This window comes from Lacinutrix sp. MedPE-SW, from assembly GCF_001874145.1.
GTDB lineage: Bacteria > Bacteroidota > Bacteroidia > Flavobacteriales > Flavobacteriaceae > Lacinutrix.
In genome coordinates, this window is record NZ_MPCX01000003.1 from 173,015 (window position 1) to 230,685 (window position 57,671).

Genomic DNA, 57,671 nt, shown 5'->3' on the forward strand with positions numbered 1-57,671 from the left:
TAATAATTGGAGTTGATAACATAGAGCCAAATACACCACCATTAGAAATTGTAAAAGTACCACCAGTCATTTCATCTACTGTAATTTTACCATCTCTAGCACGTAAAGCTAAACGTTTAACTTCTGCTTCAACACCTCTAAAAGATAGGTTTTCGGCATTTCTAATTACAGGAACCATTAATCCTTTTGGACCAGAAACGGCTATACTTACATCTACAAAATCGTAAGTTAGCATCTCTTTTCCATCAATCATAGAGTTAACTGCCGGATATAATTTTAATGCTCTAACTACTGCTAAAGTAAAGAAAGACATAAACCCTAAACTTACACCGTGCTTAGATTTAAATGTTTCTTTGTATTCTTTTCTTAAAGCAAATATTGGTGACATGTCTACTTCGTTAAAAGTAGTTAACATTGCTGTTGTATTTTTAGCTTCAACTAAACGCTCTGCTACTTTTCTACGTAACATAGACATTTTGCTTCTAGAAGAACCTCTGTTTCCTCCTGTTGGAGTTCCCATAGAAGGAGTTGCTTTTACAGCATCGTCTTTAGTAACACGACCATCTTTACCTGTTCCAGTTATAGATGATGCATCCATGTTTTTTTCTGCTAAAATTTTCTTTGCTGCTGGACTTGCTACTCCAGAAGCGTAAGTTTCTTTTGCAGGATTTGGTGCTTTTTCGTGATTTTCTTTATTTGACGCTGCTTTTTGATCTTTAGCTAAGTCTTGCTCAGCGTCTGCATTTCCGCCTTCATCGCCACCTTCGTAAGTTGAAGCTTCTGGAGCTTTTGCAGCTGTATCAATTAAACAAACTACTTGCCCAACTGCTACTGCATCACCTTCTTCGGCTTTTAATGTAATTGTTCCACTTGCTTCAGCTGGTAATTCTAATGTTGCTTTATCGCTATCTACCTCTGCTATTGCTTGGTCTTTTTCTACATAATCACCATCTTCTACTAACCATTCAGCTATTTCAACTTCTGTAATTGATTCACCTGGCGAAGGTACTTTCATTTCTAAAATCATCGTACTGTAATTTTTACTTAATGTCTTGTTATGACTGTTGTTGGGTTTGTTTATTTTTTTGATGGATACATTTGTAATCCACTAATTTTATTGTTTTCATCTAATAGAAAAAAAGCTTCTCCTGCTCCATTTTCAAAAGTCAAATTATAGTTATGACCTGTTCTAACAATAGATTTTAATTCTACAGCTTTAATTTTACCTAAAGCATTAGCATTTAAGTTAGTTTTAAAAAATGAAATTGTTTTTTCTAAAGTCAATGTCTTTTGAAAATTAGCGTTTAACATATTGTAAATCGCTTCATAATCATTTTCATTATAATTTTCTTGAAATTCTGTAACTACTTTTTTATAGTTTGCCTTTTCTGTTTGGGCAAAACCTATTGTAAAACTTAAAATTGCTACTATTAATACTATTGCTTTTTTCATAATATGTATGATTTATGCGAATTATCGCTGGTTATTTTTACTTTTATCAAATACGTAATCTATAACTTCTTGATGACGTTTTTTAGATCTTGTACTACTTCCTGCTGCTGGTGCTCCATAAGCTCTACGTGTAGCGGCTCTAAATGTTTTTGCTTCGTCTAAATGCATTAACATATGTGCATAAGCACCCATGTTTCTTGGTTCTTCTTGTGCCCAAACAATTTCATCTACGTTAGTATAGTTTTGTATTGTTTTTCTTATTTCTTCTACTGGTAATGGGAATAATTGTTCTATTCTTATAAATGCAATATCATCTCTACCTTGCTTATCGCGTTCTTCATCTAAGTCGTAATAAAATTTACCTGTTAACAGTACAAGTGTTTTTACTTTGCTTGCTTCCACAGCTGTATCATCTATTACTGTTTTAAAGCTTCCGTTTGCAAATTCTTCTACTGTAGAAACACATTTTGGATGACGCAATAAACTTTTTGGCGTAAAAACTATTAATGGTTTTCTAAAGTTAGATTTCATTTGTCTTCTTAACAAGTGAAACATATTCTCTGGTGTGGTACAATCTGCAACATACATATTATCTTTTGCACAAAGTTGTAGATAACGTTCCATTCTTGCTGATGAATGTTCTGCACCTTGACCTTCATAACCATGTGGTAATAACATTACCAAACCGTTTTGAGTTTTCCATTTATCTTCTCCTGCAGATATGTACTGGTCTAACATTATTTGTGCTCCATTACTAAAGTCTCCAAATTGTGCTTCCCAAATGGTTAGTGTTTTTGGGCTTGCCATTGCGTAACCATAATCGAAACCTACTACTCCATACTCTGATAATAGTGAGTTATAAATATAAAATTGACCTTGCGTATCGCTAATATTATTATGTAATATTATTTCTTCTTCGCTATCTTCAACTTTAACTACTGCGTGTCTATGAGAGAATGTTCCTCTTTCTACATCTTGACCAGAAATTCTAACATTGTAGCCTTCTTCTAAAAGTGTACCGTAAGCTAAATGCTCTGCCATAGCCCAATCTAGTTTATTTTCATCAAACATGGTTTGACGAGATTGTACTAGTCTTTCTATTTTACGTATAAACTTTTTATCTTCTGGTAGATTAGATATAACCTTAGTTATTTTTTCTAATTCTTTTTTAGACACTTTTGTGTCTACAGTTTTCATCATTTCTACTTCATCTACACGAGTAAAATCTTCCCATACAGATTCCATAAATGGCGTTATAACTGTTTTATCTTCTTTTCTTGAAGCATCTAATTTTTCTTCAAGACTGTCTTTATAATTTTTTTCTAATTGTTTAACATGATCTTTACCAATAACACCTTCTGCAATTAATTTTTCGGCATAAATATTTCTTGGGTTTGCATGCTTAGCTATTGCTTTATATAGTTTTGGTTGTGTAAAACGTGGCTCATCACCTTCGTTATGTCCATATTTTCTATACCCTAGCATATCTATAAATACGTCGCGCTTAAACTGCATTCTAAAATCTAATGCAAATAATGTGGCGTGTACAACTGCTTCTGCGTCGTCTGCGTTTACGTGAAGTACTGGCGATAGTGTTACTTTACCTACATCTGTACAGTATGTACTTGATCTGGCATCTAAATAATTTGTTGTAAATCCAACTTGGTTATTTACAACTATGTGTATAGTACCATTTGTTTTATATCCATCTAACTGTGCCATTTGCACAACTTCGTATACTAAACCTTGACCTGCAATTGCAGCATCACCATGTACTACTATTGGTAAAACTTTACTAAAATCGTTGCTAAAATCTTTGTCTTGTTTTGCTCTTACAATTCCTTCTACAACTGCACCAACAGTTTCTAAGTGTGATGGGTTTGGAGCGATACTTAGTTTTATATTTTTTCCAGAATCTGTACCTCTATGGCTAGTCCAGCCTAAGTGGTATTTTACATCACCATCAAAAACTTCTTCTTCATAATCTTTACCGTCAAATTCACTAAAAATATCTTTTGCACTTTTTCCAAAGATATTTGTTAATGTAGAAAGTCGACCTCTATGTGCCATTCCCATTACAAATTCTTCTACACCTAATTCTGCTGCTTTTTCAATTACAGCATCTAAAGCAGGAATTAATGCTTCTCCTCCTTCTAAAGAAAAACGTTTTTGGCCAACATATTTTGTATGTAAAAAGCTTTCAAAAGATACGGCTTCGTTAAGTTTTTTTAAGATATGCTTTTTCTGGTCTGAAGAAAATTTAGGTTGGTTATCGTTAATATTTAACTTATCCTGAATCCATTTAATCTCTTCTGGTTTTCTAATATACATATATTCAACACCAATAGAATCACAATAGATACGCTCTAGGTGTTTAATAATTTCTTCTAAAGTTTGAGAACCAATACCTAAAATTTCTCCAGCATTAAAAACTGTAGACAAGTCGTTTTTGGTTAAACCAAAATTCTCAATCTCTAAAGTTGGCGCGTATTTTCTACGCTCTCTAACAGGATTAGTTTTTGTAAATAAATGACCTCTATTGCGGTAACCATCTATTAATTTTACAACCTGAAATTCTTTTTGAACATGTTCTGGAATTTGTGTAGAAACACCTTCTACAAGTTCTCCATCCATGCCATAGTTTTCACTACCAAAATCGTAACCTTGAAAAAAGGCTCTCCAACTTGGTTCTATAGAATCTGGATTCTCTAAGTATTGTTCGTATAAATCAGCAAAATATGCTGTATGTGCTGCGTTTAAAAAGGAATATTTATCCATTATTAAGTATAAGACGTGTTCGCTTCAACAAATTTCATCAAAAATACAACTTTCTCTAAAATTAGCGATGCTTTTCTTATATTTATGTCAATCTTAACATCTAATTATTGTATTATGAAGTACACTACTGTTTTCGCATTAAAAATCTTTCTTTTTTTATTTTTAAGTTTCTTTTTTACGAATTTATCAATAGGACAAGCAAAAACTAACAAAAGTGATTTTTGGGAACATGTTCGTTTTGGTGGAGGAATTGGTTTAAGTACAGGAAATGATGTTTTTAGCGCCACTCTAGCTCCAAGTGCTATATACCAATTTAATGAAACTGTAGCTTTAGGTGTTGGTTTGAGCGGCACTTATTTTAGCAGAAAAAACCTTGTTAAGTCAACAATAATTGGTGGTAGTTTAATTGGTTTGGTAAACCCAATTAATGAAATACAACTATCGGCAGAGTTTGAACAAAACAATGTAAGCCGAAATTTTGAAGACCCAAATTTAATAGACGACAATTACTGGTCACCTGCTTTATTTTTTGGTGCTGGATACCGCACTAGAAATGTAACAATTGGCATTAGATACGATTTATTATATGATGACAACAGAAGTATTTATGCAAATGCTTGGGCGCCTTTTGTAAGGGTTTATTTTTAATTTAGTTAACTACTATATTCGTTTCTAAACCAAACTTTTTGCCATTCGCGTTTTAGTATTAAAAAGGAAACCTGCTCTGCTAAAACCAAAGTATCGTTACCATCTAATTTTTTTATGTCAGATTCTGCTACATCAATTATATATAACAAGTTTAAATACTCTGTAAATTTTTCCTGAATTAACTTGTAAACTATTTCATGAAGCATTAACTTTAAACTAGTAGGCAAAATATCTTCATTAAAATCCAAATCTATATTAGCATATAAAAAGTCTTTATTTAATTGTTTTACTAACTTTTTATATAAATCTAGTTGGTTTGCTTCGTTAATTAAAGCTTCAAATGTAGTTGGTAACCTCATAGCACTGTTAAATTCTTTTAGCTTTAAAAGAAATTGTAAAGTTATACTTTTCTAGTCATTAGTGTATTACCAAATTGTTTTAAAATGGTTTTCTTTTCTTTAGAGATATTTAGTACTTCTAAAACATCAAAAGCTTTTTTAGTGTAGTTTTCAATTTCCTTTTTTGTTGCTTCAGCAGAACCGCTTTTTATAAAAAACTCTTTTACTGTTTCAATTTTATCATAGTTATCCTCTAAGCTAACAGAAAATAATTGTTCTATTTGTTTTTTTTCTGAAGCTTCTAAAACAGCAATCGCTTTTAAATACAAGTATGTTTTTTTATTTTCTATAATATCTCCACCAACTTGTTTTCCAAAAGTTTCAGGATTCCCAAAAGCGTCTAAATAATCGTCTTGTAATTGAAATGCAATACCTAATAACCTACCAAACTCATAAATCCTGTTTTGATCCTCTGTAGATGCTTTAGCCACAATAGCTCCCATTTTCATAGCAGCACCAACCAAAACGGCTGTTTTATATTCTATCATTTTTAAATACTCGTTAATAGTAACATCGTCTCGAGTTTCAAAATCCACATCGTATTGTTGGCCTTCACAAACTTCTAAAGCTGTTTTACTAAATAACTTTGCCAAGGCTTGAAAGGTTTCTGGATCGTAATTTTCAAACAATTGATAAGCCATAATTAGCATAGCATCTCCAGATAAAATTGCAGTATTAACGTCCCATTTTTCATGTACAGTTTCTTCTCCTCTTCGTAATGGAGCATCATCCATAATATCATCATGAACTAAAGAAAAATTATGAAAAACTTCTATACTTAAAGCTGCATCTAGAGCTTTTTTATAATCATAATTAAAAACTTCTGCAGTCATTAAAGTTAAAACTGGACGTAAACGCTTACCTCCTAATTTTAAAATATAATTAATAGGCTCGTATAAATTTTTAGGCTCGTGAACTTTAGAAAATTTTTCTAAATATTCAATAAAAGCATTCTGGTAGTATAAAGTATTTTGCATCGCACAAAAATAATGTAAAAAGCTAAAATAAAGGCATGCAAATTTAACCCATTGTTAAGAAATCGTTAAAACCACGGAAACTTTAATTGTTTTTAAAGTTTCCGTGACTATATTTGCATAAAAATATGAAAGAAAAGATTATAAATAAATCAGCAGAACTCTTTTTAAACTTAGGTTTTAAAAGCGTTACTATGGATGATATTGCTAATGAATTGGCTATATCTAAAAAAACCATATACCAGCATTTTACTAATAAAACAAAACTTGTAGAGGAAACAACTTCTCAAATGTTTGAAAACATTTGTGCTGGTATAGACTGCATTTGTAATACATCACAAAATCCAATAGAAGAATTGTATGAGGTGAAAATGTTTGTAATGACATTTTTAAAAAACGAAAAAACGTCACCTCAATTTCAATTAAAAAAATATTACCCACAAATTTTCGAAAACTTACGCTTAAAACAATTTGAAAAAATGTATATCTCTGTAAAAGAGAGTATGCAAAAAGGTGTAGACACAGGATTATTTAGAAAAAATATTGATGTCGACTTTATATCTAGAATGTATTTTAACGGGATGTCTGGTATAAAGGATGAAAATATTTTTCCATCAAATATTTTTACAATGGAATATTTAATGGAAAGTTATCTAGAATATCACCTTAGAGCTATTTGTACAGATAAAGGACTTCAAACTCTAAATAAATTTATTAATAAAACCAATCTAAAATAATGAGAAAACTAATTATAGCATTTAGTTTAATATTAACTTCAATTGCTTACTCACAGCAAGAACCAACTAGGTTTTCTCTGCAAGAAGCAGTAAATTATGCTTTAAAAAATAACCGAAATGTAAAAAACGCAGCATTAGATATTGAAGCTGCCATAAAACAAAAATGGGAAACAACAGCAACTGGGTTACCACAACTTAGCGCTGTAGTAGATTACCAAAATGCTTTAAAAAGAAATGTATTTGTTTTTGGAGATCAAGTAATACAAGTAGGATCTAAACACACTTTAACCGGAACAGCAACTTTAAGCCAACTACTTTTTGATGGTTCATATTTAGTAGGACTACAATCTGCAAAAGTATATTTAGAAATATCTAAAAATGCTAAAACAAAAACAGATTTGGAAGTAAGAAAAGCAGTAATAAATGCTTATGGCAATGTACTATTAGCTGAAGAAAGCGTAGCTATTTTACAACGAAATATAGATGTTTTAGAAAAAAACCTAAACGACACTACCAAAATTTTTGAAAATGGTTTAGAAGAAGAAGAAAGCGTAGAGCAACTAAAAATAACACTTTCTAGTGTAAAAAGTAATTTAAATAATACAACTCGTTTAAAAGATTTAGCTTATCAAATGCTAAATTTAACTATAGGCAAACCTATAAATGATACCCTTATTTTAACCGAAAACCTAGATGATTTAACACTTAAAAACATAAGTTTAAATTTAATTGAAGCAGAAAACAACGTAGAAAACAACATTGATTTCAAAATTGCTGAAAACGATAAAAAATCTAAAGAACTTTTAGTTAAACTTGAAAAAAGCAAAGGCTTACCAAGTTTAAATGCCTTTTTAAATGGAGGTTATACAGGAAACAGAGAAACTTTTAGCTTTACAGATACAGATAAAAAATGGTTTGGCTCATCAATATTTGGAGTAAGCTTAAATATTCCAATATTTAGCTCAGGAATGAGAAATGCCGCAACACAACGCGCGCAAATAAACTTAGAAAAAGCAGAAATAAACCTTACCGAAACAGAACAAGTTTTAAGCTTAGAAATAGAAACTGCAAAAAGCAATTACCAATTTGCTATTGAAGATTACGAAAACAAAAAAGAGAATTTAGCATTAGCAGAAAGAATTGAGAATAAAAACCAAACTAAATTTTTTGAAGGTATAGGCTCTAGTTTCGAACTACGCCAAGCTCAAACACAATTATACACAGCACAACAAGAATTACTACAAACAATGCTTGATGTAATTACAAAAAAAGCAGAATTAGAAACTTTACTAAATACAACCAACTAATCAAATTCACAAAACAATAATCATGAAACATATATTAACACTTTCTTTTTTAGCTATTTTATTAGCCTCTTGTGGAGGAGACAAGAAAAACACAGTTGAAAAAGTAATAGAATCTAACAATTTAGAAAAAATTAGAGCTAAACGTGCAGAATTAGTTGCAGAACAAGACATCGTTCAATCTAAAATAAAACAATTAGATGTTAAAATTAAAAAATTAGACACAACACAAAACATACCTTTAATAACAACTTTTAAGGCAAAAGAAGAAATATTTAATCACGTTTTAGAACTTCAAGGTAATGTTACTACAAAAAAACTTTTAACAATTACACCAGAATTTAGCGGTATTTTAACCAATGTTTATGTTAAAGAAGGACAACGTGTAAATAAAGGACAAGTTTTAGCTAAAATAGACGATGGTGGCTTAAGCCAACAATTGGCACAACTTAAAATTCAATCTGCTTTAGCTAAAACCACTTTTGATCGTCAAAAAAGATTATGGGATCAAAAAATTGGAAGTGAAATACAATTTTTACAAGCAAAATCAGCATACGAATCTCAACAGGAAGCTATAAATCAACTTCAACAACAAATTAACAAAACAACAGTTAGAGCTCCTTTTAGCGGAACAATAGATGATGTTATTACAGAAAAAGGTAGTGTTGTGGCTGCAGGACAATCACCTTTAATGCAAATAGTAAATTTAAGCGATATGTATATTGAAACAGATGTACCAGAAAGCTACTTACCCTTTGTAACAAAAGGAAAAGATGTAACTGTAGAATTTCCTGTTTTAAACAAAACAATAAATACAAAAATTCGTCAAGCTGGCGATGTTATAAACGCAGCTAATCGCACTTTTAAAGTAGAAATAGGAGTGCCAAATAAAGACAAAAGCATCAAACCAAACCTTACTGCTAGACTAAAAATAAACGATTACACAAACGAGAAAGCGATATTAATACCACAAAGTATAATATCTGAAAATGCAGAAGGAGAGCAATATGTATATGTTGTAAAAAACAAAAAAGAAAATGACCAAGGCACAGTAAATAAAGTTATTATAAAAACAGGTAAAACTCAAGGTGACGTTATCGAAGTACTAGAAAATATTGAAAGCGGTGCAGAACTAATTAAAGAAGGTGCTCGTAGTGTAAAAGAAGGCCAAACTGTTAAAGTAATAAACTACTAAACCAATAAAATATGACTAAAAAGAAAAAACAAGTCGATAAAGAATTTGGTTTATCGTCATGGGCAATTAACAATAAAACTACAATGTATGTTTTAATTGCAGTAATTTTTTACTTAGGAATTTCTGCCTTTTTTAGCATGCCAAGAGAAAATTTTCCTGAAGTAAATGAAACTAAAATATACGTTAGTTCTATTTATCCTGGAAATACCGCTGAAGATATTGAAAAATTAATATCAGATCCATTAGAAGATAAATTAAAAACAGTAAGTAATGTTGTAGAAATCACCTCAACATCACAAGAAGATTACTCTATGCTTATTGTAGAGTTTGATGATGGTCTAACTGTAGATCAAGCAAAACAAAAGGTAAAAGATGAAATAGACACAGAAACTTCTAGTGAAGATTGGCCAACTTTTAATGGCGCAAAAGTAGAACCAGATGTTTTTGAGTTAAGCCTTTCTGAAGAAATGCCTATTCTTAACATAAACATTTCTGGAGATTACCCTATTCAAAAATTAAAAGAATATGCAGAATATCTTCAAGATGAGATAGAAAACCTACAAGAAATTAAAAAGGCCGATATTCGTGGTGCTCAAGAAAAAGAAGTTGAAGTTGCTGTAGACATTTATAAAATGATGGCAGCTCAAGTTAGCTTTAACGATATCATTGGTGCTATTAACAATGGTAACTTAACCATGTCTGCAGGAAATTTAAAAGCCAGTGGACAACGTCGTACCATTAGAGTACTTGGAGAAATAGAAAAACCATCAGATCTTGAGAATTTTGTTGTAAAAGCAGAAAACGGAAACTCAATATACCTTAAAGATTTAGCTACAGTTACTTTTAAAGAAGAAGATAAAACAACATTTGCTAGAGAGTATGGCGAGCCTGTTGTTATGCTAGACGTAAAAAAACGTGCTGGTAAAAACATGGTTGCTGCTGCAGAACAAATTCAAGTTATTGTTAAAAATGCTATTGCAAATACATTTCCTCCAGATTTAACTGTTACTATTACTAATGATCAATCTTCAAAAACCATTGGCCAAGTAGACGATTTAGTTAACAACATAATCTTTGGAGTTATTCTAGTTGTTACCGTTTTAATGTTCTTTTTAGGATTTAAAAACGCATTATTTGTAGGTTTTGCAATACCCATGTCTATGTTTATGTCTTTAATGATTTTAGAATTATTAGGGCAAAGTTTAAATACAATGGTATTGTTTGGTCTTATAATGGGACTTGGTATGCTAGTAGATAACGGTATTGTTGTTGTAGAAAACGTTTATCGTTTAATGGAGGACGAAGGCATGAATAGAGTTGAAGCGGCCAAAAAAGGAATTGGAGAAATTGCTTTTCCAATAATAATCTCTACAGCAACAACAGTTGCAGCTTTTATTCCTTTAGGCTTATGGCCAGGTATTATGGGTGAGTTTATGAAAATTTTACCTATAACTTTATCAGTTGTATTAGGTTCATCTTTATTTGTGGCTATCTTTTTTAACTCGGTATTAGTTTCAAAATACATGACAATAGAAGATAAAAATATGCCATTAAAGCAAATTATTAGAACATCAATTATCGTTGCTGTTTTTGGTATTCTTATTTTAATATTTGGTGGCGCATATAGAGGCTTGGGTACAGTAATGATTTTTACTGCAATTATGCTTTGGGCATACCGCTTATTTATTAGAAACTGGGCAAATAGCTTTCAAAATAAGGCGTTAGTTAAATTAGAAAACTGGTATGAACGTAAATTACGTACAGCTTTATCTGGATGGAGACCTTACGCTTTAAGCATAGGAACATTTTTGCTACTTATAGCTGCATTTGTTGCGTTTGGCATCTCATTAAGTGCTAAAAGAACAAAAGTTGAGTTTTTTCCAGATAATAAACCAAACCAAATAATTGTTTACATAGAATACCCAGAAGGTACTGCTATTGAGAAAACAAATGCCATAACCAAAGAAATTGAGGAACGTGTATTTAAAGTACTTAACCAAGACCAATACATGGATAATGGCTACAACTATTTAGTAGAAAGTACGGTTTCTCAAGTTGGTGAAGGCGCAGGAAACCCTCAAACCGATGGTGGCTCTGCTGCCGAAATGCCACATAAAGGTAAAATTACAGCCTCTATGCGTGAGTATAAATTTAGAAGAGGTGAAGATAGTGAACTCTTAAGACAAAAAGTTCAAGAAGCATTAGTTGGTATATATCCAGGTGTATTAATTTCTGTTGAAAAAGATGCTAATGGTCCACCTGCAGGATCTCCAATTAATATTGAAATTGAAGGCGAAGATTACAATGAGCTTATTGTTACAGCTGAAAAAATGCGTGAATTTATTAACACTAAAAATATTGCTGGTATAGACGAGCTAAAAATAGATGTTAATAAAGACAAGCCAACTATGAAAGTTACCATAGACAGAGAAAAAGCTGGAGAATTAGGTATAAGTGCAGCACAAGTTGGACAACAACTACGTAATTCAATTTTTGGTGCAAAAGCCGGAATTTACAAAGAAGATGGTGACGATTTTGATATTTATGTGCGCTTTAATGAAGAAAATAGATATAATAAAAGTGCTCTATTTAATCAAAACATAACTTTTAGAGACAATACAGGACAATTAAAAACCATTCCTATTTCTGCAGTAACAAAATTTGAAAACAATTCTGGTTTTAGCGCAATAAAACATAAGGACACAAGACGAGTTGTTACTGTTTATTCTGCTTTAGCTCCTGGCTATACAGATGCTGCAGCCATTGTAAGTCAAATTCAAAATGAAATGAAAAGCTACGAAGGCTTACCTAAAGGCATTAAAATTGATTATACAGGACAAATAGAGGAACAAAATAAACAAATGGCATTTTTAGTTGGTGCCTTTTTTACAGGACTTGGTTTAATCTTTTTTATATTAATATTCCAGTTTAACTCGGTCTCTAAACCTACTATTATCATGATTGCCATCTTCTTAAGTTTTATTGGTGTATTTGGTGGTATTGTAATTTCAGGTAGCTCATTTGTTATCATGATGACTATGGTTGGTATTATATCTCTTGCCGGAATTGTAGTAAACAATGGTGTTGTACTATTAGACTACGCACAACTACTTATAGATAGAAGAAAAGCAAAATTAGATTTAGATGAAGACGAGTACTTATCTGATGCAGATTTATTTGAAAGTATTGTAAATGCAGGAAAAGCGCGTTTAAGACCTGTTCTATTAACTGCAATTACTACTATTTTTGGATTAATACCATTAGCAATAGGTTTAAATATAAATTTCTTTACATTATTTGCAGACTTAGATGCAAACATTTACATGGGTGGAGACAATGTTGTTTTTTGGGGACCACTAGCCTGGACAGTAATTTACGGCTTACTTATAGCAACATTTTTAACTTTAATTATTGTACCAATATTATTTTTCTTGGTTACAAAATTTAAAATGTGGCTTCGTATTAAGTTTTCTTCAGAAACAAAAGAAGACATTGTTGCAACCGAAACTGTAATAGAATCATAAAAACGCAGTTGAATAATTTTAATAAAAAAAATCCGAAGCTAAAACTTCGGATTTTTTTTTATTAATTATTTAAGTTTAATTATTCATTTTCAGATAATGGAATTGGTAATGTATTATAAATAACATCTCCCGCTCTATCAATTGGAAGTGTATTAGATAATCCAAATCTTCTTAAATCAAACATTCTATGGTTTTCACACCATAAAGAGTAACGTCTTTGATTTAACAACTCTGTAGTAAGAGATGCATCATCTAAACCTCCAGTATAGTTAGGTAAACCAGCAGCATTTCTTATTACATTTAAAGCTGTTACTGCATCACCTGGACTACTATTAAGCATACTCGCTTCTGCATATAAGAGAATTAATTCTTCATTTCTTAAAATATCTATTGGAGATGTACTTGAAGCATATAAACGTGTTTCATAAGCACCTACTAAATCATCTTGAGAAGCAGTTGGATCTGGTCTAAGTGCAGCTTTATTAGCAACTCTTGTATCTCCTGGTTCTGCATCATTTATCCAACTATCATGAACAATAATTTGATCTCCATTATTTTGATTTTCAACTGTTGTAGATTGTAGTTTAAACAACCCGTTTAAAGCATCGTTTCCTCCTGTTGCAAATAGGTGTTTTGGACCATTGTTTAAATCTCCCATAAGGTCAAAATAAGAATCGCCTAACGCTGTAATGGCTGCGCCACCATCTCCAGCGTAAACTGCTGCCATAGCTGCTACTGCTCTATTATATTGAGCGAAACTAGAAGCATCATTAAAACCATTAAATCCTGCGCTTAAATTAAATAAAAATGTTGCTCCAGTTAAATCTGTATTAGCTTCATTTAACATAGTTCTAATTTCTGCTAAAGCTTCATCTTTTTCTAATACAGGACCTAAATTATTTTCGTCTGCGACATCTACTCTAGCTCTGTCATAAGATTTTACCATTTGTATTAACTCATAAGCTATCATAGTTTTTGCAAAACCAATGTATCCTCTTCTTTCCTCATCTGAAACAGCATTAGAGTTTGTAGCTGCATTAATTAATAAATTTGCATTCTTAATACAACGGTAACTACCATTCCATTGTGAAGTACTATAAAAAGAATTATTATCTAAACCAATTCCATTTTTACCTAACAAATCTCCTGTATTTCTTGGGTCTGCATCAAATAAATACAGTTCTCTTGCCATAGTTCCACTTGCTGTAGTTTCAATTGCTATACCGTTTCTAGCTGAAGCTTCTACACCAACAACTAATTCGTTTAATTGACCTATGGTAGCGTTAGATTCTACTCCATCTACACTTGGCCCATTAGGATCAACTTGCTCATCAAAAGTACATGATGCAAATAACATCATCACTGCAGCAATACCTATATAGGATATTTTATTATATATATTTTTCATATTTATTTTTTTATTAAAAGTTAACATTTAAGTGTAAGTAAAACTGTTTCGCACTTGGAAAAGGTGTTACTTCAATACCACTTGATAATCCTGCACCACCATTTACAGAAACTTCTGGATCATAACTACTATAATCTGTTACGGTAAATACATTTCTTCCTGAAACCCCTAATTTGATTCCTTCAATATTTCCACCTAAAAGCTTCTCTACTGTTTTACTTGGTAATCTATAGTAAAGTGCAACTTCTCTAAGTCTTAAATAACCTGCATCTTCAACAAAACGTAATGCATTTGTTGGAGAATCTAAACGGTCTTGACCTTCTGGAGTTTCTAAATCTGGACTTGTTTGACCTAAATCTGTTAAAAATCTTGATAAATTTAAGTTTTCACCGCCTTGTTTAAGTTGAAATAAAAATGAGAAATCAAATTGCTTAAATAAAGTTAAGTTGTTACTCCAAGACATTTGAAAATCTGGCTCTACATTACCAACTTGTTGTAATTCTCCATCAATATTTCCTACTAATTGTGTTACTGGCTGTCCTTCTTCTATATAAAAAGTACCTAATCCAGTACCAAATCCTGCTCCAGGTTGAGCGAATGCTGGTACATCCAGCCTAGTAATTTCTGAAGTGTTTTTGTAGAACTGTAGTCTTGAATTCCAAGTTGCATTTTCTCCTCTAAGTATGTCTCCAGAAAGCGCTAATTCAACACCTGTGTTTTTTAAATCTGCAAGGTTTGTTCTTTCTTGTGTAAACCCAGAAGAACCAGGAAGTGATCGTGTTAAAATTAAATCTTCAACTTGCTTATTATAGTACGTTGCCTCTAAATTAATACGATTATTTAATACACCTACATCAAAACCAATTTCAAATTCTTTTGCTGTTTCTGGCTTTATATTAGGATCTCCTTTTAAACCTGCTAATGTTTGACCAACTGGACCACCAATAGTTGTACTTGCATAACTAGTAAAAGTAGATCCAAACTGTGCAGGGTTTCCTGTTTCACCGTATGCTGTTCTAAACTTTAATTGGTTTATAGCATCTACATTCCAAAAATCCATATTAGCAATGTTAAGTGCTAAAGATGCTTTTGGGAAACCAAAAAATTCATTAGGATCTCCATTTCTTGTAGATTTATCTAAACGATACCCTAAAGTAGCAATTATTTGATCTTTATAATTACCTTCTACTTGTGCAAACATTCCAAAGTCTTTTTCTTCTGAACGTGTTTGAAAAACATTTTGTACTGCAGAATTATCTACACTGGTTTGATTTGCCAATAAACCTGCACCAGTTGTTAAAACATTATCTCGGTCTTGGTATAAGTACGTTACACCTGCTTGAGTTGTTAAACCTAAATCTCCATTAGCTAAAGCATCATTATTCCATACTGCTACTGCTTGAGAGTTAAATTGTGTAAAATCATTATTTCCTACAGCAATAAACCCAGGATTTTGAGGGTCTGGATGTGACTGGTGAGTTTCTGGCACATAAACATATGTTGAGTTAGATAAGTAATCTACACCACCACTTAAAACAAACTTTAATCTATTTTTTTCGGTATTAAGTATGTTTGTTTTTAAAGTCATACCTTGTATAAATCTATTATTTGAATCTTCATTTTTTGCGTTATCTCTAACAAAAATTGAATTACCACTATAATTTGGATTATTTGGGTAGTTACCATTTGCATCTGGATATAAATTAACCCAAGGACGCGTAAAAGCTAAAGCATAACCATAGCTTAATCCTCCTTCGTTTTCATTACCTGTAAAAGATCTACTAGAGTTACTTCTTACATAATTACTTGTTGAAGTAATACTAAAAGTATTTGAGATTTCATGATCAATATTACCACGAATAGAAAAACGATCGAATCCTGTATTAGCTATTATACCTTCTTCATCACGATAACCTGCACCAATAAAGAATTTTGTTTTTTCACTACCACCACTACCACTAATACGAGTGTCTGTAATTAATCCTGTATCGCCATAAATTTCATCTTCATAGTCGTATAAACTACCTCTACTAGCAATAACAGCTTCGTATTTATCTCTTTCATCTGGTCCAAAAGTATCTTCTACAGATTGTGCAGTCCAAGGACGCATACCTAATGGGTTTGCTATAGTATTAAATCCAGTATCCTGACTAAAATTAATTTTAGTTTTTCCAAGTTTACCTCGTTTAGTAGTTATAATAATAACTCCGGCATTACCACGTTGACCATAGATTGCTGCTGCAGATGATCCTTTTAAAATCTCCATATCTTCTATGTCGTTTGGATCTAAATCTGCTAATCTATTCGCACCATTTTCTTCATTTGCTGCATTTGCACCAGAAGCTAAACGCAATCCTGAAGGAATTTCAACATTATTGATATAGACTCCATCAACAATAATTAAAGGTTGATTATTACCATTAATAGAAGAGATACCACGCAATCTTACTGCAAAACCTCCACCTGGAGCTCCAGAAGACGATGTAATATTCACACCTGTTACTTTACCGTAAAGTGCTCCATCTACAGTTGTTTGACTTGTAGTACCAACTAATTCTTCAGAAGAAACTGATGATACTGCGTTTGCAAGATTAGAACGCTTAATACTCGTTCCTAAACCTGTAATAACAACCTCATCTAAAGAAGTTGTTGACTCTTGAAGTGTAATTGTTACAGATTCTGCTTGATTAAGCGTTTGCTCTACAGAAGTGTAACCTAATGAAGAAACTTCTAAAACTGCTGGAAACTCACTAATATCTAAGCTAAAATTTCCATCAAAATCTGTTGTAGTCCCATTGGTAGTTCCTTTTACAATAACGTTTGCACCTACTAAAGGCATGCTGGAAGCACCATCGATTACGGTTCCAGTAATGTTTTGCCCTAAGACTAAAAAAGGGAAGAACACTAATGAAAACACTAATGCTCTTAAAGACAATGTTTTACTCATAGTTTTTAGTTTATTTTGATTTGTATAACACTAATATCTTAATAAATTTTAAATAAAATGTAATTTTTAGCCAATAAAATGTTAAAAAAAAGATGAATAAGCATTATTTAAACACAATATGTAATGATTATAAAAAAAAATTAACGCATCAAATATGTATTATTTTAAAGATGTTAAAAAAAATAACTTCCTTAAATTTGCAGCCTAAAATCAATTACAATGTATAGAAGTCATAATTGTGGAGAATTAACCGCACAAAACATTAATACTGAAGTTAGCCTATCTGGATGGGTACAAAAATCTAGAGACAAAGGCTTTATTGTTTGGGTAGATTTACGAGACCGTTATGGTATTACACAACTTGTTTTTGATGAAGAAAGAACCTCTAAAGAACTTTTAGAGAAAGCACAGAACCTAGGCCGTGAATTTGTTATTCAAGTTAAAGGAACTGTAATTGAGCGAGCTTCAAAAAATCCTAATATACCTACTGGTGAAATAGAAATCTTAGTGTCTGAGTTAACTGTTTTAAATGAAGCACTTTTACCGCCATTTACAATAGAAGACAATACAGATGGAGGTGAAGATATTAGAATGAAATACCGCTACCTAGACATTAGACGAAATCCAGTAAAAGAAAGTTTAATTTTTAGAGCTAAAGTAACTCAAGCGGTTAGAAACTATTTATCTAACGATGGTTTTATTGAAGTTGAAACTCCATATTTAATAAAATCTACGCCTGAAGGTGCAAGAGATTTTGTTGTTCCTTCAAGAATGAATGAAGGTGAATTTTACGCCTTACCACAATCACCACAAACATTCAAGCAATTGCTTATGGTTGGTGGTATGGACAAATACTTTCAAATTGTAAAATGTTTTAGAGACGAAGACTTACGTGCAGATAGACAACCAGAATTCACACAAATAGATTGTGAAATGGCATTTGTAGAACAAGAAGACATTTTAAATGTTTTTGAAGGCTTAACTAGACATTTACTTAAAGAAGTTAATGGTGTTGAGATAGAAAAATTCCCACGCATGCTTTACGATGATGCTATGCGTTTATATGGAAACGATAAACCAGATATTAGATTTGGGATGGAGTTTGGAGAACTAAACGAAGTTGCACAACATAAAGAATTTGGTGTTTTTAATAATGCCGAATTAGTAGTTGGTATCGCTGTACCTGGAGGAAATAGTTATACACGTAAAGAAATAGATAAATTAATAGATTGGGTTAAACGTCCTCAAGTTGGCGCTTTAGGTATGGTTTACTCACGTTGTAATGACGACGGAAGCTTTAAATCTTCTGTAGATAAATTTTATGATCAAGAAGATCTAGCAAAATGGGCTGAAGTCACTGGTGCAAAACCAGGTGATTTAGTTTGTGTACTATCTGGAGACAAAAATAAAGTACGAGCACAACTTAGCGCATTACGTATGGAATTAGCAGAACGTTTAGGCTTAAGAGACCCTAAAGTATTTGCTCCTTTATGGGTAATTGATTTTCCATTATTAGAACTTGATGAAGAAACAGGTCATTACCATGCAATGCATCACCCATTTACTTCTCCAAAACCAGGGCAAATAGAATTATTAGACACAAATCCAGGAGAAGTAAAAGCCAATGCTTACGATTTGGTACTTAACGGAAACGAAATTGGTGGAGGATCTATACGTATACACGATAAAGCTACTCAAGCCATTATGCTTAAACATTTAGGCTTTAGCGAAGAAGAAGCCAAGGCACAATTTGGTTTCTTAATGGATGCTTTTGAGTATGGCGCACCACCACATGGCGGTTTAGCCTTTGGTCTAGATAGATTAGTTGCCATTTTAGGCGGACAAGAAACTATTAGAGATTTTATTGCATTCCCTAAAAACAACTCTGGTCGTGATGTCATGATTGATGCTCCTGCACCTATAGACAATGAACAGTTAAAAGAATTAAATTTAAAACTAGACTTACAATCATAAAAATAAAAAATCCTGCAAATTGCAGGATTTTTTATTACATTTAATTGATGCCTAAAAAAACACCTTTAAAACGTTTTTTAATTTGGAGATACAAACATATCTCTGAAAAAAACTTCACTTTTATATTAAGTGCTATTGTTGGCCTTTTAGCTGGTTTAGCTGCAGTAACTTTAAAAAATATTACGTTTACAATACAAAAGGTTTTAAATAGTGCTATTATTAATTCACAAAACCAACTATACTTTATTTTACCCGTAATAGGGTTACTACTTGTCTATCTATTTGTAAAATACATTTCTAAAAAACCTATAGAACACGCCATACCTTCGATATTATTTTCCTTATCTCGTAAAAGCGGTTTTTTAAGACGTTCAAAAATATATTTTCCATTAATAGCTGCACCACTAACTGTTGGTTTTGGTGGATCGGTTGGGTTGCTTGGTCCTGCAGTTTCTTCAGGATCTGCAATAAGTTCTAATTTAGGAAGGTTATTTCATATAAACAGAAAAACAAGAACACTACTTATTGGTTGTGCAGCGGCAGGAGCTATTTCTTCTATTTTTAAATCACCAATTGCTGCTATAATTTTTGCTGTAGAAGTTTTTAGTTTAGATCTAACATTTGTTTCCTTATTACCTCTACTTATAGCTTCGGTTTCTTCTGTCATTACTTCGTATTTCTTTTTGGGAGACGATTTGCTTTTCAATTTTAATTTTTCAGATAAATTTGAAATAAATGATGTTCTGTTTTACGTTGTTTTAGGTATTGGCACAGGCTTCGCGTCTATTTATTTTACAAAAATGTACTTTGCTATTTTAAAATTTTTCGATCGTTTTAAAACAGCATTTCAACGTTTAATTATTGGAGGCTTAGCTATTGGTATTATGCTTTATTTTATTCCTCCTTTATATGGTGAAGGTTTTGCATTTATAAATAATTTATTAGCAGACAAACATATTTTAGCCTTAGGCAAAACACCATTCGACGCTTATAGTGATAATATATGGGTCGTTATTGCTCTTCTTTTTGGAATAACTATTTTTAAAGCTGTTGCAATGACAACCACATTTGCTGCAGGTGGAGTTGGTGGTATTTTTATTCCTACTATGGTTATGGGTAGTGCACTAGGAAATGTTGTTGCCAAAGTAATTAACAATATTGGTTTAGGTTTTAATGTTAGTGAAACAAACTTTACACTAATTGGTATGGCAGGATTAATTGCTGGCGTATTACACGCGCCATTAACAGCTATATTTTTAATTGCCGAAATTACTGGTGGTTACGAATTGTTTATACCATTAATGATTGCCGTTGGCATATCATTTAGCATAAAAAAAAGTGCAATAGACTATACTATTTACACAAGAGAACTAACTGAAAAAGGACAGCTACTAACACACAACAAGGACCAAAACGTTTTAACTTTAATGACTCTAGATTCTATAATTGAAAGTCATTTTGCAGTTTTACATCCTAAAATGACTTTAGGCGATATGTTACACGAAGGTGTCGCAAAATCTACTAGAAACTTATTTCCCGTTGTAGATGAGAATAAAAAACTAGCAGGTATTATTTTGTTAGACGATGTTAGAGAGATCATGTTTGACCAATCTCTGTATAACAATACTTTAGTTGAATCTTTAATGCACAATCCTCCTGATAAAATAATTTATGGAAAAGATTCTATGCAAATAGTCATGCAGAAATTTCAAGATTCTGGAGCATGGAATTTACCTGTTATTAAAGATGAAATATATATTGGCTTTGTATCCAAATCTAAACTCCTTACAGCTTACAGAAGACAACTTATTAATGTTACTACTTAAATTTTGAATTGATTAATTTTGAAAAAATATTAAATAGAAATGAAATATATAATTTGGTTCTTTTTTATAGCATCTTTCTTATCTGTAATTTGTGGTTTTATGCTAGATGTCGCTTACTCTCAAAAACTTATCGGTTTTGGTGTTTTAGCGTTCTTTTTTATAGTTATACCTTTATTTTCGTGGTATAGATGGAAAGATAAAAACCCTAACGATTACTTATTAAACAAGGAAAATTTAGATAAAATGCGAGAGCGTGAAAGCGATAAACGACGTTAATTTAAATTTCGTTTTTCTATAAAAAAACGTTTCATTAAACTAGAAGCTTCTTTGGCTAATATTCCTCCTTCTAATTTTGTTTTTGGGTGTAGTTTGGTTTGTAAATTTATACAACCTCTTTCTTCATCTCTTGCTCCATAAACTATTTTAGAGATCTGACTCCAATATAATGCTCCTGCACACATTTGGCATGGCTCTAAAGTGACATATAGAGTACAATTTTTTAAATATTTTCCTCCTAGAAAATTTGCTGCTGCTGTTATTGCTTGCATTTCTGCATGAGCAGTAACATCATTTAATAATTCTGTTAAATTGTGAGCTCTAGCAATAATTCTATTTTCAATTACTATTACTGCTCCAACAGGTATCTCTCCTTTATCAAAAGCAACCTCAGCTTCCTGAATTGCTTTTTTCATAAAATAATTATCGTCGTAAGGATTTATCATATTATAAAAATAAAAAAAGGCTGCTTAAAAAAGCAGCCTTTCAAAAATTATTTAAAACTGATTTTAATTTTTAATTATTTTATCATTTGTAATGATATTCTCTCCTTTAATGGTTAGAATATACATTCCTGATTGTAAAGCATCTATATTAACATTTACAGAATCTTTAAGTTCAACGGTTTGAGTTAAAACTTGTCTACCATTAATATCTGTTAGAGTTACAACTACTTCTCCAAAGTTCTTTTTAGAACTTATATTAATTTCATTATTTGCTGGGTTTGGATATATAGAATATTGACTCGCTAAATTAAACTCGCTTACACTTAATGAAGTACAGTTTTGTAAAGATGGCATCGCCGGATCTGGCATAGTAAAATCTTCAACCTGATCTGTTCTAGAACCAAACGTTCCTTGGCTAGCATTAACTCCTAATCCACGCGCAGCAAAGACTTCCCAAATTAAACATTGATCTTCACCTCCGGTAGTTGCTAAATCTGCGGCTAACAATCCATCACGCCCATCAACAAAACCAGCACCACATACTTGAAGTTTTAAACCATCTAACACAAGTTGCATTATTTTATTATTACCACCTGTACCATTATAGATATCGGGATCAAATCCATATTTTTCAATATATTTCCAAGTTAAATCCCATAAAACAGTTCCCCAAACAGTACCTATACCATGCGGTTGAGAAATTGCTGCTGTGTTATTAGTGTCTGCATAGGTCAAAGGGTTTGTAGTAGTATCTGTACTATAAGGAAAAGGCCTTATACCTTGACCATCTACTGGCTGAGTCGTTGCGTAAGTTCCAATACCTCTAGCATCTGTTCCTAAGTCTGTACTTTTCATAGTAATCATTAACCCAAACCAATCTGACCAACCTTCACCCATTTGCTCTGCATTAGTTAAACAACCTGTATTAGCTGGACCACCTGCTAATCTTGAAGATATGCCATGACCATACTCATGAGCAACAATTACATTATCCAAGCTTCCGTCTCTCTGAAATGGAGGTGCCGCTACTAATGAAGCATTTACTGTTTCACCATTTAAAATAGCATTTATCATAGCATCTCCATCTAAAAAACTTACCATTACTGATGGTATTGTTACTTGATCTCCTACTGCTCCAGGACCCATTTCAATTGGTGGAGTAGAAACATTATTAACAACAATAACAGCTACTGCTCCTGCGTTTTCTGCAGCTAAAACCTTAGCCCCAAATTCACAAGAACCTCTTCTCAAAATTGCAATATTTCCTGCTATTTCTGAAGCATTTATGATAGTATCACAAGCATCATTTGCATCGGTACTTGCACTTGCATTATCATCTACTACTAAAACTAAATCTGATACAATTGGTGTTGGTGGCAAAGCACCTCCAAAAGTTGCAGATGGAGCAGAATAAGTACCTGCAACACTAGAATTATTAATTGTTAACGGAGGTTGTTCTTGACCCACAGCAGACCATAAAAACATAGTCATTACAGGATTTCCTCCGTCTGGTGGCGTACCAAAGGTAGCATTATTTAAACCACTTCCGTCTTGTCCATCTGCAAATACAAAATCTCCAGAAACTCCTCCATTTCCATAATTATTTGCTTGAAAATTTCCACTTACCTCATTAAAACCATATTGATACCAAATATCATGCATTACATTATTTGTATAAAACAAGTTTGTTAAAGACACATCTTGATACCCTAAAGGCTCCTGATTTGGATTAAAAGGAAAATTAAAATTTAAAGTTGCTCCTCCATCAGAAGAATACCCAGTACCATCATCTCCATTAGCATCCTCTTGAGCATACACATTATTCCCTCTAGTAATTGTAAACTCTGCACCTGCAACTCCATCTGTATCATGCCAACCAAATGGAGACGCTATTATATTTGATGGATCTGTAACTAACTGTATAGATCCATGATTAGGACTTTCTACTGGAATTGGAAAAACGTTATATTGAGAACCATCTGGCATCATAGAAACTTCAGGTTTAAACAAATTGAAATTTTCAGTTTTATCTGCAATATTAATCTCGTGGTGCACATGACCTGCTTCTCCAAAATTACAAGAAACTATCCAATCTAAAACATCTATAACTTCTCCTGATACAGCATCTACTCTAATACTATACCAATTTTTACCATTATTGGTTTTTATACTTAAATCCCATGCTAAATTTAAATTACCTTCTTCCGTTTTTTGATATACTAATTCTACAGGAATATCTGCTTTCGAAATCCCTCCATTTGTATAAATATATTTATTGTGGCCTGTACTAATTAATTCCAGACTAGTAATTGTACCTAAATTAAACTGTGAAACAACACTACTTATAGCAGCTTCTGGATTTAATAATGGGTTAGTGGTATTTATTTTTGATGCTAAATTTGATATAAATGCATTTGCATAATAGAAAACTCTATTATCTTTGATCGCTGTACTTGAAATTGCATTGTGAATTTTTATTCCTTGGTATGCTTGATTTAAATAAACATGATTAATTTTTGTTTTATCTGAATAATAAGCATCACTAATTTGTATATCTAAAACATCTGTTTCTTGCAAACCATATTTATTAATTTCTGACGATAACCACTTTTCTATAATAGAACCGTAAGCATTATCTGATAAGGCTTCTTGACCGTAGCTAAATTGCAGAAAAAAAAGCAAAATGAACGAATAAAGGCTATAAGTGTAATTTTTTTTCATAATTTTTTAAGGATAATTTTTCGTAATAAGTCTCAAATATAAGCATGAACTTACACTTATAATAATTAGCGCCTAAAATAATTGCGTTTTCCTCCATTTTTCCTACAAAAATTTAATAATTTTATAAACTTTTAAACCTTTTATGTCTAAATCAGTTTTATCTACATTAAAAGCCATCAATTCTTTAAGGCAATTACCTAATGAAGATTTACTATTGCTATCTAAAGAATTAAGAAAATTTATAATAGATGCCGTTGCTGCCAAAGCAGGGCATTTGGGTGCTAGCTTAGGCGTAGTTGAGCTAACAATTGCCATACATTATGTTTTTAATACTCCAAAAGACCAATTAGTTTGGGATGTTGGACACCAAGCTTACGGACATAAAATTTTAACAGGACGAAAAAATGTATTTCATACAAATAGGCAATTTAAAGGTATTAGCGGTTTTCCAAAACGCAATGAAAATGAATTTGACACTTTTGGTGTAGGCCATTCATCAACATCAATATCTGCTGCGCTTGGCATGGCAATAGCTGCACAAATTAAAGGCGATGATACAACAAATCACATTGCTGTTATTGGTGACGCTTCTATTGCAAGCGGTATGGCTTTTGAAGGCTTAAATCATGCCGGCGTAACCAACTGCAATCTATTGGTTATTTTAAATGATAACACCATTGGTATAGACCCAAGTGTAGGTGCATTAAAACAATATCTTACAAACGTAAAAAAAGGAACTCAAAAACAAGATAATATTTTTGAAGCATTAAATTTTAATTATTCTGGACCTATTGATGGACATAACTTACCGCTTTTAATTTCAGAATTAAAACGATTAAAACATGTAAAAGGTCCAAAATTTCTTCATGTAATTACAACTAAAGGAAAAGGATTACGACAAGCCGAAGAGAATCAAGTTACTTATCATGCTCCTGGAAAATTTAATGCAAAAACTGGTGACTTATATACTGAAGAAAAAACCTTAAAAGCTCCAAAATTTCAAGATGTTTTTGGACATACTATTGTTGAATTAGCTAAGACTAATAAAAAAATTATAGGTATTACACCAGCAATGCCAACAGGAAGTTCTTTAAAATTTATGATGGAACAAATCCCTGAACGCGCTTTTGATGTTGGAATTGCAGAACAACACGCAGTAACATTAGCGGCAGGAATGGCAACTAAAGGTATGATACCATATTGCAATATTTACTCAACATTTTTACAACGCGCTTATGACCAAGTTATACATGATGTGGCTTTACAAAAATTACCTGTAATTTTTTGTTTAGATAGAGCTGGAATTGTTGGTGAAGATGGCGCTACGCATCATGGTGTTTTTGATATTAGCTATTTACGCTGTATTCCTAATCTAATTATTTTTGCTCCGCGTAATGAAATTGAATTGAGAAATATTATGTATACTGCTCAATTAGGGCTAGACTATCCTATAGCAATTCGTTATCCTCGTGGTAGAGGTACAATAATAGATTGGCAGCAACCATTTTCAAAAATAGAAATAGGAAAAGCTCAAGTTTTAAAACAAGGAAAACAACTTGCTGTATTATCTATTGGAACCATGGCAACAATTGTTGAAAACGCTATAAAAACACATGAAATTTTACATAATATTTCTCATTATGACATACGTTTTATAAAACCTTTAGACCATAATCTGCTTCATAAAATTTTTAAAAATCACGAAACAATAATCACTATTGAAGATGGAGCAAAAATTGGAGGTTTTGGAAGTAGTATTTTAGAATTTGCTGCAGAGCATCAATATAAAAATAATATTTATACTAAAGCTATTCCAGATACTTTTATAGAACATGGAACTGTACATGAGCTCTTTGAGTCAATAGGCTTAGACCAAAAGTCAATATCAAAATTTATAATTGAAAAGTTATCTAAAAACTAAAGCCTTTTATTTTTTTATACTGAGTGATTGCCTGACTATCACTCAACAAAGAAATATAATGACATACGCTTAATAAACGCTCATACAATCTCTCTTGATTTATTTTTATGGTTTTTGGCAAACCTTTTAAAATTAGCGCATCGTAATTAGAAGCGATATTATTGTAACAGTTATTTACTGCCTTTGTATAAGTTTCTAACAAAACACTTAAAACACCATAACCTGCAATTTCTTTATCTACAACTTCTGTAGATTGATAAATTTTATTAATACTTAGCTTAATAATATCCTCTATTTGGGCTTCATATTTACTCTTATCTAATAAAGCTTCATTAAAATTACCTGCCAAAATAGCTTCTTCATTTTTCATAAACATCTCAACCGCTTCATCTATAAGCGCTCCAATTGCCAATGCCCTTAAATAACTTACACGATCTTCTTTGTTAGAAAGTGCATGGTATTTTTCAGTTTTAATTTTATCTCTAACTAAGTTTATTAAATACTCTAAAGCAAAAGCTTCTGGTATTAAACCTAAATTAATACCATCTTCAAAATCAATAATTGTATAACAAATATCATCTGCAGCCTCTACTAAATACGCTAAAGGATGTCGAGCATAACTTATGTCTTTTTTACTTCTTTTTTCTAGACCTAATTCTTGAGCAACATCTATAAAAGCTTCTTTTTCAGTTTGAAAAAATCCATACTTTTTATCTGCTATATGATTTGTTGGCTTTTTAGGTAATGATTCTTTAGGGTATTTTGTAAATGCTCCTAATGTTGCGTAACTTAATCTTAAACCTCCAACTCTACCTTTTCTGCTTTGAGTTACAATTTTAAACCCGTTAGCATTACCTTCAAAATCACATAAATCTTGATATTCTTTATCACTTAAACCACTTTTATAAATCTTTCCTTTTCCAGATTTAAAAAACTCTCCAATTGCTTTTTCTCCAGAGTGTCCAAATGGAGGATTACCAATATCGTGTGCTAATGCTGCCGCTGCAACTATAGCTCCAAAATCATGAGCTTGATAACCATGAATTTCATGTAAATGGGGATGTTTCTCTAAAATTCTTTGTCCCACGCGTCTTCCTAAAGAACGCCCAACAACACTAACTTCTAAACTATGTGTTAATCTGGTGTGTACAAAATCGGTTTTAGACAAAGGAATAACTTGAGTTTTATCTTGTAGACTTCTAAATTCTGATGAAAAAATTATACGGTCGTAATCTACCTCAAACCCTAAACGTGTTTCATCTTGTTCTTTTCGTAACCTCTTATTTGTATCACCAAAACGTTTTAAAGATAATAGTTGTTCCCAGTTCATTTCTAAGTATTAATATGAGTGCAAGATATAACTTTCAATGTTAATTTAACGTTTCGAATTAACAAAAACATTTTCTCTTTGGTAACATTTTACTAACCTTTTAGTGAAAAAGGTTTAACCTTAAGTTAACCCAAACTTTACAACATGTAACTTTCTTTGCACCGAGATTTTAAACTAAAACAACACATATAAAAAACAATACAATGAAAAAATTATTATTATCTGCATTAGCAGTAAGCGCTTTAGCATTCACAGGATGTATTCAAGATGACGACACTCCTATTATTGTAGAAGAAACTACTATAATAAATAACAACAACTCAGAAGATGGTTCTAGCGATGAGTGTATAGTAAAATCTGGAGGAATTGCTATTGATGAAACTTGGACTGCAGATAAGTGCTATATATTAGATAGAAAAGTTGTTGTACAAGAAGGTGTAACTTTAACTATTATGCCGGGAACTATAATTAAAGGTAGAGCAGGTACAGGATCTTTATCTTCTGCATTAATTGTTGCTAGAGGAGGAAGATTAGTTGCAGAAGGTACTGCTACAGAGCCAATTATCTTTACTTCTGAAGCAGATAACATTGAAATAGGGTCTACTTCTGGTACTAACTTAAACGAAAATAACATTGGTCTTTGGGGTGGTGTAATTGTATTAGGTAGAGCTACTGGTTCTTTTCCTGGAAACGTAACTGAAGTTCAAATAGAAGGTATTCCTGCAAGTGATTCTTTTGGATTATACGGTCCTGGTGACGATCCTGCTGTTGATAATGATGATTCTGGAATTTTAAGATATGTTTCTATTCGTCACGGTGGTTCTTTATTAGGAGAAGGAAACGAAATTAACGGTTTAACTCTTGGATCTGTTGGTAACGGTACAGTTATAGACAATGTTGAAGTTATAGGAAACAAGGATGACGGAATCGAGTTTTTTGGTGGTACTGTTGACGCTTCTAACTTATTAGTTTGGGCTCAAGGAGATGACGCTATCGATGTTGACCAAGCTTACTCTGGAACAATTAGTAATGCTGTAGTTATATTAGGAGATAACTCTGACCATGCTTTAGAAATTGATGGACCAGAAGGATCTATTAATGGAACATGTACTATAACAGACCTTACTTTAATTGGTAATGGTGCAATTGGATCTGAATATGCAGATTATAGAAGTAACACACAATCTATTACTAACAACGTTTACGCTTACGGATTTGGAGATTCTTCAGACGTAGAATTAGATAATGATGGAGTTGCTACTAACTACAACAATGGTTTAGTAACATTTAACAACTGGCAAATTGCTTTACCATCAGGTGTAACTGCTGTAGAAGATATTTTTGTAAACAATGCATCTACTGTAACTGTTACAGGGTTTGGATCTGAAGCTACAGCTGTAACAGAAGGTTCTCAAACTACTGGAGCAAATACAGCAAACCTTAACTGGACGTATGCAAATACTGCTGGTGGATTAGGATTCTAATAAACAAACCTTTAAAAACAGAAAATGCTGCTCATAACCTAATAATGGGTGTGAGCAGTATTTTTTTTAATTATAAACTTCAAAATGAAAAAAATAACAAAAATACTTTCATTAATCCTACTTTTTACTACTTCTATTTCCTTTGCTCAAACTGGAAAAGTTGCAGGAAAAGTAATTGATGGTGAGTTTAATGATGTGTTATCTTTTGCAAATATTCTAGTAAAAGGTACTACTACTGGTACCACTTCAGATTTTGATGGTAATTATCAATTAGAATTAGATGCAGGAACATACACACTTGTATTCTCATTTGTTGGTTATCAAACAACCGAAATTAGTGATGTAGTAATTACTGCAGATGGTGTTACAGATTTAACTGTAACATTAAACGCTTCAGAAAACGCATTAGACGAAGTTGTTATTACTACAACTGCGAAACGTAATACAGAAAGCGCGTTATTAAATATTCAAAAAAAATCTGTTGTAATGCTAGATGGGCTTTCTGCTCAAAGCATTAAAAAAACAGGAGCAGGAGACATTGCTGCCGCTGTAAAAAGTGTACCAGGAGTATCGGTTCAAGGCGGTAAATACGTATATGTACGTGGTCTTGGAGATCGTTACACAAAATCTATTTTAAATGGTGTTGACATTCCTGGTTTAGATCCAGATAGAAACACAATACCAATGGATATTTTTCCTACAAATATTATTGATAACGTAATTGTATTAAAATCTGCTTCTGCAGAATATCCAGCCGATTTTACTGGTGGTATTGTTAATATTGTGACTAAAGATTTCCCTACAAAAGCAGAGTATTCTCTATCTGTTGGTGCTTCTTATAATCCAGATATGCACTTTAAAGACAACTACTTATCTTACGAAGGAAGTAATACCGATTTTTTAGGCTATGATAATGGACTTAGAAATAGAAAAATAAATAGATACCAACCAATTCCTGGTACATTTGAAAACAAAAAACTATTAACTAGTTTAACAAAGCGCTTTAACTCACAATTAGGTGCAGACACAGAAACTAGTAACCCTAATTACAATTTTGGATTTACTTTAGGAAATCAATACGATGTTGGAGAAACTAACCGTATAGGTTATCAAGCCTCTTTTTCATATAAAAACAACACTAAGTTTTATGAAGACAGAGAAGATGGTGCTTATATAAGAAACCGTTTTGATACTTCTGTAAACGAATTAGGCATAAATAGAACCGTAAAAGGATCTTCAGGTATTAATGAAGTTTTAATGAATACATTATTAGGGCTTACATATAAAACTGAAAATTCAAAGTATAAATTAACAGGATTACACATTCAAAATGGAGAATCTACTGCTGGTAAATACGATTTAGTAATTAGTGAAGATAATGCTGGTGGTGGTTTATTAAATGCTACTGGAGATGAGCTTACTTATACTCAAAGGTCTATTACAAACTTATCATTAGCTGGTGAACACACATTAGATGCTAACTCAGGATGGAAAATGGATTGGGTATTCTCTCCGTCTTTTTCATCTGTTCAAGATAAAGATCATAGAGCTACAGCATTAAGAATTGTTGATGTTGGAGATGATATACAATACCAAATAGATCCAAGTTCTGTTGGAAACCCAACAAGAATATGGAGAAACCTATCTGAAGAAAGTTGGGTAGCAAATGCTAAACTTGAAAAAAAATACGAACTGTTTAATAGACCTGCACAATTAAAATTTGGTGGTGGTTACACATTTAAATATCGTGATTTTAATTCTGATCAATATTTATTTGAAACAACTTCACCTAATGTTTTAAATGGTGATGTAAATACTATTTTAGCTGAAGAAAACATTTGGACTCCTGCAACAGGTACTGGAACTTACTTAGATTCTAACAATATTTTTCAACCAGAAAACTCTTATGAAGGTGAATACAATGTAGCATCTATGTTTATTTCTAATGAATTTAATGCAACTGAAGCTTTTAAAATTATTTTAGGTTTAAGAACAGAGCAATTTTCATTATTCTATACTGGTGTAGTTGATGAAGAAAATGTAACTGGAATAAAAACTATAGATGAGTTTGATTTCTTTCCTTCTGGAAACTTAATTTATGCGCTTACAGAGCAATCAAACTTAAGGGCTTCTTACTCTCGTACAACCGCAAGACCTTCTTTTAAAGAAGCGTCTACAGCACAAATTTTTGACCCTATTACAAATAGATTTTTTATTGGAGGTTTAAACAATAACACTTTCGATTCTGTAAGACCAACATACATTAACAACTTTGATGTGAGATATGAGTGGTTTAGAGAAAAAGGACAAATGATTGCTTTTAGTGGATTTTACAAAAGCTTTACAGATCCTATAGAATTAACGTTTTTCCCTCAAGCACCTAAACAACTTACAGTTGCTAACTTAGGAGATGCTACAGTAATTGGTGGTGAAGTAGAGTTTAGACAAAATTTAGGATTTATTTCTAATGGATTCGAAAAATTTAAATTCAATGCAAATGTTTCTATCATTAGTTCTAAGTTACAAATGACAGATCAAGAGTTTAACCGTAGAGTGGCAAATGCAAGAGACGGAGAAACTATTGATGATACTAGAGATTTACAAGGTCAATCTCCATACCTAATTAATGCCGGTTTAGATTATAGTGATAATGACAAAGGATTTAGAGCTGGTTTATTTTATAATGTTCAAGGAAGCACATTAGAAGTTGTTGGTACAGGAGATATTCCAGATGTATATACACAGCCTTTTAACAGCTTAAACTTTACTTTAAACAAGACTTTTGGTAAAGACAACAAGTCTGCTATAGATTTAAAAGTAAATAACATTTTAGGAGATAAGAGAGAAAGTTTTTATGAATCTTTTGGTGCAGAAGATCAAGTATTCTCATCTAGAAACCCAGGAACAGAAATATCTTTAGGGTATTCGTATAAGTTTTAGTAAATAAAACTTAATTAATAAAAAAAGCGCTTAGAGATCTCTAAGCGCTTTTTTTATTTTTTATAATAAGAGATTGTTAGTTATTATCTGCAACTCTATCTTTAGTTTGCCACTCACTAACATTAGCAATAGCATTATTTGTGTAATCAACCTCTGTTAAAGTTTCTTTATTCCAAAAAAACCATTTTCCAACTTTAACTCCGTTATTATAAGTTCCAGAAGCTACTTTCTTGCCTTGTATATCAAAACTTGTCCAAGTACCTTGTAACTTATTATTCTTGTTAAAGAAACCTTTTTGAGCTACTTCTCCATTATCATGGTAAAAAGTTGCTTCGGTTTGATCACCGTTTTTCTCAAATTTAGGTTTAACCTCTTGTGCGTATGTAACTGTAAATGCTAAAAGCATTAAAATTGTTAAAATATTTTTCATCTTGTTTTGGGTATTTACTTAATAATATATTAACAAAGATAGCTTTTATTTTACAATTAATACACATTTACGTAACATTAAATTTACATTAAAGCTTTATTTAGTTGATTATCAGTTGTTTGTGTTTTAAAATTTAACATAATCAATTCTAGTTTTTCATCAAAAACCAATGAGACTAAAGCATTAGGATGCGTTTTTTTTTATAAAAAATGAAAAGAACATAACATTAAATTAACATCACGTTCAATTAAATATATGAAATTTGTTTTTCTTTAACTAAACACTTTCAATGGAAAACTTATACTTGTTTATGATTATTGCTTTGGCCCTTTTAGCCATTGCAGATTTAGTCGTTGGCGTTAGTAATGACGCTGTAAACTTCTTAAATTCAGCTATTGGCTCTAAGGCAGTTTCATTTAAAACAATAATGATTGTTGCAAGTGTTGGTGTAGCTGTAGGAGCTATTTTTTCTAGTGGATTAATGGAAGTTGCTAGAAAAGGTATTTTTAATCCAGATCAATTTGTATTTAGTGAAATCATGGTCATTTTCATGGCCGTAATGATTACAGATATCTTACTCTTAGATTTCTTTAACTCGGTTGGCATGCCAACTTCTACAACAGTTTCAATTGTTTTTGAATTATTAGGAGCTGCTGTTGCTGTTGCTTTATTAAAAGTATGGGAAGCTAACGAAAACACTGCAGACTTAATAAACTATATTAATACATCTAAAGCTACAGAAATTATTATAGGAATACTAATATCTGTCGTCATTGCTTTTTCAATAGGAGCTATAATACAATGGATTACCAGAGTGTTATTATCATATAACTTTCAAGAAAAATCGGCTTGGGTTGGTGCGCTTTTTGGAGGTGTTGCACTGTCGTCTTTAACCTATTTTATATTTATAAAAGGTATAAAAGGAACTCCTTTTGCAGACGACACTTTTAGCTTTACTCAAGGTTTAACGATTAAAGATTATTTAGAAAGTCACGTTTTAAACATTGTTGCAATTAGCTTAGTTATATGTACAGGTATTTCATTTTTATTAATGACTGTTTTAAAACAAAACATATATAAAATAATTATACTAGTTGGTACTTTTGCTCTAGCACTTGCGTTTGCTGGTAACGATTTAGTAAACTTTATAGGTGTACCAATTACTGCTTTAAAATCGTATGAAGTTTGGCTAGCTTCTGGTGTACCTGCCAATGAATTTGGCATGTCTTTTTTAGAAGGCAAAGTCTCTACACCATCATACCTTTTATTTATCGCAGGAATGATAATGGTTGCAACATTATGGTTCTCAAGTAAAGCAAAAGATGTCGTAAAAACATCTATAGATTTATCAAGCCAAAGCAGCACTAAAGAACGTTTTAAGCCTAACTTTTTATCAAGATCATTTGTTAGATTTGCTGTATTAGCATCTCAAGCGACAGCCTATGTTTTACCAGAAAACATCCAGGCAAAAATTGAAAAGCAATTTAAACAACCAGAACTTTTACCTTCTGAAAAAGAAGAAGCTCCTGCATTTGACTTAGTTAGAGCAGCTGTTAATTTAATGGTTGCAGCAGTGCTAATATCTATAGCTACTTCAATGAAATTACCATTATCTACAACCTATGTCACATTTATGGTTGCAATGGGAACCTCTTTAGCAGATCGTGCTTGGGGAGCAGAAAGTGCTGTATATAGAGTTGCTGGTGTTATAAATGTTATTGGCGGCTGGTTTTTTACTGCATTAGTGGCATTTACTGCCGCAGCAATTATTGCATTTTTATTAAGCTGGAATGTAAAAGTAATGACACCAATTTTATTACTATTAGCCATTTTATTATTAGTAAGAAATTATATAGCACATAATAAAAAAGCTAAAGTTTTAAAAGCCGAAGACACATTAACAAAAGCCGAAAGCAGCTCGGTACAAGGTGTAATACACGAAAGCGCATCAAATATTGCTAATGTTGTAAAAAGAGGAAATAGAATTTATTCTAACGCTATAAACGGTTTAGCAAAACAAGATTTATCATCTTTAAAAAAGAATAAAAAACAAGTATCCAAACTCTCTAATGAGGTAGATGATTTAAGAGATAATATTTTCTATTTTATTAAAAACTTAGATGAAGCTAGTGTAAGTGCAAGTAATTTTTACATTAATATTTTAGGTTATTTACAAGATATGGCACAATCTTTAGAATACATTTCTAATACCAGCCATAAGCATATTAATAATAACCATAAAAAACTAAAATTTAGCCAAATTAAAGAGCTAAAAGAAGTTGATGAGTCGTTAGAAAGATTATTTATAGACATTAAACAAGCATTCGATTCTCATTCTTTCGAGCAAATTGGAAATATTTTAAATAGAAAAATTGAAGTCTTTAATTTTGTTAAAGATAAAATAGACAAGCAAGTAACCAGAACACGTAGTGAAGAGTCAAGCCCAAAAAACACGACATTATATTTTGGTTTACTTTTAGAAACTAAAGATTTATTAAATGCAACAATGAATCTTTTAGAAGAATACCATAAAGCACATGACGCTTCTGTAACACCTGCAAGAATTAATACTACAGAAGAAGAATAACTATAAAAAACTTCAAAAAAAAGCCTCGCATTGTCGAGGCTTTTTTTATACTAAAAGTTAAAATAAACCTAAAATTAACGTTTTAAAAGTCTGAATAAAAAATGTACACGTACATAGCTATAGATTATAAACTAAAATTTTAAATATGAAAAAAATTTCAATCCTATTTGTTTCGGCAATATTGTTATCTAGTTGTGTTTCTAAAAAGAAATACGTTATGCTAGAACAAGAAAAAGGTGAAGTTGTAAGTGAACTAACCAAAACTAAAGTAGAAAAAGAAGAACTTGAAGCAAAATTTCAAGCCATTCAAGAGCGTGTAGATAACTACAACGCTAAAATAAATTCATTATCTCAAGATATTGATGGTCTACAAAAAGAAAGCGATTCTAAATTCACTGTTTCAACCAACGGAACAATGACTTCTAAGCTTACAGAGCGTCAAATGAGAGAAACATTATCTAAAGTTGACCCAAATAAAGTAAGCCAAGCTAAAACACTTAAAGACTCTATGAATTTAGCTATAGAGTACAATTTAAACAGAGTTATAGATACTAGCACTTTAAATGAAGATGAAGATATTGCAGTTAACATTAACGAAACTGTAGTAATGATTTCTATAAGTGATAAAATGTTATTTAATACAGGAAGTTATAGAGTAAGCAATAAAGCTAATGATATTTTACAAAAATTAGCAGATGTTATAAACTCTGAACCAAGTATTGATGTAATGGTAGAAGGTCACACAGATTCTAGAACAATTAGTACACCAACCTTAAAAGACAACTGGGATTTAAGTGTATTAAGAGCAACTTCTGTAGTAAGAAAATTACAAAATGAATACAATGTCTCTCCAGAAAAATTAATAGCATCAGGGCGAAGTAGCTACCAACCACTTACTGCTAACGATACTAAAGAAGGCCGATCTAAAAATAGACGTACACGTATAATTTTACTCCCTAATATTGATAAGTTTTTTGCACTTATGTCATCAAACTAATTAATATTATAGACTATATATATTCCTTAAAAGCATCTCGAAAGAGGTGCTTTTTTTATTTTTAGTAATTTGTAAAAAATTAAATATAATACATGAAAAATATTTTAAAATTGAGCATAGTACTGTTTACTACAATAAGCTATGCGCAAACCATAAGTGGAGAACAATTACTTAATAACGCTATAAAATATCACGACCCAAATAACAATTGGCAATCATTTAATGGCTCGTTAGATGTCATAATGAAAATGCCTAAGTCTAAGCCACGAATTAGTGAAATAACTATTAATTTACCAAAAGAGTACTTTAAAGTAATCGCTAAAAGAGATACTATAATCTCAACATATATTATGGAAAAAGGCAACTGCATCATCTCTAAAAATGATTCAATTCGTATTGCAAATTTAAAAGAAAAGCCCAAACGTACACATTGCGAAATGACTGCTCTATATAAAGATTATTACACATATTTATATGGCTTGCCAATGAAGCTAAAAGATGAAGGCACAAACTTAGCAGAAACAGTTGAGAAAAAAACCTTTAAAGGTAAAACGTATTTGGTTTTAAAAGTTACTTACGATGAAGCTGTTGGTAGTGACGTTTGGTATTTTTATTTTAACCCAAAAACCTATGCAATGGAAATATATCAGTTTTTTAAAACCGATGAAAATGGCAAGATGAAAAAAGATAGTGGCGAATATATTTTACTTACCGAAGAGGTTGAGATTAATGATATAAAATTTCCTAAAAACCGTGCTTGGTATTACAATAAAAATGATGGCTATTTAGCCACAGATTATTTATCAAACTAATTACTTTTAGTCTATAAAAAAAGCATCCTTTTCAGGATGCTTTTTTGGTAATAACACTTATTTATAATCCTAAACCTTTAGGATTTTTTCTTTTTTTAAGAGCCACACATTAAGCAATCGTCACCTTCAGCTTCTTTTGCTTGTGCTATTAGTGCTTTCATTTCTTCTGCACTCATTGGCGTACCTTCTACAGTTTCAGTCGTTTTCTTTGCAAACTTCTCAGCTGTTTTAGCTGCTGTTTGTTGCTTTTGTGCAACACCATCATTATCTACAGTTACATCTTTTGTAATAGGAGCCGCTTTTGTTGCTCTAGAAATAGTTACTTTTTTAGCATCTACTGCACTTTTAGTACGTAAGTAGTACATTCCTGTTTTTAAACCGCTTTTCCAAGCGTAAAAATGCATAGATGTTAATTTAGCCATAGTTGCACCTTCCATAAATAAGTTAAGAGACTGTGACTGGTCTATAAAATAACCACGTTGGCGTGACATATCTATAATATCTTTCATAGATAATTCCCAAACTGTTTTATAAAGATCTTTAATATCTTGAGGTATGTTTTCTACACCTTGTATAGAACCATTAGCTCTCATGATTTCGTTTTTTAAATCTTCATTCCAAAGTCCTAAATCTACTAAATCTTCTAATAAATGTTTGTTTACAACAATAAACTCACCAGATAATACACGACGTGTATAAATGTTAGATGTATAAGGCTCAAAACATTCGTTGTTTCCTAATATTTGAGATGTAGATGCTGTAGGCATTGGCGCTACTAATAACGAGTTACGCACGCCATGTTTTGCTACTTGTTTACGTAATTTATCCCAATCCCAACGACCGCTTAAAGTATCTTCTTGAATGTTCCATAAATTATGCTGGAATTCACCTTTACTCATTGGCGAACCTTCATAAGTTTGGTATGGTCCATCTACTTGCGCTTCTTCCATACTAGCAGTTACTGCTGCATAATAAAGCGTTTCAAAAATATCTTGATTTAATTGTTTTGCTGCATCACTGGTAAACGGCATACGTAATTTTATAAACGTATCTGCCAAACCTTGTACACCTAAACCAACTGGTCTATGACGAAAGTTAGAATTTTCTGCCTCTTTTACTGGGTAATAATTTCTATCTATTACTTTATTTAAATTCTTTGTTACACGTTTTGTTATACGGAAAAGTTCTTTGTGGTCAAACTCACCATTTTTAACAAACATTGGTAGTGCTATAGACGCTAAGTTACATACAGCTACTTCATCTTCTGAAGTATACTCCATTATCTCTGTACATAAATTTGAAGAACGAATAGTTCCTAAATTCTTTTGGTTAGACTTACGGTTTGCTGCATCTTTATACAACATGTAAGGTGTACCAGTTTCAATTTGAGATTCTAATATTTTTTCCCAAAGCTCACGTGCTTTAATAGACTTTCTTCCTTTTCCTTCTGCTTCATATTTTGTATAAAGCGCTTCAAATTCTTCTGAGTGTACATCGCATAATCCAGGACATTCATTTGGGCACATTAGTGTCCATTGTGCATCTTCTTGTACACGTTTCATAAATAAATCTGGCATCCACATTGCGTAAAATAAATCGCGTGCACGTAACTCTTCTGCTCCGTGGTTTTTCTTTAAATCTAGAAAGTTAAATATATCTGCATGCCATGGCTCGATGTACATAGCAAAACTTCCTTTTCTTTTTCCACCACCTTGATCTACATATCTTGCAGTATCGTTAAATACTTTTAACATTGGTACAATACCATTACTGGTACCATTTGTTCCTGCTATATAACTTCCTGTTGCGCGAATATTATGTATAGATAAACCAATTCCTCCAGCAGATTGCGAAATTTTTGCTGTTTGCTTTAATGTATCGTAAATACCATCTATACTATCGTCTTTCATGGTTAATAAAAAACAAGATGACATTTGCGGTTTTGGTGTACCAGAATTAAAAAGTGTAGGTGTTGCGTGTGTAAAATACTTTTTAGACATTAACTCGTAAGTCTCTAAAGCAGCGTCTAAATCATTAATATGAATACCTATAGATACTCGCATTAACATGTGTTGTGGACGCTCTGCTATTTCGCCATTAATTTTTAAAAGATACGAGCGTTCTAAGGTTTTAAACCCAAAATAATCGTACCCAAAATCGCGATTATAGATAATAGCAGAATCTAACTTCGCCTTATTTTCCATGATAACGTTATATACCTCATCACTTAATAATGGTGCTTTTTTACCTGTACGTGGATTTACATACTGGTATAAATCTGTCATTACATCACTAAACGTTTTTTTAGTGTTTTTATGTAAGTTTGATACAGATATTCTTGCTGCTAAACGCGCATAATCTGGGTGTGCAGTAGTCATTGTTGCTGCTTGTTCTGCAGCTAAATTATCAAGTTCACTTGTTGTTACACCATCATATAATCCATCAATTACTCGCATTGCCACTTTAATAGGGTCTACGAGTTCATTTAATCCGTAACATAATTTACGTACTCTTGCCGTAATCTTATCGAACATTATCGGCTCTTTTCTTCCATCTCTTTTTAATACAAACATACTTTACACATTTTTTAGGGTTTTCCTGAAATCACCAACTCCAGAAAAGGTTAATTAATTACTTGAACATCAGTAAAAAACTGATTAATAGCTAGTTATATTTTATTATCGTTATAATATAGAAATAAAATTGGCAGTCTTAGTTACACCTATAATGCAGAGCGCATTATAGATTACTTAAAAAACAATTCTATATTTTATTTTTTGTTATTTGATTCTAGAAATCGTCTGAACCAAAATCGTATTTATTTTCTTCTTCTTCTTTATTTAAAACACCTGCTTTTTGGTATTCAGATACACGTTTTTCAAAGAAGTTTGTTTTTCCTTGTAGCGAAATCATATCCATGAAATCGAATGGATTGGCTGTACCATATTCTTTTTCACAGCCTAAGTCTTGAAGTAAACCATCTGTTACAAATTCTAAGTATTGTGACATTAGTTTAGAATTCATTCCAATTAAACTTACAGGAAGAGACTCTGTAATAAACTCTCTTTCAATATTTAAAGCATCTACTAAAATCTCTCTAATTCGTTCTTTTGGCACTTTATTAATTAAGTGATGCTCGTGTAAGTGCACTGCAAAATCACAATGCATACCTTCATCTCTAGAAATTAACTCGTTAGAAAACGTTAAACCTGGCATTAAACCACGTTTTTTTAACCAAAAAATTGAACAAAAAGAACCAGAAAAGAAAATACCTTCTACTGCTGCAAAAGCTATAAGGCGTTCTGCAAAACTTGGAGATTCTATCCATTTTAATGCCCATTCTGCTTTTTTCTTAATTGCAGGAAAGGTTTCAATAGCATTAAAAAGCATTGCTTTTTCTTTTTCGTCTTTTACGTAAGTATCAATTAAAAGTGAGTACGTTTCACTGTGTATGTTTTCCATCATGATTTGGAAACCATAGAAAAATTTTGCTTCACTATATTGTACTTCGTTTACAAAGTTTTCTGCTAAGTTTTCGTTTACAATTCCATCACTTGCAGCAAAAAATGCTAACACGTGTTTTATAAAATAACGCTCATCGTCTGTTAACTTACTTGACCAATCTGTAAGATCTTGGTGTAAATCAATTTCTTCTGCCGTCCACATACTTGCTTCAGATTTTTTGTACCATTCCCACAAATCATGGTGTTGTATTGGGAAGATTACAAATCTATCTTTATTTTCTTGTAAAATTGGTTCGACAGCTTGAGACATAATATCTTATTATATTGAAAAATTAAACGAAATTTTGATTATTCTTGGGACTAACAAAGATTGGAATAAATCTATGATTTTAAAAGGAAGATTGGTGTTAATCTTTTCAAAGTTTTTAACATCGATTGTTGAAATGTGGACTTACAAGCGAAGTTTATTGACTTGATAGCTTTTCAATAAATTAATATTTTTTTAACAGTTTTAAAAATTAGAAAAACAAGGATTTTAGTGTTTATTTTTAGGTTAAAACAACTAAAACTAAAACAGAAAAAACAACTAATAAAACCAAAGTGTTAATTAAATAAAAACCTTTAATACTATTGTAAAAAAAGCCAAAAGAAACACAGTGTTTTGTATAAATATTTAGATTAAAAAAAGTTTCTATTTCATGGTTTTAGCAACCTTTTCTAACTCTGTATACCAATTTTCTCCAAATTTTCTAATTAAAGCTTCTTTTACAAATTTATAAACTGGCACTTGTAATTCTTTTCCTAAAGAACAAGCATCGTCACAGATTTCCCATTTATCGTAATTTACTGCAGAAAATTCTGTGTAATCTTTAACTCTAATTGGATAAAGATGACATGAAACAGGTTTTTTCCATGAAATTTCTCCTTGATTATATGCTTCTTCAATTGCACATAAAGCCGTGTTTTTTTCATCAAAAATAACATAAGCGCAATCTGCACCATTTATTAATGGGGTTTCTAAATCTCCAAAAACAGTTTTAATCGATGTGCCTTGAGCTTCAATTGCCTCGATTCCTTTTTTGCGTAAAAAAGGTTTTACTTTTGGATAAATATCGTCTAAAATTTCGGTTTCTTCCTTTGTTAAAGGCGCGCCTGCATCGCCATCTATACAGCAAGCACCCTTGCATGCTGAGAGGTTACAAACAAAATCGTTTTCTATTATAGCTTCAGAAACTATAGTTTTTCCTAATTGAAACATTACAGTGTATTCGCAAATTTTAAGCAAATATACGGTTTAAACTTTCAAAGTAAAACGGATGGTTTTAATTAAAAAATAACCTAAATTTAACCTTGAATAAACTATTTATAAAAGTACTTTTGCAAAAAATTTCAATACAAAAAACATGAATTTAGATTTTAAAGAAATATTTACCGTTTTCATGGTTCTCTTTGCCGTAATTGATATTATTGGTAATATTCCTATTATTATAGACTTAAGAAAAAAAGCAGGGCACATACAAAGTGAAAAAGCAGCATTAATAGCTGGTGTTATTTTAATTGCTTTTTTATTTTTAGGAAAAAGTATTTTAAATCTAATTGGTATAGATGTAAGCTCTTTTGCTGTTGCTGGATCTTTTATTTTATTTTTTATTGCTTTAGAAATGATTTTGGGTATTACTTTATATAAAGAAGATGATACTAACCCAATGACAGCCTCTGTTTTTCCGCTAGCTTTCCCGCTAATTGCTGGGCCAGGAAGCTTGACAACACTACTATCTTTGAGAGCTGAATTTGCTATCGAAAATATTATTTTAGCTGTTTTGTTAAATGTTCTTGTTATATATATAGTTTTAAAAACCTCTACCAGAATAGAGCGTTTTATTGGTCAAAATGGTATTAATATAATTAGAAAAGTTTTTGGCGTTATATTATTAGCGATATCAATTAAGCTATTTGCAGACAATGTTAAGGTTCTTTTTTCTTAACTTTACAATATGAAAATTTTTACACTTATTTTAAGCATATTAGCAGTTGGTTTAATAATTTATAATTTTACCAAGCTCGATTTTTCTAATCTTTTTGAAGGTGAAAGTACAGTAGCATTAATAACAATTTTCGCTTCACTTTGCGCTATTTTACTTTTACAAATTTTAAGAATTTCGAAAAAAATTGAAGAAAAAAATAAAGGAAAATAAATGATAGACACTTTAATAATTGGAGGTGGCGCTGCAGGATTATCTTGCGCACTGGTTCTTGGCTCTGGCTTGCAAAAACCTTTTGCAAAAGGTAAACAAGTTGCTATTATTACACACCAAAAAACATCTCATTTACAAAATGCTTTATTTAATAATGTACTAGGTCTAAAACCTGGTACCTTAGGTAGTGATTTACTTGTTCAAGGCAAACAACAATTAAACGATTTATATCCTGAAGTTTTACAAATAGAAAACGAAAAGGTTATTAAAATTGTAAAACAGAATAATGATTTTACAATTATTACAAATAAAAGTGAATATAAGTGTAAACGTGTTGTTGTTGCTGTTGGTTACACAAGTTTAATGTCTATAGAAGGTTTAGAATCTTACATAAAACCACACCCAAGAGCCGCAATTTCTAAAGATCGTATTTGGTTAGAAAATACAGATCATTTAATAGAAAAAAATCTTTATGTTGCAGGAACTTTAGCTGGATGGCGTAGTCAATTTGCTATTGCTTCTGGAAGTGGCGCTCATGTTGCGACCGATATTTTAACACTATGGAATAATGGTAAACATACTAAGGTGCACGACAAAACAGTAATCGCTTAATTATTTGGTTTTTGCAGATTGCTTAACAACTTCTGCAACCATAGAATCTTTTTGGTTTACAACTTCTTCGTAGGCGCCAAACCCAAATAATTGCTCTGCTATAGATGCTTTTATATACTGTTTCACCTCTTCTCTGTAAGCGACAAATACAATTGTAGTTCTTCGTTTTTGATTAAGAAATTCTTGAAACTCATTTATAGTTTCTTCAGTTATTTGAAAATTATTAATAAAATCTTCTCTATTAGTATTTTTAAAAAGCGATCTGTCTTTTTCTAAAAACTCGAAGGCAAAAGCTCTAATGTAACCTCGACGTAATAAAAATGAAATTGTTTCATTTTGCATACTTTCATCTAACGGTACAAAAACATCTGGTATTATACCGCCTCCACCATAAACTGTTTTTCCTTTAGGTGTTGTAAATTTTAAGGAATCTGCAATTTCAATTTTATTAAAATCTAAAAGCTCTCCACTGTCTAATCTTTGATAATAATCATCAAAATAATCTTGCTGATTTCCTTTTTGGTAAGAGCGTTGTATTGAACGACCTGTTGGCGTATAATATCTTGAAACGGTTAATCTAACCGCGCTACCATCGCCTAATTGCATTTCTCTTTGCACTAGGCCTTTACCATACGAACGACGACCTACAATGGTTCCTTTATCGTTGTCTTGTAATGCTCCTGCTACAATTTCGCTTGCAGATGCAGAGTTTTCATCTATAAGAACATAAACATGTCCTTTTTCAAAAGAACCTCGACCTGTGGCAAAACTTTTTTCTATATCTCCACGTTTATTTTTTGTAAATAAAATAAGCTTATCATCTTCTAAAAATTCGTCTATAATCTTTTCTGCTACACCAAGAAAACCACCTGGATTATCTCTTAAATCAAGCGCTAATTCTTTTGCACCTTGATTCTCTAATTTTGTTAATTGTTTTTTAAATTCTTTATATGTAGATTCTGCAAACCTGTTAATTTTTATATACCCTAATTTATCTGTTAGCATATAACCAGCATCAACACTCTTAATTGGAATATGATCTCTAACTACAGTAAACTCTAAAGGTTCTTCTTCTCCTTTTCTAATTACACCTAACACTACTTTTGTATCTATTGGACCTTTTAATTTTTTTACCAAATCACCGTTGGTTAAATCACGTCCAAACAAGGAGTCTCCATTAGCAGTAATTATACGATCGCCACCTTTTAATCCTGCTCGTGCACTTGGCCCATTTTCTATAGTACGAATTACTGTAATTGTATCTTTATATGTATTAAAGTTAATACCTATACCCACAAAATCGCCTTTCATATTCTCTGTAACGCGTTGCAAATCTTCTTTTGGTATATATACTGAATGCGGATCAAGATTTTCCATTATACCGTTTACAGTAACATCTACAATGCTATCTGTATTTACGTCTTCTACATATTCGTGTTCAATATAATCTATTAACCTATTTAGCTTATCTTTTTTACTGTTAGAAGTAAATAAACGATCTGATGTATCATTGAAATTTAAATTGCCACCAATAAAAATACCAGCAGCTATAGCTACACCAAAAAGTAAAGGCCAGTATTTTTTATTCATTTGTTATGCTTTTAAATCTTCTATTTTTTCTATTTCTATTCCTGCTTTTTCTAAAAAGCGCAAACCAGAGTCGTCTTTATATCCTTCTTTATATACAACACGAATTATACCAGCTTGATGTATTAGTTTACTACATTCTTTACAAGGTGATAAAGTAATATATAGAGTTGCTCCATTACACGACTGAGTTGAAGATGCTACTTTTAAAATTGCATTCGCTTCGGCATGTAAAACGTACCATTTAGTATAACCTTCTTCGTCTTCACAAGGATTTTCGAAACCAGTAGGCGTTCCATTAAAACCATCACTAATTATCATGCGGTCCTTTACAATTAAAGCTCCAACTTGTTTTCGTTTACAGTGAGATAGCTTTCCCCATTCTTGTGCAATTCGTAAATACGCTTTATCGTATTTGTGCTGTTTATTTTTTGGCATATTATAAAACTGAGTAGTATTATAATGTTATTATGCTTAAAAAAGCAAAAGCTACTACTCTACTAACAACGAAGATAACGTGTTAGTATTTTAATTACAATTTAACCAAGGAGATTTATGAAAATTTTATAGAAGCTACTTATTTTATTAACGGACTATTTAATAACATTGGGATTACAAGTCCTACAACAATAGCTGAAACCACCATAATCCAATCGCGTTTAGAAAACCTAAATACCGTTTGTGTTAAGTAACCTAAAAATAGGACAATAAAAACTATAATAACCTGAGCTAACTCTATACCTAAAGCAAACTCTAAGAGTGTTATTATTTTGTTATCATCGTTACCTACCAACAACTTAAATTCTCTAGCAAAACCCAACCCATGGACTAAGCCAAAAAACAATGTAGAGATAAATAAAATACCTATTTTTTCTTTTTGAGCGCCTTTTCCAGAAGTAAACACATTAAAAAGTGCGACAATTAATATTGTGACTGGTATTAAAAATTCAATAATATTTCCAGAAATTTTTACAGCTCCATAAGTAGCTAATATAAGTGACAAAGTATGCCCAACAGTAAAAACGGTTACAAGTAAAAACACTCGTTTCCAGTCCTTAAACATATAAGGAACAGTTAAAACAATAAGAAATAAAACGTGATCATAAGCATTAATATCAAGTACGTGATTAATACCATATTGTACATTAAACCAAAGTTCTTCAAGCATTATAAGTTATATTTTGGGTGTTGTAAATATATAAAAATAAAGAAAGGCATCAATAAAAAATGATGCCTTTGTACTCAAAGTGGGAATCGAACCCACACTCCCGAAGAAATTGGATTTTGAATCCAACGCGTCTACCAATTCCGCCATTTGAGCCTTTTATTGGTACAAAAATATATCTTTTTTCGACAAACACCTTAAAAATAGTGGCGATTATACTGTATAGATGAAAAAATAGTCATAAATTTGCACCTCATTAAAAATAACGTAGTGTTATTCACTACTTTAAAACATTTTTACGATGCCAAATACTAAGCCAGACGCAAAAATTTTTTCAATAACGCAAAGTAAAACTTTAGCCGAAAAAATCGCAGCGGCATATGGTGCTAAATTAGGTAATGTAATTACATCTACTTATAGTGATGGTGAATTTCAACCATCTTACGAAGAGTCTATACGTGGTACAAGAATTTTTATTATTGGGTCAACAAACCCAAGCTCTGAAAATTTAATGGAAATGTTATTAATGATAGATGCTGCCAAAAGAGCTTCTGCGAGACACATTACAGCAGTTTTACCTTATTTTGGTTGGGCAAGACAAGATAGAAAAGACAAACCTAGAGTTCCTATTGCAGCAAAATTAGTTGCAAAAATGCTTGAAACAGCTGGAGCAACTAGAATTATAACTATGGATTTACATGCAGATCAAATCCAAGGGTTCTTTGAAAAACCAGTAGATCATTTATTTGCTTCTACTGTATTTTTACCTTACTTAAAAGAGTTGAATTTAGAGAATTTAACTATTGCCTCTCCAGATATGGGTGGTAGTAAAAGAGCGTATGCTTACTCTAAAGCAATGGAAAGTGATGTTGTTATATGTTATAAGCAACGTGCTAAAGCCAACGTGATTTCTCACATGGAATTAATTGGCGATGTTACTGGTAAAAATGTAGTATTAGTAGACGATATGGTCGATACTGCAGGAACTTTAACTAAAGCTGCAGATTTAATGATGGAACGTGGTGCACTTAGTGTTAGAGCAATTTGCACACATCCAATATTGTCTGGCAATGCTTATGAGAGGTTAGAAAACTCTAAATTAGAAGAATTAATTGTTACAGATTCTATTCCTTTAAAGAGAGAAAGCAAAAAAATTAGAGTGCTTAGTTGCGCAAATTTATTTGCAGAGGTAATGCATAATGTACATTACAACAAATCTATAAGTTCTAAATTTTTAATGTAGTTATTTACATTACCAAAAAAGTATATTAATAATTAAATATAAATAAAAAATGAAATCAATTACAATCAACGGATCTCAAAGAGAAAGCGTGGGCAAGAAGTCAACAAAAGCCTTACGTAATGCTGGTCAGGTTCCTTGCGTATTATACGGAGGAGACAAGGCAGTGCATTTCTCGGCAGCTGAATTAGCATTCTCTAAATTGGTGTATACACCTAATGCGCATACAGTTGTAATCGAATTAGAAGGTGGTGACACTTACAATGCAATCTTACAAGATATTCAATTTCATCCTGTAACAGATAGAATTTTACACGTAGATTTCTACCAAGTATTCGAGGATAAAGAAATTACTATGGATATTCCTGTAAGATATATTGGTAACCCAAGAGGTGTAAGAAATGGTGGTGTTTTACGTAAAAACAAACGTAGCCTTAGAGTTAAAGCTTTACCAGGAAACTTACCAGATTACATAGATGCTGATATTGAAAACCTTAAAATTGGAAACAAACTTTACATCACTAAATTAGAGTCTGAAGATTACACATTCATGCACCCAGATAACACTGTTGTATGTTTAGTAAGACGTTCTAGAGCTGCTGTAGTAGAAGATGATGAAGATGATGAAGATGCAGATGATGTACCAGCAACAGAAACTGACGATGTAGCTGCTGTAAAAGAATAAACAACTTATTCTGAACAAATAAAAAAAGCATTCTGAAATATTCAGGATGCTTTTTTATTTTTACAAAAAAAAGTAACTTCAATATGTTTGATTGGTTCTACAAAATATTTAAAACTAAAAACAATTCAAATACAATTGAAAAAGCAAATTCTATGAAAAAATTCTTAATTGTTGGTTTAGGAAATATTGGTGATAAATACGAAAACACACGTCATAATATTGGCTTTAAAATTCTAGATTACTTTGCAAAAGAAGAATCTTTAACTTTTGAAACACAAAAACTTGGAGACATAACAACCTATAAATTAAAAGGAAGAACTTTTATTTTTCTTAAACCAAACACCTATATGAATTTAAGCGGAAAAGCTATTTTATATTGGTTAACAAAAGAAAAAATACCATTAGAAAATTTACTAGTTATAACAGATGATTTAAACCTTCCTTTTGGAAGCATAAGAGTAAAAACCAAAGGAAGCGATGGAGGTCATAATGGCTTAAAGGACACTCAAGATAAGTTAAATACTAACAAATACAATCGCTATAGATTTGGTATAAGTGATGCTTTTAGCAAAGGACGACAAGTTGATTATGTATTAGGAGAATGGACCGAAGAAGAAAACAGCAAACTTGAAGAGCGCCTAAAAAAATCTATAGAGCTAATTAAATCTTTTGGCTTAGCTGGAATAAATAATACCATGAATACTTTTAATGGAAAATAAAAAAAGGGAGCCAATTAGCTCCCTTTTTTTTTATAAAAAATACGGTAACCTACTTTATAATCACCTTTTTTGTTTGAGATTTAATACCATCAGATATTTGTAAAACATACATACCAGACTCTACATTTTCTAAATTTATAGTCTCTTCAAAATTATTTGTACTTCTGTATAAATTATTAAAAACACGTCTTCCTCTTATATCATAAACAGAAATTGAAATATCATTTTGAGATAAATTATTAAATTTCACATTAAAAGATCCATTGTTAGGGTTTGGATATACAGAAAAACCAGAGATACCTGAATCAAAATCATTAACAGATAGACTTCCTTGAACACAAAGGTCTAAATCAAAACTATTCCAGTTTCCTCCATCAAAGTTTGCATCATCAACAACTGTTAAAATCCAATCTCCTCCAGACAACTCTCCATAAATAGTTGATAAATCACCTTCTGGCACAAAAGATCCTGTAAAAGGTGCTGCTCCTGCTGTTATAGGACCTGTAGCCTCTTGATCAAATACAGTTGCTGTATAATTATCTCCACTTCCACCATTATCACTTGTTAACTCAACAACAGTTCCATTTGGACTAGTTAAAGTTATATCTAAATCTGCAACCCAAGTGTGATCTATATCTATAGTTACATTTACATCTGTTATAGGAAAATTTGCTACAACATTTATTGTAGATGTATAACTATTTCCTGCGCCACTTTCAGAAATTGTTTGTGGCAAATCTGTAGCACTAAAAGTCGCACAAGTTAAATTTGCAGTTGTAAAATTAAATACGGTTGATGGTGCTGCTGTAGCGCATTGGTTAGATGCTGTCACTCTCCAATAATATTGTGTATTAGCTGCTAATGCAGTGGTTGTGTAGGAGTTGGTCTGTATTGTTGCAGATTCAACAATAGATGCAAAACCAGAATCTGATGCTATTTCTACAAAATAATTTTCTGCATTTACATCAACGTCCCAAATTAAATCACCGTCTACAGGAACATCTACAGCTCCATTTGCTGGTGACACTAAAGTTGTTGGATTTAAAACACTGCTATACACATTAAATACACCATCTACAGTTTTGGTAATTGTACCTGAAGTACCTTCTAACACCATATTATATGGTCCTGCAGCCAAACTTCCAATTCCTGAAATTGTAACAGTTCCCATTGTTCCATCTGCAGTGGCAGACATTGGGTTAACAGTTGCAGTTGTACCTGCAGGTAGTCCTGATACTGTAAAGTTAGTAGTACCACTAAAACCTAAAAATGTATTGTAAGTAAAATTAAATACTGCATCATTAGGTGCACAAACATTAACAACAGGATTATCAAGTGTAATTACAAATTCAGATTCTTGAATTGAAAAATTGGTTGAATTAACTGCATAAAAAATATTATTATTTCCTTCAACAATAACTCGTGCCATATTTGTATCACCTCCTGTAACAGGAACTACAACATCGTGTGAACCATCATTTGGTACATTTGACGCAATAACAAAAGGAAATGTTAAACCTCCATCTACAGATAGTAAAATATTTACTGTTGGTGTATTAACTATACCCGTATTAGTTCCGGCAACATCCCATGTAACCGTTTGGCTAGACCCAGCATCCCAAGTTTCATTTGTTGTTTGTGAAGTAACTGTAAATGGTCCTGAAACAGCATCAACCGTTACTAACATTTCATCAAAACTAGTTTGCGGTGATTGCCCAACACCACCAACTTCAGAGCGGTCTCTAACAGTAAGAGCAAAATTTAAATTTCTTCCCACTGTAGATACAGTTTCCCAAGAAGAATTATCTACAGTTTCTACTGGATTAGACTCTGTTAATTCTCCATTTAAAACTCTACTTAATATTGGCATGTATCTGTTTGGTGATGTACTAGGCGGTCTTGATCTCCAAACACCACCCGTTACTTTAGTTGGCCCAAATGTAGTATTGGTAGTTACACCGTTATCTATTTGCTCCCAAGTATATGTTAGTGTATCTCCAGCATCAGCATCTGTGGCAGCTCCCTTTAAAACAAACGCTGTACCTTTTGGTATTACGTAATCTAATCCAGCATCTGCTACTGGTGCGTTATTAGTAATTGGAGTTGTTACAGCACAATTATTAGGAGCCGTAGTTACATTATTTAAAATTTGATCTATACTATAATAATGAAAATAAGGGTCACTATGATCTTGAACATCGTTTCCGCCAGTAATTCCTGCATAACCCATAATTGTAGTTCCACTTCCAGGTTCTGCGTTAACACCAGTTCCTTCAGAATTAAAAGACCAAGTATGGTTTGCTCCCATTTGGTGTCCAATTTCATGAGGCACATAATCTATATCGAAAAAATCTGCCATGTATGGGCCGCCATCATTATCTGTAAATTGATGTGCAGAAAATGCACTTCCTTTTCCGTTAGAACAAACACAACCTATACATCCAGCATTACCATTGTTTCCCGCAAATGCTAGTAAATGACCAATATCATAATCTGGCTCACCAACAGTCGCTGTTAAATTAGCTTGTAAGTCACCGTTTAAATCTGTGCCGTATGGGTCTGTACCAGAATATACTAAATCGATAGCGGGATCATCAGCCGTATCAACTAATTGAAAAGTAATGGCCATATCAACTTCAAAAACTTCATTAGTTCTATTTAAAGTTGAAACCATTTGGGCAAGCGCATCTTGTTGTGCGTTACCATTTGCCGCATTTCCATCATCCCAATAATTAGTATATTCTGAAGTTACAGACATTGCCATTCTAAACGTTCGAAGTAATTGGTCATTTGCATCTCGAGATACTGTACTACTAACAACACGTTTAGATATATCAACATCTTCAGTTAAACACTCAAATGTTTCTGAAGCATTAAGTTGGGCCGTTCTATTATATAGTAAATATTGCCCATTTGAAAATTTTGTTACTGGTTGAATATATATAGTTTCTTTTCCTGGTTCTGAAATCATAGCTTTTAAGCCTAAAGGCGTAACACTAAATCTCACTCTAGTACCAGAATTATCTATTCTAGATCCTAGATATGTTTTTATATCAGGATGTTGATGCTGGTTATCATTAGAAGAAAATATCTGCGTTTCTACTACCCTATATTGCTGTATTTTTCCATTTAAAGTTGGAAAATCTACAATTGTATTAGATTTCCCTTGAGATACACTTCTTAGTGGTGCTCCATCAAGTTGCTGTTTTAACGCCTGAATATTTAGTTGTAATACTTCAGAGTTATCTTTATCTAAATTCTGTAGTGAAATACCATTCGTGCCTTCCTTAAATGTTGTTTTATTCCATACATTATTTTGACTAAATGCATGATTTACAAATAGAAAAATTAGAGGCAATAAGAGGAAATGTAATCTTGTTTTCATATTTTTTGTTTTATGGATTTATAAATTTAATGAATTTTTAACATCTAATTCGCAATTTTGCAATAATTATCTTGTTAAAATTATGAGTTTCCTAAAGAATAATTCATACAAAAACCTATACTTCAGAGAAATACAAAAATTTTACGTTTTATCGTAAATAATTTACATTTAAACGCTTTTACTTCAGTCTTTTTCCATAATTTGTAAGCCAATAAATTAACGTGAATTTAATCTATCGAAAATGAAAAAAATTACTTTATTATTTTTGTTTGTTTCATTTAGTTTTTCAACAAACTTATTTGGACAACAAAACACACCTCTTTTAAACACAAAATCTAGCGTACAAAAGGAAATACCTTCTTTTGAATTAACTTCAGAAACTCAAAATGCTATTCTTAAAACAGGCTATGCTAGATGTCTTACAGACGAGAATGAAGCAGCCTTGCAAAAACAATATCCTAGCCGTGCAAATTCTGAACAATTTGAAGCTTGGCTTGCTCCTAAATTAGCACAATACAAAGCAGATAGAGCTGCAGGAAAAACTATGCCTCCTGTATTTAATATTCCTGTTGTTATACATATAGTACATAATGGCGATCCAATTAATACAAATGGATTACCTGGAAACGAAAACATCTCTGATGCTCAAGCATTATCTCAAATTCAAGTTATGAATGAAGATTATAGACGCTTAGTAAATACTCCAGGAGGAGCAAATACTACAGGTCTTGCTGAAGATGTTGAAATTAACTTTTGTATTGCTCAACAAGATCCTTTTGGAAACCCTACAAATGGTATTGTACGTCACAACATTACGCCTCCAAGTAATACAAGTGCGGCTACAGATGATTGGGAAACAAGAGCAGATACAGAAAATATGAAAACAACCACTCAATGGGATCCTAATAGATATTTAAATATGTGGACTATTAAAGCTGGTGGACTACCATTAAACCAAGGAGGTCAACAAGGCCTTTTAGGTTATGCTCAATTTCCAGATAATTCTGGACTTCCTGGAATAAATACAATTGGAGGTCCTGCAAATACAGATGGAGTAGTTGCAAGTTATGATGCTATGGGAACTTTAGCAGAAAATGATGGTTCTTTTATTTTAAATAACCAATATAACTTAGGTCGTACAATGACTCACGAAGTTGGTCACTGGTTAGGATTACGCCATATTTGGGGTGATGGAAACTGTAGTGTAGATGATTTTTGTGCTGATACTCCTGTTGCAGGTGATGCTAATTACACATGTAATTTAAGTGCAGATTCTTGTCCAACAAGCGCTGGTAATGATCAAGTGCAAAATTATATGGACTATACAAACGATGCGTGTATGGACACCTTTACTCAAGACCAAAAAGATCGTATGGTAATTGTTATGCAAAATTCACCAAGACGTATGCAGTTAAATACATCTAACACATGTAGTCCTGCAAGTCCAACAGTAAACTATACTACTGCAGCACCAAATTCTGTTATTGAAGGAAGTGATTGTGATTTTCAAGATTTTACGTTTCAATTATCACTAACTTCTGCAAGTACAGCCACAGCAACTGCTAGTTTAGTATCTACTGGAACTGCTACAGTTAATGAAGATTTTGAATTACTAAACAATACCGTAACTTTTAACGCGGGTTCTACAGCTGCTAACGGAAACGATACAGTAACGTTAAGAGTTTATAACGATAGTTTTGTTGAAACAGATGAAGATATAACTCTAGAAGTAAACGTAACAACAACTGGAGATGCAGTGGCATCAATAACACCTTTTACTTTAACTATAGTTAATGACGATATAGCTGCTGTAGGTAACTATACGACTTCAATTTTCACTCAAGATTGGGAAACAACTACTGGATGGAGTGTTATAGACGCAGACGGAGATGGTAATAACTGGGGCGTTTTTAACCCTATTGCTCACGGGAATTTAAATGGTTCATGGGCTGGATCTGTTACAAATGAAGCAGTAGTAGGTGGTACAGCTACATTGACACCAGACAACTATATTATTTCTCCTGCTATTACTATTAGCCCAAATGCATCAAGTGTAGAATTCACTTATGAAATTGGTGATTTTGGTAGTCCAGAACATTTCGCAGTTTACTTTACTACAGATACTACAGACGAAACAACAATTATAGCTGGTACATTACTTGAAGAAACTAACTCTATTGGTGGTACTACAGAAAACAGATCTGTTATTACAACTAGCGCAAATGTTATTGGACAAACTGGTTATTTAGTGTTTAGACACTTTAACACCACAGGTAACAGCTTATTAATGTTAGATACTATTGAAGTTTTAGAGTCTTCTACATTTAATATCCAAACAGATGCAAACATTACAAATCCAAGTGAAGTAAACCTTAAAAGTTCTGGAGTTGCGTATGCTTACGATAATGCAAGTGGAAATATAATAGCAAGTATAGATAATACTGGTGGTTTTGATTACGATTGTACTACTGTTACTGTTACTAGAGATGAGGCTTTAGCTGGAGCTCCAACTGTATTACGTCCTGGTTCTACTGCTAACGAAGATAGAGTTATGGCAAAAACAATTAGTTTAACGCCTACAAATACAAATACATCTGGCGCAACAACGCTTAGCTTTTATTTTACTAATGCAGAAGTTACTGCATGGGAAACAATTACCGGAGAAAGTAGAAATGATTTATTTGCCTTTAGAGAAGGTACAACTGTATCAGAACCGGTTACAGTTTCAGATTTTAACGGTGACTACATTTTAACTGTACCCTTTACAGATGGAATTAACGGTAATTACTATTTTGGTAGACAATTTAACTTATCTACACCTTCGTTTGATTTAGAAAATTCGGTTTCTATTTTCCCAAATCCAACAAGGTCTTCGTTAACAATTTCAATTAACAATAACGAGTTACCTAACGAATATAGTGTATACAATATGTTAGGTCAACTAATTACAAACAAGCAAATTAATACCGAAGCAGATTTAACATTAAATACTAGTGCTTTAAGCAATGGTGTTTATTTTATTAAAATTGCAAAAGAAAATGCTGCAGTAACTTTACGCTTTATTAAAGAGTAAATTTACAGCAAACTAAATTATATTAAAGAGGATTTGAAGTCATTTCAATCCTCTTTTTTTATTTTTGTAAACTAAAGACAAAGCATTTGAAACCAAACGCGCTAGAAAACGAGCAAACAATTATTACAATAGGTACTTTTGACGGTGTACATATTGGACACCAAAAAATTATTAAAAGATTAATTACTGTTGGTAATAAAAAACATTTAAAACCAACAATACTAACCTTTTTTCCACACCCAAGAATGGTGTTACAAAAAGATGCTAATATTAAGCTTATTAATACCATGGAAGAAAAAGCTGCTTTATTAGAAAGCTTAGGTATTAAAAATATGATTGTCGAAAAATTTACTCAAGAATTTTCACGTTTAACAGCTGAAGACTTTGTTGAAAAACTTTTAGTAAAAAAGTTAAATGCCAAATATATAATAATAGGTTACGATCATCACTTTGGTAGAAACCGATCTGCAAATATTGATAATTTAATAGATTTTGGTAAAACCTATAATTTTGAAGTTGAAGAAATAACAGCTCAAGATATTAACGATGTTGCAGTAAGCTCTACAAAAATTAGAAATGCCTTAAATGAAGGCGATATAAAAACAGCAAATACGTATTTAGGCTACAACTTTATGCTAACCGGAACAGTTGTAAAAGGAAAAGGAATTGGCAAAACAATAAATTATCCTACAGCGAATTTACAAATTAGCGAAACTTACAAACTTATCCCAAAGCATGGTGTTTATGTTGTAAAATCTACTATAGATGGTAAAACTGTTTTTGGTATGATGAATATTGGTACAAATCCTACAGTTGATGGTACTTCTCAAACCATAGAAACACATTTTTTTAATTGGGAAGACTCGCTTTATAATAAAACATTAAAAATTGAATTATTAGACAGACTTAGAGATGAACAAAAATTTGAATCTATAGAGGTTTTAAAAACTCAATTAAAAAAAGATCAAGACAAGGCATTTCTTATTATAAAAAATTATGATTAACTCATTTCTTTTTAAACATATAGATAATAGTGCGCTTGTAGTATTCAGGATTATTTTTGGTTTACTATGCTTTTTAGAATCTGTTGGTGCAATTTTTACCGGCTGGATAACACGCACTTTAGTAGAACCAAAATTTACATTCTCGTTTATGGGCTTTGGCTGGCTACAGCCATTACCAGGAAATGGCATGTACTTTTACTACGCAATTATGGGTGGTTTTGGTATTTTAATAATGCTAGGTTATAAGTATAGGTTTAGTGCATTGGCCTTTTGTTTAATGTGGTGCGGCGTATATTTTATGCAAAAATCCTCATATAACAACCATTACTACTTACTTGTTTTATTAAGTGCAATTATGGCTATTTTGCCTGCAAATCGCTATGCATCTTTAGATGTTAAATTAAACCCTAAACTTAAAGAAATTTCTATGCCTAGTTGGTGTAAGTGGATTTTTGTAATCCAGTTGTTTATACTTTACACTTACGCATCTAAAGCAAAACTATATCCAGATTGGATAGATTTAACTGTGCCAAAACTATTAATGAGCAGCAAAGCCAATTACCCTATTATTGGTGAGTTTTTACAAAACAGTTTTATGCCATATTTAGTAGCTTATGGTGGCATTTTATTTGACGGTTTAATAATACCGCTTTTACTTATTAAAGCCACTAGGAAATATGCTTTTTTTGCATCAATATTTTTTCATTTGTTTAACTCTATTGTATTTCAGGTTGGTGTATTTCCATACTTATCGTTAGCTTTTTGCTTATTCTTTTTTGAGCCTAAAGTAATTAAAAACATCTTTTTAAAACGAAAGGAGTTTTACTCTAAAAATGAAGTTATTGTACCAAACTATAAACCCATTTTGGTAACACTTGGAAGTATTTATTTTATAATTCAAATAATACTACCTATTCGCCATCATTTTATAGAAGATAATGTTTTATGGACAGAAGAAGGCCACCGTTTATCTTGGCGTATGATGCTACGCTCTAAAAACAGCAGAACAACTTATAAACTTGTTAATAATACCACTAAACAAGAAACATTTATAAATTTAAATGATTATTTGTCTAAAAAACAAATACGCTCTGCGAGTTCTAAACCAGATGTTATGTGGCAATTTTCACAACGGTTAAAAGAAGAGTACAAAAATAAAGGCGAAGATATTTCTATATATATTAACGCTCTTGTAAGTGTAAATGGTAAGCCACATAAACAATTAATAGACCCAAAAGTAGATATTGCAAATGCTAAGTATAACTACTTTACACATAATGATTGGATATTACCATCAAAATAGGTTTCTTTTTTATTTTACAACAAGCTAAATCTTACTACTTTTACCATTATTAAAAATATGTTTCAATTTGCGTTAAGGATTGAAAGGTTTGTTTGAGCTCCTCACAGAGAGCGAGCCTTGAAAGCCTGAC

General features: G+C 31.9%; 41 protein-coding genes and 1 tRNA gene (1 of these 42 cut by a window edge). 23 read left to right on the forward strand and 19 right to left on the reverse strand.

The genetic code is table 11. The features are described 5' to 3' along the window. The 3 genes in view from odhB to BM549_RS04380 are tightly spaced (at most 50 nt apart) and all read right to left on the reverse strand, a layout consistent with a single transcriptional unit that may run on beyond the window. A protein-coding gene (gene odhB / locus BM549_RS04370) for a 2-oxoglutarate dehydrogenase complex dihydrolipoyllysine-residue succinyltransferase (protein ID WP_290469149.1) crosses the window boundary here: on the reverse strand, positions 1-1,027 show its 5' portion. Its footprint begins 227 nt before the window's first position; only the first 1,027 of its 1,254 coding nucleotides appear in the window; it begins with the start codon at positions 1,025-1,027; the stop codon falls past the left edge of the window. Positions 1,028-1,077: 50 nt separating this feature from the next. Beyond that, complete coding sequence (locus BM549_RS04375; protein WP_290469150.1) at positions 1,078-1,452, reverse strand: DUF3887 domain-containing protein; 375 nt, start codon at positions 1,450-1,452, stop codon at positions 1,078-1,080. A 21-nt stretch (positions 1,453-1,473) separates the two neighbouring features. Next, complete coding sequence (locus BM549_RS04380; RefSeq protein ID WP_290469151.1) at positions 1,474-4,230, reverse strand: 2-oxoglutarate dehydrogenase E1 component; 2,757 nt, start codon at positions 4,228-4,230, stop codon at positions 1,474-1,476. 114 nt (positions 4,231-4,344) lie between these two features. On the opposite strand from BM549_RS04380, the gene BM549_RS04385 reads away from it, so the two are divergent. After that, positions 4,345-4,878 (forward strand): alpha-ketoglutarate decarboxylase, encoded by a 534-nt coding sequence (locus tag BM549_RS04385; protein ID WP_290469152.1) that lies wholly within the window; start codon positions 4,345-4,347, stop codon positions 4,876-4,878. A 5-nt stretch (positions 4,879-4,883) separates the two neighbouring features. Here the strand turns inward: BM549_RS04385 and BM549_RS04390 are convergent, their stop codons facing one another. Further along, positions 4,884-5,237: a hypothetical protein gene (locus BM549_RS04390; protein ID WP_290469153.1), complete on the reverse strand. Its 354-nt coding sequence runs from the start codon at positions 5,235-5,237 to the stop codon at positions 4,884-4,886. 41 nt (positions 5,238-5,278) lie between these two features. Then, positions 5,279-6,253 carry a polyprenyl synthetase family protein gene (locus tag BM549_RS04395; RefSeq protein WP_290469154.1) on the reverse strand — a complete coding sequence of 325 codons (975 nt, stop codon included), beginning with the start codon at positions 6,251-6,253 and terminating at the stop codon, positions 5,279-5,281. Between the two features lie 125 nt (positions 6,254-6,378). Between BM549_RS04395 and BM549_RS04400 the strand changes: the two genes are divergently transcribed. From BM549_RS04400 to BM549_RS04415, 4 genes are read left to right on the forward strand one after another with little or no spacing between them, the layout of a single operon-like run. Further along, positions 6,379-6,987: a TetR/AcrR family transcriptional regulator gene (locus BM549_RS04400; RefSeq protein ID WP_290469155.1), complete on the forward strand. Its 609-nt coding sequence runs from the start codon at positions 6,379-6,381 to the stop codon at positions 6,985-6,987. Then, complete coding sequence (locus BM549_RS04405; RefSeq protein WP_290469156.1) at positions 6,987-8,294, forward strand: TolC family protein; 1,308 nt, start codon at positions 6,987-6,989, stop codon at positions 8,292-8,294. Before BM549_RS04400 ends, BM549_RS04405 begins: the two co-directional genes overlap by 1 nt. A 22-nt stretch (positions 8,295-8,316) precedes the next feature. Then, entirely contained in the window at positions 8,317-9,486 is a 1,170-nt protein-coding gene (locus tag BM549_RS04410) for an efflux RND transporter periplasmic adaptor subunit (RefSeq protein ID WP_290469157.1), read from the forward strand. An 11-nt stretch (positions 9,487-9,497) separates the two neighbouring features. Next, positions 9,498-13,010, forward strand: a complete 3,513-nt coding sequence (locus BM549_RS04415; protein WP_290469158.1) for an efflux RND transporter permease subunit — start codon at positions 9,498-9,500, stop codon at positions 13,008-13,010. A 79-nt stretch (positions 13,011-13,089) separates the two neighbouring features. Here BM549_RS04415 and BM549_RS04420 read toward each other — a convergent pair whose 3' ends face one another. Together BM549_RS04420 and BM549_RS04425 are read right to left on the reverse strand one after the other, a co-directional pair. Next, positions 13,090-14,418 (reverse strand): RagB/SusD family nutrient uptake outer membrane protein, encoded by a 1,329-nt coding sequence (locus BM549_RS04420; RefSeq protein WP_290469159.1) that lies wholly within the window; start codon positions 14,416-14,418, stop codon positions 13,090-13,092. 13 nt (positions 14,419-14,431) lie between these two features. Next, the gene (locus BM549_RS04425) at positions 14,432-17,365 is read right to left on the reverse strand and encodes a SusC/RagA family TonB-linked outer membrane protein (RefSeq protein WP_290469160.1); all 2,934 of its coding nucleotides are present in this window, start codon (positions 17,363-17,365) and stop codon (positions 14,432-14,434) included. Positions 17,366-17,584: 219 nt separating this feature from the next. Here BM549_RS04425 and aspS point away from each other — a divergent pair, with 219 nt between their 5' ends. Genes aspS through BM549_RS04440 form a run of 3 tightly spaced genes read left to right on the forward strand, consistent with a single transcriptional unit; the run spans position 17,585 to position 21,441 of the window. Further along, a complete protein-coding gene (gene aspS, locus BM549_RS04430; protein ID WP_290469161.1) occupies positions 17,585-19,339 on the forward strand; it encodes an aspartate--tRNA ligase in 1,755 nt (584 codons plus the stop codon). A 47-nt stretch (positions 19,340-19,386) separates the two neighbouring features. Continuing rightward, positions 19,387-21,165 carry a chloride channel protein gene (locus BM549_RS04435; RefSeq protein WP_290469162.1) on the forward strand — a complete coding sequence of 593 codons (1,779 nt, stop codon included), beginning with the start codon at positions 19,387-19,389 and terminating at the stop codon, positions 21,163-21,165. A gap of 39 nt (positions 21,166-21,204) precedes the next feature. Beyond that, positions 21,205-21,441: a hypothetical protein gene (locus BM549_RS04440; protein WP_290469163.1), complete on the forward strand. Its 237-nt coding sequence runs from the start codon at positions 21,205-21,207 to the stop codon at positions 21,439-21,441. On the opposite strand, the gene BM549_RS04445 is transcribed toward BM549_RS04440, so the two are convergent. Together BM549_RS04445 and BM549_RS04450 are read right to left on the reverse strand one after the other, a co-directional pair. After that, the gene (locus BM549_RS04445) at positions 21,438-21,887 is read right to left on the reverse strand and encodes a nucleoside deaminase (protein ID WP_290469164.1); all 450 of its coding nucleotides are present in this window, start codon (positions 21,885-21,887) and stop codon (positions 21,438-21,440) included. The genes BM549_RS04440 and BM549_RS04445 overlap by 4 nt on opposite strands. A gap of 63 nt (positions 21,888-21,950) precedes the next feature. Continuing rightward, positions 21,951-24,608 (reverse strand): T9SS-dependent M36 family metallopeptidase, encoded by a 2,658-nt coding sequence (locus BM549_RS04450; RefSeq protein WP_290469165.1) that lies wholly within the window; start codon positions 24,606-24,608, stop codon positions 21,951-21,953. A 142-nt stretch (positions 24,609-24,750) separates the two neighbouring features. Between BM549_RS04450 and dxs the strand changes: the two genes are divergently transcribed. Beyond that, positions 24,751-26,529 (forward strand): 1-deoxy-D-xylulose-5-phosphate synthase, encoded by a 1,779-nt coding sequence (gene dxs / locus BM549_RS04455; protein ID WP_290469166.1) that lies wholly within the window; start codon positions 24,751-24,753, stop codon positions 26,527-26,529. Here the strand turns inward: dxs and BM549_RS04460 are convergent. Next, on the reverse strand, positions 26,519-27,859 hold the full coding sequence (locus tag BM549_RS04460; protein WP_290469167.1) for a deoxyguanosinetriphosphate triphosphohydrolase: 1,341 nt from the start codon (positions 27,857-27,859) through the stop codon (positions 26,519-26,521). The two genes, dxs and BM549_RS04460, sit on opposite strands and share 11 nt — an antisense overlap. Before the next feature lie 203 nt (positions 27,860-28,062). On the opposite strand from BM549_RS04460, the gene BM549_RS04465 reads away from it, so the two are divergent. Both BM549_RS04465 and BM549_RS04470 read left to right on the forward strand, forming a co-directional pair. Continuing rightward, positions 28,063-29,343, forward strand: coding sequence for a hypothetical protein (locus BM549_RS04465; protein ID WP_290469168.1), 1,281 nt, complete (start codon positions 28,063-28,065; stop codon positions 29,341-29,343). A gap of 84 nt (positions 29,344-29,427) precedes the next feature. After that, entirely contained in the window at positions 29,428-32,283 is a 2,856-nt protein-coding gene (locus tag BM549_RS04470; protein ID WP_290469169.1) for a TonB-dependent receptor, read from the forward strand. Positions 32,284-32,359: 76 nt separating this feature from the next. Here the strand turns inward: BM549_RS04470 and BM549_RS04475 are convergent, their stop codons facing one another. Further along, positions 32,360-32,713: a nicotinic acid mononucleotide adenyltransferase gene (locus BM549_RS04475; protein WP_290469170.1), complete on the reverse strand. Its 354-nt coding sequence runs from the start codon at positions 32,711-32,713 to the stop codon at positions 32,360-32,362. A gap of 289 nt (positions 32,714-33,002) precedes the next feature. Between BM549_RS04475 and BM549_RS04480 the strand changes: the two genes are divergently transcribed. The 3 genes from BM549_RS04480 to BM549_RS04490 all read left to right on the forward strand — a co-directional run bounded on the left by BM549_RS04480 (position 33,003) and on the right by BM549_RS04490 (position 37,109). Further along, positions 33,003-35,300, forward strand: a complete 2,298-nt coding sequence (locus BM549_RS04480; RefSeq protein WP_290469171.1) for an inorganic phosphate transporter — start codon at positions 33,003-33,005, stop codon at positions 35,298-35,300. Between the two features lie 145 nt (positions 35,301-35,445). After that, positions 35,446-36,297, forward strand: a complete 852-nt coding sequence (locus BM549_RS04485) for an OmpA family protein (protein ID WP_290469172.1) — start codon at positions 35,446-35,448, stop codon at positions 36,295-36,297. Between the two features lie 92 nt (positions 36,298-36,389). Beyond that, positions 36,390-37,109, forward strand: a complete 720-nt coding sequence (locus BM549_RS04490; protein WP_290469173.1) for a DUF6503 family protein — start codon at positions 36,390-36,392, stop codon at positions 37,107-37,109. A gap of 95 nt (positions 37,110-37,204) precedes the next feature. Here the strand turns inward: BM549_RS04490 and BM549_RS04495 are convergent, their stop codons facing one another. From BM549_RS04495 to BM549_RS04505, 3 genes are all read right to left on the reverse strand, one after another. Further along, complete coding sequence (locus BM549_RS04495; protein WP_290469174.1) at positions 37,205-39,682, reverse strand: ribonucleoside-diphosphate reductase subunit alpha; 2,478 nt, start codon at positions 39,680-39,682, stop codon at positions 37,205-37,207. Positions 39,683-39,899: 217 nt separating this feature from the next. Then, positions 39,900-40,883 (reverse strand): ribonucleotide-diphosphate reductase subunit beta, encoded by a 984-nt coding sequence (locus BM549_RS04500; RefSeq protein ID WP_013869378.1) that lies wholly within the window; start codon positions 40,881-40,883, stop codon positions 39,900-39,902. 381 nt (positions 40,884-41,264) lie between these two features. After that, the gene (locus BM549_RS04505; protein ID WP_290469253.1) at positions 41,265-41,831 is read right to left on the reverse strand and encodes a DUF3109 family protein; all 567 of its coding nucleotides are present in this window, start codon (positions 41,829-41,831) and stop codon (positions 41,265-41,267) included. A gap of 145 nt (positions 41,832-41,976) precedes the next feature. On the opposite strand from BM549_RS04505, the gene BM549_RS04510 reads away from it, so the two are divergent. From BM549_RS04510 to BM549_RS04520, 3 genes are read left to right on the forward strand one after another with little or no spacing between them, the layout of a single operon-like run. Continuing rightward, the gene (locus tag BM549_RS04510) at positions 41,977-42,558 is read left to right on the forward strand and encodes a MarC family protein (protein WP_290469175.1); all 582 of its coding nucleotides are present in this window, start codon (positions 41,977-41,979) and stop codon (positions 42,556-42,558) included. A 9-nt stretch (positions 42,559-42,567) separates the two neighbouring features. Further along, positions 42,568-42,768: a hypothetical protein gene (locus BM549_RS04515; protein WP_290469176.1), complete on the forward strand. Its 201-nt coding sequence runs from the start codon at positions 42,568-42,570 to the stop codon at positions 42,766-42,768. Continuing rightward, positions 42,769-43,380 carry an NAD(P)/FAD-dependent oxidoreductase gene (locus BM549_RS04520; RefSeq protein WP_290469177.1) on the forward strand — a complete coding sequence of 204 codons (612 nt, stop codon included), beginning with the start codon at positions 42,769-42,771 and terminating at the stop codon, positions 43,378-43,380. Here the strand turns inward: BM549_RS04520 and BM549_RS04525 are convergent, their stop codons facing one another. The 4 genes from BM549_RS04525 to BM549_RS04540 all read right to left on the reverse strand — a co-directional run bounded on the left by BM549_RS04525 (position 43,381) and on the right by BM549_RS04540 (position 46,288). Then, positions 43,381-44,970 carry a S41 family peptidase gene (locus tag BM549_RS04525; RefSeq protein WP_290469178.1) on the reverse strand — a complete coding sequence of 530 codons (1,590 nt, stop codon included), beginning with the start codon at positions 44,968-44,970 and terminating at the stop codon, positions 43,381-43,383. Between the two features lie 3 nt (positions 44,971-44,973). Beyond that, positions 44,974-45,405, reverse strand: a complete 432-nt coding sequence (locus tag BM549_RS04530; protein ID WP_290469179.1) for a dCMP deaminase family protein — start codon at positions 45,403-45,405, stop codon at positions 44,974-44,976. Between the two features lie 139 nt (positions 45,406-45,544). Continuing rightward, positions 45,545-46,135, reverse strand: a complete 591-nt coding sequence (locus tag BM549_RS04535; protein WP_290469180.1) for a HupE/UreJ family protein — start codon at positions 46,133-46,135, stop codon at positions 45,545-45,547. Positions 46,136-46,206: 71 nt separating this feature from the next. Beyond that, positions 46,207-46,288: transfer RNA gene (locus BM549_RS04540), tRNA-Leu, on the reverse strand. A gap of 145 nt (positions 46,289-46,433) precedes the next feature. Here BM549_RS04540 and BM549_RS04545 point away from each other — a divergent pair. The 3 genes from BM549_RS04545 to pth all read left to right on the forward strand — a co-directional run bounded on the left by BM549_RS04545 (position 46,434) and on the right by pth (position 48,776). Continuing rightward, the gene (locus BM549_RS04545) at positions 46,434-47,375 is read left to right on the forward strand and encodes a ribose-phosphate pyrophosphokinase (RefSeq protein ID WP_290469181.1); all 942 of its coding nucleotides are present in this window, start codon (positions 46,434-46,436) and stop codon (positions 47,373-47,375) included. 49 nt (positions 47,376-47,424) lie between these two features. Beyond that, positions 47,425-48,057, forward strand: a complete 633-nt coding sequence (locus BM549_RS04550; RefSeq protein ID WP_290469182.1) for a 50S ribosomal protein L25/general stress protein Ctc — start codon at positions 47,425-47,427, stop codon at positions 48,055-48,057. A gap of 152 nt (positions 48,058-48,209) precedes the next feature. Beyond that, the gene (gene pth, locus BM549_RS04555; RefSeq protein ID WP_290469183.1) at positions 48,210-48,776 is read left to right on the forward strand and encodes an aminoacyl-tRNA hydrolase; all 567 of its coding nucleotides are present in this window, start codon (positions 48,210-48,212) and stop codon (positions 48,774-48,776) included. A gap of 49 nt (positions 48,777-48,825) precedes the next feature. Here pth and BM549_RS04560 read toward each other — a convergent pair whose 3' ends face one another. Next, complete coding sequence (locus BM549_RS04560; RefSeq protein ID WP_290469184.1) at positions 48,826-52,161, reverse strand: reprolysin-like metallopeptidase; 3,336 nt, start codon at positions 52,159-52,161, stop codon at positions 48,826-48,828. A 241-nt stretch (positions 52,162-52,402) separates the two neighbouring features. Here BM549_RS04560 and BM549_RS04565 point away from each other — a divergent pair, with 241 nt between their 5' ends. The 3 genes from BM549_RS04565 (at position 52,403) to BM549_RS04575 (ending at position 57,541) form a co-directional block, all read left to right on the forward strand. Then, complete coding sequence (locus BM549_RS04565; protein WP_290469185.1) at positions 52,403-55,234, forward strand: choice-of-anchor J domain-containing protein; 2,832 nt, start codon at positions 52,403-52,405, stop codon at positions 55,232-55,234. 86 nt (positions 55,235-55,320) lie between these two features. Further along, entirely contained in the window at positions 55,321-56,238 is a 918-nt protein-coding gene (locus BM549_RS04570; protein WP_290469186.1) for a bifunctional riboflavin kinase/FAD synthetase, read from the forward strand. Next, positions 56,231-57,541 (forward strand): HTTM domain-containing protein, encoded by a 1,311-nt coding sequence (locus BM549_RS04575; protein ID WP_290469187.1) that lies wholly within the window; start codon positions 56,231-56,233, stop codon positions 57,539-57,541. Before BM549_RS04570 ends, BM549_RS04575 begins: the two co-directional genes overlap by 8 nt. Positions 57,542-57,671 lie beyond the last annotated feature (130 nt).

Coding starts and splice junctions, on each gene's coding strand:
- BM549_RS04375 (WP_290469150.1), bottom strand. CDS start 1,452: ATGAAAAAAGCAATAGTATTAATAGTAGCAATTTTAAGTTTTACAATA.
- BM549_RS04380 (WP_290469151.1), bottom strand. CDS start 4,230: ATGGATAAATATTCCTTTTTAAACGCAGCACATACAGCATATTTTGCT.
- BM549_RS04385 (WP_290469152.1), top strand. CDS start 4,345: ATGAAGTACACTACTGTTTTCGCATTAAAAATCTTTCTTTTTTTATTT.
- BM549_RS04390 (WP_290469153.1), bottom strand. CDS start 5,237: ATGAGGTTACCAACTACATTTGAAGCTTTAATTAACGAAGCAAACCAA.
- BM549_RS04395 (WP_290469154.1), bottom strand. CDS start 6,253: ATGCAAAATACTTTATACTACCAGAATGCTTTTATTGAATATTTAGAA.
- BM549_RS04400 (WP_290469155.1), top strand. CDS start 6,379: ATGAAAGAAAAGATTATAAATAAATCAGCAGAACTCTTTTTAAACTTA.
- BM549_RS04405 (WP_290469156.1), top strand. CDS start 6,987: ATGAGAAAACTAATTATAGCATTTAGTTTAATATTAACTTCAATTGCT.
- BM549_RS04410 (WP_290469157.1), top strand. CDS start 8,317: ATGAAACATATATTAACACTTTCTTTTTTAGCTATTTTATTAGCCTCT.
- BM549_RS04415 (WP_290469158.1), top strand. CDS start 9,498: ATGACTAAAAAGAAAAAACAAGTCGATAAAGAATTTGGTTTATCGTCA.
- BM549_RS04420 (WP_290469159.1), bottom strand. CDS start 14,418: ATGAAAAATATATATAATAAAATATCCTATATAGGTATTGCTGCAGTG.
- BM549_RS04425 (WP_290469160.1), bottom strand. CDS start 17,365: ATGAGTAAAACATTGTCTTTAAGAGCATTAGTGTTTTCATTAGTGTTC.
- aspS (WP_290469161.1), top strand. CDS start 17,585: ATGTATAGAAGTCATAATTGTGGAGAATTAACCGCACAAAACATTAAT.
- BM549_RS04435 (WP_290469162.1), top strand. CDS start 19,387: ATGCCTAAAAAAACACCTTTAAAACGTTTTTTAATTTGGAGATACAAA.
- BM549_RS04440 (WP_290469163.1), top strand. CDS start 21,205: ATGAAATATATAATTTGGTTCTTTTTTATAGCATCTTTCTTATCTGTA.
- BM549_RS04445 (WP_290469164.1), bottom strand. CDS start 21,887: ATGATAAATCCTTACGACGATAATTATTTTATGAAAAAAGCAATTCAG.
- BM549_RS04450 (WP_290469165.1), bottom strand. CDS start 24,608: ATGAAAAAAAATTACACTTATAGCCTTTATTCGTTCATTTTGCTTTTT.
- dxs (WP_290469166.1), top strand. CDS start 24,751: ATGTCTAAATCAGTTTTATCTACATTAAAAGCCATCAATTCTTTAAGG.
- BM549_RS04460 (WP_290469167.1), bottom strand. CDS start 27,859: ATGAACTGGGAACAACTATTATCTTTAAAACGTTTTGGTGATACAAAT.
- BM549_RS04465 (WP_290469168.1), top strand. CDS start 28,063: ATGAAAAAATTATTATTATCTGCATTAGCAGTAAGCGCTTTAGCATTC.
- BM549_RS04470 (WP_290469169.1), top strand. CDS start 29,428: ATGAAAAAAATAACAAAAATACTTTCATTAATCCTACTTTTTACTACT.
- BM549_RS04475 (WP_290469170.1), bottom strand. CDS start 32,713: ATGAAAAATATTTTAACAATTTTAATGCTTTTAGCATTTACAGTTACA.
- BM549_RS04480 (WP_290469171.1), top strand. CDS start 33,003: ATGGAAAACTTATACTTGTTTATGATTATTGCTTTGGCCCTTTTAGCC.
- BM549_RS04485 (WP_290469172.1), top strand. CDS start 35,446: ATGAAAAAAATTTCAATCCTATTTGTTTCGGCAATATTGTTATCTAGT.
- BM549_RS04490 (WP_290469173.1), top strand. CDS start 36,390: ATGAAAAATATTTTAAAATTGAGCATAGTACTGTTTACTACAATAAGC.
- BM549_RS04495 (WP_290469174.1), bottom strand. CDS start 39,682: ATGTTTGTATTAAAAAGAGATGGAAGAAAAGAGCCGATAATGTTCGAT.
- BM549_RS04500 (WP_013869378.1), bottom strand. CDS start 40,883: ATGTCTCAAGCTGTCGAACCAATTTTACAAGAAAATAAAGATAGATTT.
- BM549_RS04505 (WP_290469253.1), bottom strand. CDS start 41,831: ATGTTTCAATTAGGAAAAACTATAGTTTCTGAAGCTATAATAGAAAAC.
- BM549_RS04510 (WP_290469175.1), top strand. CDS start 41,977: ATGAATTTAGATTTTAAAGAAATATTTACCGTTTTCATGGTTCTCTTT.
- BM549_RS04515 (WP_290469176.1), top strand. CDS start 42,568: ATGAAAATTTTTACACTTATTTTAAGCATATTAGCAGTTGGTTTAATA.
- BM549_RS04520 (WP_290469177.1), top strand. CDS start 42,769: ATGATAGACACTTTAATAATTGGAGGTGGCGCTGCAGGATTATCTTGC.
- BM549_RS04525 (WP_290469178.1), bottom strand. CDS start 44,970: ATGAATAAAAAATACTGGCCTTTACTTTTTGGTGTAGCTATAGCTGCT.
- BM549_RS04530 (WP_290469179.1), bottom strand. CDS start 45,405: ATGCCAAAAAATAAACAGCACAAATACGATAAAGCGTATTTACGAATT.
- BM549_RS04535 (WP_290469180.1), bottom strand. CDS start 46,135: ATGCTTGAAGAACTTTGGTTTAATGTACAATATGGTATTAATCACGTA.
- BM549_RS04545 (WP_290469181.1), top strand. CDS start 46,434: ATGCCAAATACTAAGCCAGACGCAAAAATTTTTTCAATAACGCAAAGT.
- BM549_RS04550 (WP_290469182.1), top strand. CDS start 47,425: ATGAAATCAATTACAATCAACGGATCTCAAAGAGAAAGCGTGGGCAAG.
- pth (WP_290469183.1), top strand. CDS start 48,210: ATGAAAAAATTCTTAATTGTTGGTTTAGGAAATATTGGTGATAAATAC.
- BM549_RS04560 (WP_290469184.1), bottom strand. CDS start 52,161: ATGAAAACAAGATTACATTTCCTCTTATTGCCTCTAATTTTTCTATTT.
- BM549_RS04565 (WP_290469185.1), top strand. CDS start 52,403: ATGAAAAAAATTACTTTATTATTTTTGTTTGTTTCATTTAGTTTTTCA.
- BM549_RS04575 (WP_290469187.1), top strand. CDS start 56,231: ATGATTAACTCATTTCTTTTTAAACATATAGATAATAGTGCGCTTGTA.